This is a genomic window from Kitasatospora sp. NPDC056076, assembly GCF_042266305.1.
Lineage (GTDB): Bacteria > Actinomycetota > Actinomycetes > Streptomycetales > Streptomycetaceae > Kitasatospora.
In genome coordinates, this window is record NZ_JBHJWG010000043.1 from 1 (window position 1) to 56,466 (window position 56,466).

Annotated in this window: 51 protein-coding genes and 1 riboswitch (1 of these 52 only partly in view); of the genes, 16 read left to right on the forward strand and 35 right to left on the reverse strand. The window is 73.7% G+C overall.

Going from position 1 to position 56,466, the window contains the following annotated elements:
• Positions 1-212 precede the first annotated feature (212 nt).
• From ACFC1T_RS29120 to rsmH, 16 genes are all read right to left on the reverse strand, one after another.
• Positions 213-1,589 (reverse strand): DivIVA domain-containing protein, encoded by a 1,377-nt coding sequence (locus ACFC1T_RS29120; RefSeq protein WP_375893208.1) that lies wholly within the window; start codon positions 1,587-1,589, stop codon positions 213-215.
• Positions 1,590-1,648: 59 nt separating this feature from the next.
• Positions 1,649-1,930, reverse strand: a complete 282-nt coding sequence (locus ACFC1T_RS29125) for a YggT family protein (RefSeq protein ID WP_030282903.1) — start codon at positions 1,928-1,930, stop codon at positions 1,649-1,651.
• Between the two features lie 99 nt (positions 1,931-2,029).
• Positions 2,030-2,638 carry a cell division protein SepF gene (locus ACFC1T_RS29130; protein ID WP_030282899.1) on the reverse strand — a complete coding sequence of 203 codons (609 nt, stop codon included), beginning with the start codon at positions 2,636-2,638 and terminating at the stop codon, positions 2,030-2,032.
• 225 nt (positions 2,639-2,863) lie between these two features.
• The gene (locus ACFC1T_RS29135; protein ID WP_375893210.1) at positions 2,864-3,652 is read right to left on the reverse strand and encodes a YggS family pyridoxal phosphate-dependent enzyme; all 789 of its coding nucleotides are present in this window, start codon (positions 3,650-3,652) and stop codon (positions 2,864-2,866) included.
• Positions 3,652-4,383, reverse strand: a complete 732-nt coding sequence (gene pgeF, locus ACFC1T_RS29140; RefSeq protein WP_375893211.1) for a peptidoglycan editing factor PgeF — start codon at positions 4,381-4,383, stop codon at positions 3,652-3,654. Before pgeF ends, ACFC1T_RS29135 begins: the two co-directional genes overlap by 1 nt.
• Positions 4,380-5,612: a cell division protein FtsZ gene (gene ftsZ / locus ACFC1T_RS29145; protein WP_375893213.1), complete on the reverse strand. Its 1,233-nt coding sequence runs from the start codon at positions 5,610-5,612 to the stop codon at positions 4,380-4,382. Before ftsZ ends, pgeF begins: the two co-directional genes overlap by 4 nt.
• A gap of 364 nt (positions 5,613-5,976) precedes the next feature.
• Complete coding sequence (locus tag ACFC1T_RS29150; RefSeq protein WP_375893215.1) at positions 5,977-6,783, reverse strand: cell division protein FtsQ/DivIB; 807 nt, start codon at positions 6,781-6,783, stop codon at positions 5,977-5,979.
• The gene (murG, locus tag ACFC1T_RS29155; RefSeq protein ID WP_375893216.1) at positions 6,776-7,882 is read right to left on the reverse strand and encodes an undecaprenyldiphospho-muramoylpentapeptide beta-N-acetylglucosaminyltransferase; all 1,107 of its coding nucleotides are present in this window, start codon (positions 7,880-7,882) and stop codon (positions 6,776-6,778) included. The genes ACFC1T_RS29150 and murG overlap by 8 nt, the downstream gene beginning before the upstream one ends.
• Positions 7,883-7,888: 6 nt before the next feature.
• On the reverse strand, positions 7,889-9,259 hold the full coding sequence (ftsW, locus tag ACFC1T_RS29160) for a putative lipid II flippase FtsW (protein WP_375893217.1): 1,371 nt from the start codon (positions 9,257-9,259) through the stop codon (positions 7,889-7,891).
• A 100-nt stretch (positions 9,260-9,359) separates the two neighbouring features.
• On the reverse strand, positions 9,360-10,793 hold the full coding sequence (murD, locus tag ACFC1T_RS29165) for a UDP-N-acetylmuramoyl-L-alanine--D-glutamate ligase (protein ID WP_375893219.1): 1,434 nt from the start codon (positions 10,791-10,793) through the stop codon (positions 9,360-9,362).
• Positions 10,790-11,851: a phospho-N-acetylmuramoyl-pentapeptide-transferase gene (gene mraY / locus ACFC1T_RS29170; protein ID WP_350504707.1), complete on the reverse strand. Its 1,062-nt coding sequence runs from the start codon at positions 11,849-11,851 to the stop codon at positions 10,790-10,792. The genes murD and mraY overlap by 4 nt, the downstream gene beginning before the upstream one ends.
• Positions 11,851-13,254 (reverse strand): UDP-N-acetylmuramoyl-tripeptide--D-alanyl-D-alanine ligase, encoded by a 1,404-nt coding sequence (gene murF, locus ACFC1T_RS29175; RefSeq protein ID WP_375893221.1) that lies wholly within the window; start codon positions 13,252-13,254, stop codon positions 11,851-11,853. Before murF ends, mraY begins: the two co-directional genes overlap by 1 nt.
• Positions 13,251-14,816 (reverse strand): UDP-N-acetylmuramoyl-L-alanyl-D-glutamate--2,6-diaminopimelate ligase, encoded by a 1,566-nt coding sequence (locus ACFC1T_RS29180; RefSeq protein ID WP_375893222.1) that lies wholly within the window; start codon positions 14,814-14,816, stop codon positions 13,251-13,253. Before ACFC1T_RS29180 ends, murF begins: the two co-directional genes overlap by 4 nt.
• A 93-nt stretch (positions 14,817-14,909) precedes the next feature.
• On the reverse strand, positions 14,910-17,210 hold the full coding sequence (locus tag ACFC1T_RS29185; protein ID WP_375893223.1) for a penicillin-binding transpeptidase domain-containing protein: 2,301 nt from the start codon (positions 17,208-17,210) through the stop codon (positions 14,910-14,912).
• A complete protein-coding gene (locus ACFC1T_RS29190) occupies positions 17,207-17,746 on the reverse strand; it encodes a cell division protein FtsL (protein ID WP_375893225.1) in 540 nt (179 codons plus the stop codon). Before ACFC1T_RS29190 ends, ACFC1T_RS29185 begins: the two co-directional genes overlap by 4 nt.
• Positions 17,747-17,877: 131 nt before the next feature.
• Positions 17,878-18,852: a 16S rRNA (cytosine(1402)-N(4))-methyltransferase RsmH gene (rsmH, locus tag ACFC1T_RS29195; RefSeq protein WP_375893226.1), complete on the reverse strand. Its 975-nt coding sequence runs from the start codon at positions 18,850-18,852 to the stop codon at positions 17,878-17,880.
• A gap of 540 nt (positions 18,853-19,392) precedes the next feature.
• Between rsmH and ACFC1T_RS29200 the strand changes: the two genes are divergently transcribed.
• The 4 genes from ACFC1T_RS29200 (at position 19,393) to ACFC1T_RS29215 (ending at position 24,975) form a co-directional block, all read left to right on the forward strand.
• Positions 19,393-19,935 carry a beta-class carbonic anhydrase gene (locus ACFC1T_RS29200; protein WP_375893228.1) on the forward strand — a complete coding sequence of 181 codons (543 nt, stop codon included), beginning with the start codon at positions 19,393-19,395 and terminating at the stop codon, positions 19,933-19,935.
• 231 nt (positions 19,936-20,166) lie between these two features.
• Positions 20,167-21,213 (forward strand): AAA family ATPase, encoded by a 1,047-nt coding sequence (locus ACFC1T_RS29205; RefSeq protein WP_375893230.1) that lies wholly within the window; start codon positions 20,167-20,169, stop codon positions 21,211-21,213.
• Between the two features lies 1 nt (position 21,214).
• A complete protein-coding gene (locus tag ACFC1T_RS29210; protein WP_375893232.1) occupies positions 21,215-22,537 on the forward strand; it encodes a DUF58 domain-containing protein in 1,323 nt (440 codons plus the stop codon).
• Positions 22,534-24,975 carry a transglutaminaseTgpA domain-containing protein gene (locus ACFC1T_RS29215; protein ID WP_375893234.1) on the forward strand — a complete coding sequence of 814 codons (2,442 nt, stop codon included), beginning with the start codon at positions 22,534-22,536 and terminating at the stop codon, positions 24,973-24,975. Before ACFC1T_RS29210 ends, ACFC1T_RS29215 begins: the two co-directional genes overlap by 4 nt.
• A gap of 124 nt (positions 24,976-25,099) precedes the next feature.
• Here ACFC1T_RS29215 and ACFC1T_RS29220 read toward each other — a convergent pair whose 3' ends face one another.
• The 3 genes from ACFC1T_RS29220 to ACFC1T_RS29230 form a co-directional block, all read right to left on the reverse strand.
• Positions 25,100-25,489, reverse strand: a complete 390-nt coding sequence (locus ACFC1T_RS29220; protein WP_350515624.1) for a DUF3040 domain-containing protein — start codon at positions 25,487-25,489, stop codon at positions 25,100-25,102.
• A 429-nt stretch (positions 25,490-25,918) separates the two neighbouring features.
• The gene (locus ACFC1T_RS29225; RefSeq protein ID WP_375893236.1) at positions 25,919-26,671 is read right to left on the reverse strand and encodes a methyltransferase domain-containing protein; all 753 of its coding nucleotides are present in this window, start codon (positions 26,669-26,671) and stop codon (positions 25,919-25,921) included.
• A 45-nt stretch (positions 26,672-26,716) separates the two neighbouring features.
• Complete coding sequence (locus ACFC1T_RS29230; protein ID WP_375893238.1) at positions 26,717-27,301, reverse strand: SAV_6107 family HEPN domain-containing protein; 585 nt, start codon at positions 27,299-27,301, stop codon at positions 26,717-26,719.
• Positions 27,302-27,889: 588 nt separating this feature from the next.
• On the opposite strand from ACFC1T_RS29230, the gene ACFC1T_RS29235 reads away from it, so the two are divergent.
• Positions 27,890-28,504: a DUF4126 domain-containing protein gene (locus ACFC1T_RS29235; RefSeq protein WP_375893239.1), complete on the forward strand. Its 615-nt coding sequence runs from the start codon at positions 27,890-27,892 to the stop codon at positions 28,502-28,504.
• A 9-nt stretch (positions 28,505-28,513) separates the two neighbouring features.
• Complete coding sequence (locus ACFC1T_RS29240; protein ID WP_375893241.1) at positions 28,514-30,007, forward strand: phytoene desaturase family protein; 1,494 nt, start codon at positions 28,514-28,516, stop codon at positions 30,005-30,007.
• A gap of 16 nt (positions 30,008-30,023) precedes the next feature.
• On the opposite strand, the gene ACFC1T_RS29245 is transcribed toward ACFC1T_RS29240, so the two are convergent.
• On the reverse strand, positions 30,024-30,923 hold the full coding sequence (locus tag ACFC1T_RS29245) for a hypothetical protein (protein WP_375893243.1): 900 nt from the start codon (positions 30,921-30,923) through the stop codon (positions 30,024-30,026).
• Positions 30,924-31,088: 165 nt separating this feature from the next.
• A complete protein-coding gene (gene metF / locus ACFC1T_RS29250) occupies positions 31,089-32,003 on the reverse strand; it encodes a methylenetetrahydrofolate reductase [NAD(P)H] (protein ID WP_375893245.1) in 915 nt (304 codons plus the stop codon).
• Between the two features lie 184 nt (positions 32,004-32,187).
• On the opposite strand from metF, the gene ACFC1T_RS29255 reads away from it, so the two are divergent.
• Positions 32,188-33,294, forward strand: a complete 1,107-nt coding sequence (locus tag ACFC1T_RS29255; RefSeq protein WP_375893246.1) for a polyprenyl synthetase family protein — start codon at positions 32,188-32,190, stop codon at positions 33,292-33,294.
• Positions 33,295-33,494: 200 nt separating this feature from the next.
• On the opposite strand, the gene thiE is transcribed toward ACFC1T_RS29255, so the two are convergent.
• From thiE to ACFC1T_RS29270, 3 genes are read right to left on the reverse strand one after another with little or no spacing between them, the layout of a single operon-like run.
• A complete protein-coding gene (gene thiE / locus ACFC1T_RS29260; protein ID WP_375893248.1) occupies positions 33,495-34,145 on the reverse strand; it encodes a thiamine phosphate synthase in 651 nt (216 codons plus the stop codon).
• Positions 34,145-34,510, reverse strand: a complete 366-nt coding sequence (locus ACFC1T_RS29265) for an Rv2175c family DNA-binding protein (RefSeq protein WP_375893249.1) — start codon at positions 34,508-34,510, stop codon at positions 34,145-34,147. The genes thiE and ACFC1T_RS29265 overlap by 1 nt, the downstream gene beginning before the upstream one ends.
• A 42-nt stretch (positions 34,511-34,552) precedes the next feature.
• Entirely contained in the window at positions 34,553-35,752 is a 1,200-nt protein-coding gene (locus ACFC1T_RS29270) for an NAD(P)/FAD-dependent oxidoreductase (protein WP_375893251.1), read from the reverse strand.
• 123 nt (positions 35,753-35,875) lie between these two features.
• A riboswitch (TPP riboswitch) is annotated at positions 35,876-35,988 on the forward strand.
• Positions 35,989-35,991: 3 nt separating this feature from the next.
• Here ACFC1T_RS29270 and thiO point away from each other — a divergent pair.
• From thiO to pknB, 4 genes are all read left to right on the forward strand, one after another.
• Positions 35,992-37,167, forward strand: a complete 1,176-nt coding sequence (gene thiO / locus ACFC1T_RS29275; protein ID WP_375893253.1) for a glycine oxidase ThiO — start codon at positions 35,992-35,994, stop codon at positions 37,165-37,167.
• On the forward strand, positions 37,164-37,403 hold the full coding sequence (thiS, locus tag ACFC1T_RS29280) for a sulfur carrier protein ThiS (RefSeq protein WP_375893254.1): 240 nt from the start codon (positions 37,164-37,166) through the stop codon (positions 37,401-37,403). The genes thiO and thiS overlap by 4 nt, the downstream gene beginning before the upstream one ends.
• A gap of 3 nt (positions 37,404-37,406) precedes the next feature.
• Positions 37,407-38,204 (forward strand): thiazole synthase, encoded by a 798-nt coding sequence (locus ACFC1T_RS29285; protein WP_375893256.1) that lies wholly within the window; start codon positions 37,407-37,409, stop codon positions 38,202-38,204.
• Positions 38,205-38,292: 88 nt separating this feature from the next.
• Complete coding sequence (gene pknB, locus ACFC1T_RS29290) at positions 38,293-40,071, forward strand: Stk1 family PASTA domain-containing Ser/Thr kinase (RefSeq protein ID WP_375893321.1); 1,779 nt, start codon at positions 38,293-38,295, stop codon at positions 40,069-40,071.
• Positions 40,072-40,084: 13 nt separating this feature from the next.
• Here the strand turns inward: pknB and ACFC1T_RS29295 are convergent, their stop codons facing one another.
• Positions 40,085-40,714, reverse strand: coding sequence for a molybdopterin-dependent oxidoreductase (locus ACFC1T_RS29295; RefSeq protein ID WP_375893258.1), 630 nt, complete (start codon positions 40,712-40,714; stop codon positions 40,085-40,087).
• Positions 40,715-40,944: 230 nt separating this feature from the next.
• Between ACFC1T_RS29295 and bfr the strand changes: the two genes are divergently transcribed.
• The gene (bfr, locus tag ACFC1T_RS29300; RefSeq protein WP_375893260.1) at positions 40,945-41,424 is read left to right on the forward strand and encodes a bacterioferritin; all 480 of its coding nucleotides are present in this window, start codon (positions 40,945-40,947) and stop codon (positions 41,422-41,424) included.
• A gap of 31 nt (positions 41,425-41,455) precedes the next feature.
• On the opposite strand, the gene ACFC1T_RS29305 is transcribed toward bfr, so the two are convergent.
• Positions 41,456-41,764 carry a bacterioferritin-associated ferredoxin gene (locus tag ACFC1T_RS29305; RefSeq protein WP_375893262.1) on the reverse strand — a complete coding sequence of 103 codons (309 nt, stop codon included), beginning with the start codon at positions 41,762-41,764 and terminating at the stop codon, positions 41,456-41,458.
• Positions 41,765-41,948: 184 nt separating this feature from the next.
• Positions 41,949-43,298, reverse strand: coding sequence for a class II 3-deoxy-7-phosphoheptulonate synthase (locus ACFC1T_RS29310; protein ID WP_375893264.1), 1,350 nt, complete (start codon positions 43,296-43,298; stop codon positions 41,949-41,951).
• A 303-nt stretch (positions 43,299-43,601) separates the two neighbouring features.
• Between ACFC1T_RS29310 and ACFC1T_RS29315 the strand changes: the two genes are divergently transcribed.
• Complete coding sequence (locus tag ACFC1T_RS29315) at positions 43,602-45,536, forward strand: chorismate-binding protein (protein ID WP_375893266.1); 1,935 nt, start codon at positions 43,602-43,604, stop codon at positions 45,534-45,536.
• A 58-nt stretch (positions 45,537-45,594) separates the two neighbouring features.
• On the opposite strand, the gene ACFC1T_RS29320 is transcribed toward ACFC1T_RS29315, so the two are convergent.
• Genes ACFC1T_RS29320 through ACFC1T_RS29330 form a run of 3 tightly spaced genes read right to left on the reverse strand, consistent with a single transcriptional unit; the run spans position 45,595 to position 48,402 of the window.
• Complete coding sequence (locus tag ACFC1T_RS29320) at positions 45,595-46,305, reverse strand: response regulator (protein WP_375893267.1); 711 nt, start codon at positions 46,303-46,305, stop codon at positions 45,595-45,597.
• Positions 46,302-47,543 (reverse strand): MacS family sensor histidine kinase, encoded by a 1,242-nt coding sequence (gene macS, locus ACFC1T_RS29325; protein WP_375893269.1) that lies wholly within the window; start codon positions 47,541-47,543, stop codon positions 46,302-46,304. Before macS ends, ACFC1T_RS29320 begins: the two co-directional genes overlap by 4 nt.
• A 34-nt stretch (positions 47,544-47,577) precedes the next feature.
• Complete coding sequence (locus ACFC1T_RS29330) at positions 47,578-48,402, reverse strand: lysophospholipid acyltransferase family protein (protein WP_375893270.1); 825 nt, start codon at positions 48,400-48,402, stop codon at positions 47,578-47,580.
• A gap of 176 nt (positions 48,403-48,578) precedes the next feature.
• Between ACFC1T_RS29330 and ACFC1T_RS29335 the strand changes: the two genes are divergently transcribed.
• Both ACFC1T_RS29335 and ACFC1T_RS29340 read left to right on the forward strand, forming a co-directional pair.
• On the forward strand, positions 48,579-49,373 hold the full coding sequence (locus tag ACFC1T_RS29335) for an alpha/beta hydrolase (RefSeq protein WP_375893271.1): 795 nt from the start codon (positions 48,579-48,581) through the stop codon (positions 49,371-49,373).
• Complete coding sequence (locus tag ACFC1T_RS29340; RefSeq protein WP_375893272.1) at positions 49,366-50,199, forward strand: hypothetical protein; 834 nt, start codon at positions 49,366-49,368, stop codon at positions 50,197-50,199. Before ACFC1T_RS29335 ends, ACFC1T_RS29340 begins: the two co-directional genes overlap by 8 nt.
• 102 nt (positions 50,200-50,301) lie before the next feature.
• On the opposite strand, the gene ACFC1T_RS29345 is transcribed toward ACFC1T_RS29340, so the two are convergent.
• The 5 genes from ACFC1T_RS29345 to ACFC1T_RS29365 all read right to left on the reverse strand — a co-directional run bounded on the left by ACFC1T_RS29345 (position 50,302) and on the right by ACFC1T_RS29365 (position 54,444).
• Positions 50,302-51,048: an endonuclease/exonuclease/phosphatase family protein gene (locus ACFC1T_RS29345; protein WP_375893274.1), complete on the reverse strand. Its 747-nt coding sequence runs from the start codon at positions 51,046-51,048 to the stop codon at positions 50,302-50,304.
• Positions 51,049-51,168: 120 nt separating this feature from the next.
• Positions 51,169-52,110, reverse strand: a complete 942-nt coding sequence (locus tag ACFC1T_RS29350; protein WP_375893276.1) for an ROK family glucokinase — start codon at positions 52,108-52,110, stop codon at positions 51,169-51,171.
• A 192-nt stretch (positions 52,111-52,302) separates the two neighbouring features.
• Complete coding sequence (locus ACFC1T_RS29355) at positions 52,303-52,707, reverse strand: DUF5304 family protein (RefSeq protein ID WP_375893278.1); 405 nt, start codon at positions 52,705-52,707, stop codon at positions 52,303-52,305.
• Between the two features lie 95 nt (positions 52,708-52,802).
• Positions 52,803-53,975: an ArsA family ATPase gene (locus ACFC1T_RS29360; protein WP_375893280.1), complete on the reverse strand. Its 1,173-nt coding sequence runs from the start codon at positions 53,973-53,975 to the stop codon at positions 52,803-52,805.
• 34 nt (positions 53,976-54,009) lie between these two features.
• Positions 54,010-54,444, reverse strand: coding sequence for an SRPBCC family protein (locus tag ACFC1T_RS29365; protein ID WP_375893282.1), 435 nt, complete (start codon positions 54,442-54,444; stop codon positions 54,010-54,012).
• Between the two features lie 383 nt (positions 54,445-54,827).
• Here ACFC1T_RS29365 and ACFC1T_RS29370 point away from each other — a divergent pair, with 383 nt between their 5' ends.
• A protein-coding gene (locus ACFC1T_RS29370) for an AMP-dependent synthetase/ligase (protein WP_375893284.1) crosses the window boundary here: on the forward strand, positions 54,828-56,466 show its 5' portion. 155 nt of this gene lie beyond the right edge of the window; 1,639 of the gene's 1,794 nt are visible here — the first part of the coding sequence; its start codon is at positions 54,828-54,830; its stop codon lies beyond the right edge, outside the window.

Here is a 56,466-nt window from a genome sequence, read left to right on the forward strand (position 1 = left end):
CCCAGTTTGTGGTTGGGGGTTCGGAAATAAACCATGCCGCCGGAGCACCCACCCCCGGAACCGCCCCCGGACCCACCCACCCTCCCGAAAGCCCACCCCCGAACCAAAGCCCCGCGCAGCGGCCCCCACCCCCCCCCCACACACAAAGAGGGCGCCCCCTCCCCGACCCGAAGGTCGAAAAGGGGACGCCCTCAAAGAGCCCGGCTACAACCTCAGTTGTCGCCGTCCTCGTCGATCAGGAAGCCCCGCATCGGCGCCGGAGCCTGCTGCATCGGCTGCGGCGGCTGCGGCCGCACGGCCGCCATCGGCTGGGTCATCCCGGCCGGCTGCATCTGCGGCGCACCGGTGTTCCCACCCTGCTGCCCGCCGAAGCTCGGCGCCGGCGGGTTCCCACCGAAGGAGCTCTGCCCCCCGAACGACGGCGAGTTGCCACCGAACGACGGCTGGTTCCCACCGAACGACGGCGCGGAGCCCATCGACCCGGCACCGGCCGGAGCCATCGACGACGCCGCCGGCGGCAGCGACGCGGTGGCGGGGATCCGCGGCGGGGCGAGCGAGTCGTCGGCCTGCGACTCCAGCTGGCGCAGCTGGGTCTCCAGGTACGACTTCAGTCGCGTGCGGTACTCGCGCTCGAACGCCCGCAGGTCCTCGACCTTGCGCTCCAGCGTGGCCCGCGCGGACTCCAGCGACCCCATCGCGACGCGGTGCTTCTCCTGCGCGTCCCGCTCCAGGGCGTCGGCCTTGGCCCGGGCGTCGCGCTCCAGACCCTCGGCCCGGCTGCGCGCCTCGCCGACGATCTTGTTGGCCTCGGAGCGGGCCTCGGAGATCGCCTGGTCGGCGGTCTGCTGGGCGAGCGCCAGCACACGGGCGGCGCTGTCACCGCCCGGGCCCTGCTGCTGCTGCTGCATCGGGCCGCCGAGCGGGCCGCCCATCGGCTGCATCTGCTGCTGCTGGCCCATGCCCTGGCCCATCGGCTGCATCTGCTGCTGCTGGCCCATGCCCTGGCCCATCGGGTTGCCCATCTGCTGCGGGCCACCGGGACCGCCCATGGGCTGGAGCATCTGACCGCCCATCGGCTGGACCAGCTGCTGCTGGCCGCCCATGGTCTGGCCCATCTGCTGGGGACCGCCGGGGCCCATCCCGCCGCCCGGGCCGGCCGGGAGCTGCGGCGCACCGGACGGCAGGCCGAGGGGCTGGTTGCCCATCTGCTGCTGCTGCTGCGGACCACCCGGGCCCATCTGCTGCGGACCGCCCGGACCCATCTGCTGCGGGCCGCCGGGGCCCATCTGCTGCGGGCCGCCCGGACCCTGCTGGCCGGGGACCGGCGGGCCGGATATGGCGGCCGGGACGGGAGCGGCCGGACGCTGGGCGTCCTGCGGCGGCTCCTTCCGCATGTTGGCCTGGTTCTGCGCGGCGGCACGAGTCGCGGCGGCCAGCTTGGCCCGCAGGTCCTCGTTCTCCCGGAGGAGGCGGGTCAGCTCCGCCTCGACCTCGTCGAGGAAGGCATCGACCTCGTCCTCGTCATAGCCTTCACGCAGGCGGACGGTCGTGAACTGCTTGTTCCGAACGTCCTCGGGGGTCAATGGCATCTCTTCACCTCAACGTGATCGTCGGCACACCGGCATCCTGTCGCATCGCTCACCTACGACTAGGGGTGCACAAGCGAGATCAGGACATACACAATGATCATCAGTACGAAGAAGGACAGGTCGAGCGCCACGCCCCCGAAACGCAACGGCGGAATGAACCGCCGAAGAAGCTTGAGCGGCGGATCCGTGACAGTGTACGTGGCCTCCAGGACCAGGACCATGGCCTTGCCCGGCCGCCACGAACGCGCGAACTGGAAGACCCAGTCCATGACCAGTCGCACGAGCAGGAACACCAGGAAGACGGTCAGGGCGTAGTAGAGCACCGCCCACACGATGTCCATCGCGTTTTCCCTCTCCCCGGTTCCGGGCCCTGGGGCCCACCGCTCGTCACCTGTCGCCAACCACTGTTGATCAGATCCACACGTAAAGTCGTGGCCGGGTCAGCTCTGGTTGAAGAACCCACCCTCGGCGATCCGAGCCTTGTCCTCCGCCGTGACATCGACGTTAGCAGGCGACAGCAGGAACACCTTCTGTGTCACGCGCTCGATACTGCCGTGCAGACCGAAGACGAGTCCAGCGGCGAAGTCTACGAGCCGCTTGGCATCCGTGTCGTCCATCTCGGTCAGATTCATGATCACGGGGGTCCCGCCGCGGAACTGTTCCCCGATGGTACGGGCCTCGTTGTAGGTCCGGGGGTGCAGCGTGGTGATGCGGTAGGGCTCTCGTTCGTTCACGACCTTGGGCATGATCACCGGGGCGCTCTTCTCCAGGTTGTGGCGGCGTTCGGGTGTGATGGACGACACGGGGGCCATCCTCGGGGTCTCCTGCCGGATCGGCACCGCGGCCGGGACCGGCTGCGGGGTGATCGAGGAGACCGGGGCGGGCGCGGGGGCGGCTGCCGGCCGGGGGATGTCCTCGGTCCGCTGCCCCGTGCGGATCGGCTCGGGGTCCGCGTCGTAGTCGTCGTCGGGGTCGTACCCCTGGCCGTCGTACGTCTCGTCCTCCACGAGGCCGAGGTAGACCGCCATCTTGCGCATTGCGCCGGCCATGCTCCTGTCTCCTCCGCTTGTGGTGGACCGTCCCCGGTGGCCGGGCCACAGAGGGCCCCGCCCGCGGATTTCCGCGATCCCCCACGACGGCGCGTCAGGTCGACAACCTGTCAGAGTACGTGGAGTGGGGGCCGCGGAGCTGCGATCCACGGTTGGCTAGCACTTCGGAAAGCTGCTAGCTTCTGTCCTATTTTGTCCTGCAGTCTGATCTACTACCCGGTGACGTTACCCGAGGGGTGACCTCACTCCGAGTACCGCCGTTCCGACGCGTACATGTGTCGCTCCGGCGGCAATCGCCTGCTCAAGGTCGCCGCTCATGCCTGCGGAGACCATGGTGGCAGCCGGATGGGCCGCCCGTACGGCGGTTGCGATTTCCGCCAGCCGCTCGAAGGCCCGGACCGGGTCGCCGGCCAGCGGACCGGCCAGCGGAGCGACCGTCATCACACCGTCCAGGCGCAGCCCGGGCGTGTCGGCGATCGCGTCGGTGAGTTCGGCGACGTCCTCGGGGGCGACCCCGGCCCGGTGCGCGCCCTCCCCGTGCTCCTTGTCCAGTGCCACCTGCACCAGGCAGCCCAGTTCCGGGCGTTCGGACTTGAGCACGGCCGCCGAGAGCGACTCGACGAGCCGCAGCCGGTCCACCGAGTGCACGTGGTTCGCGTAGCGGACCACGGAGCGGACCTTGTTGGTCTGGAGCTGGCCGACGAAGTGCCAGCTGAGAGGAAGGTTTCTGCACTGCTCCGCCTTGGGAGCGGCGTCCTGGTCGCGGTTCTCCGCGACGTCCGTCACACCCAGTCCGGCCAGCAGCGCGCTGTCCTCGGCCGGGTAGGTCTTGGTGACGACGATCAGACTGACGTCCTCGCGCGGGCGTCCGGCGGCCGCACAGGCGTCCGCGATCCGGCGCTCGACCACGTCGAGGTTGGCCCCGAGCTGCTCGTACCGGGCCCGCTGGCCCTCCGTCAGGGCCTCCGCGAACTGCCCGCTGCCCGGGAACGGTCCGTAGATGTCGTTCGTCATCAGTGATCAGAGTCCAACCAGACGTAGCTCGCGAGCCGACCCGTGCGCTGCTCGCGGCGATAGGAGAAGTGATCGGCGGATTCGAGGGTGCAGACCGGTGAGCGCACCAGTTCGGTGACCCCGGCCGCGGCCAGTTGGGCCGCGACCCCCTCCGGCACGTCCAGCGCCGGGGTTCCCCACGAAGTCTCGGCGAAGGCCGCCGGGACGACCTCGGCGACCTCGGCGCGCAGCCCGGGCGGCACCTCGTAGCAGCGGCCGCAGACCGCGGGGCCGGTGGCGGCGGTGATCCGCGCCGGTTCGGCCCCCAGTTCGACCATCGCCCGCACGACCGCGGGCACCACTCCGGCCGCCAGCCCGGGCCGGCCCGCGTGGGCCGCGCCCACCACGCCCGCCACCGGGTCGGCCAGCAGCACCGGGGTGCAGTCCGCGGTCAGCACCGCGAGCACGAGCGGGCGGTCGGTGACCACCGCGTCCACCGTCGGGGCCTGCCCGAGCGGCTGGCGCTGCGTCACCACGGCGACCTCGGCGCCGTGCACCTGGTTCATCCAGACCACGTCGGCCGGGTCGAGCCCCAGCTCCCGGGCCGCGACGGCCCGGTTCTCCCGGACCGCCTCCGGGTCGTCGCCCACCGCGCCGCCGAGGTTCAGCTCCCCGTACGGCGAAGTGCTCACCCCGCCCCACCGATCGGTGAAGGCGAAGTGAGCACCAGCGCGAACCGCGTGATCGATCACTTAAGGAAGTCCGGCACGTCGAGTTCCTCGGCCGGGCTCTCCACGAAGGGCTGGCGGGCGGGCTGCACCTGCGGCGGCACCGGGGCGGCGGCGGTCGTGGTGGCCGAGGTCTCGGCCGAACGCGACGGGGCGGCCGCGGCCTCCCCCTCCGAACGGGACGTCACCGAGCCGATGGTCCCGTAGGACGGACGGCCGACCGGGCGCTCCGGAGCGGCCGGCGGGGTCGCCGGAGCGGCGGGGGTGGTGGACTTCACCACCGGGTCGCGGACGATCGCCGGCGGCTGGCCGCCGTCGAAGCCGGCCGCGATGACGGTGACCCGCACCTCGTCGCCGAGCGCGTCGTCGATGACCGCACCGAAGATGATGTTGGCCTCGGGGTGGGCGGCCTCGCTGACCAGCTGGGCCGACTCGTTGATCTCGAACAGGCCGAGGTCGGAGCCGCCCGAGATGGACAGCAGCACGCCGCGGGCGCCGTCGATCGAGGCCTCCAGCAGCGGCGAGGAGATCGCCATCACGGCGGCGGCCTTGGCGCGGTCCTCACCACGGGCCGAACCGATGCCCATGAGCGCCGAACCGGCCTCCGACATGACGGACTTGACGTCGGCGAAGTCGAGGTTGATCAGGCCCGGGGTGGTGATCAGGTCGGTGATGCCCTGGACACCGGAGAGCAGGACCTGGTCGGCCGAGCGGAACGCGTCGAGCACGCTGACCTGGCGGTCCGAGATGGACAGCAGCCGGTCGTTGGGGATCACGATGAGGGTGTCGACCTCTTCGCGCAGGGAGGCGATGCCGTCCTCGGCCTGGTTGGCCCGGCGGCGGCCCTCGAAGGTGAACGGACGGGTGACCACGCCGATGGTCAGGGCGCCCAGCGAGCGGGCGATGTTGGCGACGACGGGCGCGCCGCCCGTGCCCGTGCCACCGCCCTCGCCGGCGGTGACGAAGACCATGTCGGCCCCCTTGAGGACCTCCTCGATCTCCTCGCGGTGGTCCTCGGCGGCCTTGCGGCCGACCTCGGGGTTGGCGCCGGCGCCGAGGCCCCGGGTGAGTTCACGGCCCACATCGAGCTTGACGTCGGCGTCGCTCATGAGGAGGGCCTGCGCATCGGTGTTGATCGCGATGAACTCGACGCCCTTGAGACCGACCTCGATCATCCGGTTGATGGCGTTGACACCACCGCCGCCGATTCCGACGACCTTGATGACTGCGAGGTAGTTCTGCGGTGCTGCCACGTCGAAGGCCTCTCGCCTCGAATTTCCGGGTCGACCCGCCCCGACGGGGGGCCGTGTCGACGGATGTCGATGGGTAGGGAGCCTGGTTTCTGACTGAATGTCCGAAATGCCGACCGCCGACCCCAACCCTAAACTTGACCTTTAGGGTTAGTTCTGTGCCCCCGTCACATCACCAATGGACACAGTCTGGTGACACAGGACACTAGGTGGCTCCGGGCACGCGTTTCAACGAACACGCCGAGCTTCCCTTTTTCTTTTGAGCCTATGTGATCATCGGCCGGCAATGGAAACCGGGGGTGACCACCAAGGGTCGGGCCGACACTCCGCAGCGTCAACCCCTCCCTCCGGCACAGAATCTAGCGGATCAGCCGGACACCGCCGGCGCCTCCGGCGCCGTCACGTCGAAGTTGGTGCCCTTCTGCTTCATCAGTGCGAGCAGCACCCGGGCCTTCCGGTCGGTCTGCTCCGGGCTCCCCCAGCGCACCGTCGCACCCCCGCTGAGCTGCAGTTCGATGTCGTCGTAGGAGTGCACCAGGACCGATCCGGCCCGCTTGGCGATCTCCGGCGGGAGTCCGGCGGCCACCGCCACCGCACCCTGCACCAACTGTCCCCGGGAGATCACCCCGTCCACGTCCTTCGCAGGCTGACTGAGCCGCAGTTCCACCACCGGCACGCCCGCCGGCGGGGCCGCCTCGGTGGCGAAGCTCACGCCTGCGGCGTCCACCTGGGTGAACTGACCGTCATCCCCCTTGACGGCGGCGGCCGCCGTCCGCTGCACCACCTTGACCTGCAGGGTGTGCGGCCAGCCCCGCCAGACCTCGGCCTTCGCCACCCGGGGGAGCGCCTCCACCCGCCGGCGGACGCCGTCCAGGTCGACCCGGGCCAGCGGGCCGTCGGCGACCCCGCCGACGGCCGCGCGGACCTGGTCCGGCGTCAGCTTCTCGTCCGCGGCACCCTGGACGGCGACGTCGCGCACGTCCAGCAGCGAGGAGAAGAACACCACCCAGGCCAGCGCGCCCAGCACCGCGGCGCCGAGCGCGCTCAGCACCACGACGCCCCGCCGGGAGAGCCGGAGGCGGGGAGCGGACTCCTCGTCCCCGAACTCGTCCTCCTCGTGGGAGCGCCCCCGGCCGGCGGCCGGGGGCGAGCCGGCGGGCCGGCCGTCAACCACGACGGCGACCGCCCCGGTGGGCCTGGATCGCCTCGTACACCATGCCGACCAGCAGGTCGTCCGCGTCCCGGCGGCCGAACTCGGCGGCGGCCCGGCTCATGTCCCACAGCCGCTGCGGGTCGGTGAGCACCGGCAGCACGTTCTGCAGCACCCAGTCCGAGGTCAGCTCGGCGTCGTCCACCAGCAGACCGCCGCCGGCCTTGACCATCGGCTGGGCGTTCAGCCGCTGCTCGCCGTTGCCGATCGGCAGCGGCACGAAGGCGGCGGGCAGGCCGACCGCGGCCAGCTCGGCGACGGTCATCGCGCCGGCCCGGCAGAGCATCAGGTCGGCGGCCGCGTAGGCGAGGTCCATCCGGTCGATGTACGGCACCGGGCGGTACGGCGGCATCCCGGGGACGTCGGCGACCTGCGGCAGCTCGTTCTTCGGGCCGACCGCGTGCAGGATCTGCACGCCGTACTGCTGCAGCCGCGGGGCGATCGCGGTGATCGTCTCGTTGAGCCGGCGCGCGCCCTGGGAGCCGCCGGAGACCAGCAGGGTGGGCAGCCGCTGGTCGAGGCCGAAGTACTGGCGGGCCTCCGGCCGGGTGGCGTTGCGGTCCAGGGTGGCGATGGTCCGGCGCAGCGGGATGCCGATGTACCGGGAGTCGCGCAGCTTGCTGTCCGGGGTGGAGACCGCGACGAAGTCGGTGTAGCGGGCGCCGATCTTGTTGGCCAGGCCGGGGCGGGCGTTGGCCTCGTGCACCACGATCGGCACGCCGGCCCGCTTGGCGGCCAGGTAGGCGGGCATCGCGACGTAGCCGCCGAAGCCGACCACGGCGTCCGCGTTGACCCGCTCGATGATCTCCTGGGCGGCCCGCACGGTGCCGCGCAGCCGGCCGGGGACGGTGATCAGCTCGGGGGTGGGCTTGCGGGGCAGCGGCACGGCCGGGATGAGCTCCAGCTGGTAGCCGCGCTCGGGTACCAGTCGGGTCTCCAGCCCCTTCTCGGTGCCCAGGGCGGTGATCCCGATGGACGGGTCGTGCCTGCGGAGTGCGTCCGCGAGGGCCAGGGCCGGCTCGATGTGACCGGCGGTCCCCCCGCCGGCGAGTACGACATGCACCGAAATTCACCGCTCCCTGCGTGCCGGTCCGGGGACCGGGCGCGCTGTGGTTCGTCGTCGTGGCAGCACCCGGGCCAGTCGCTTCCTGATCCGGGAGTTCTTGTTCCGGGCGGCCAGGGCCGCCTTCGCACCCGAGGAGCTGCGTGCCAGGCACAGCAGCACCCCGATCGCGGACATGGCCGACAGCATGGCGGAACCGCCGTAGGAGAACAGCGGGAGCGGGACGCCCGCGATGGGCAGCAGTCCCAGCGCCGACCCCAGGTTGATCATGGCCTGCGCCATGATCCAGGTGGTGGCGGCTCCCGCGGCGTACCTGACGAAGGGGTCCTTCGTACCGATGGCCACACGGATACCCGCGTAGCCTAGTGCCGCGAAGAGGCCGATCACCGACAGCGTCCCCACCAGACCGAGTTCCTCGCCGGTCGCGGCGAAGATGAAGTCGGTGTGCGCCTCCGGCAGCTGGCCCCACTTCTCCACGCCGGCGCCGAGGCCGGTGCCGAAGCCGCCGCCGAGCGCGAACGAGTAGACGCCGTGCAGCGCCTGGAAGCAGGCGCCGTCCGGATCCAGCTTGGTGACGCCGATGCAGCCCAGGCGCTCGGCCCGGTGCGGCACGGTGATCACCAGGGCGGTGCAGACCACGACCGCCACCCCGAGGGTGGCCACGAACAGCCGCAGCGGTGCGCCGACCATCCAGAGCAGCGCGAACACCATGGCCACCAGGATCATCGAGGTGCCCATGTCACCGCCGATCATGATCAGCGCGAGCAGCAGCAGGGCGCCGGGCACCAGCGGGACCAGCAGGTGCTTCCAGGTGGTGAGGGTGCCGGCCTTCTGCTTGCGGGCGAGCAGGTCGGCGCCCCAGAGGACCAGCGCGAGCTTGGCGAACTCGGAAGGCTGGAACTGGAAGAACCCGAAGTCCAGCCAGTTCTGGTTGCCGTTGATCCGCACGCCGATGCCGGGCACCGCGACCAGCGCGAGGGCGCCGATCACCCCGAACATCACCGGGTAGACGATCACCCGCAGCACCGCCACCGGGACGGAGGCGAAGCCGGCCAGCAGAACCAGCCCGAGGATGGCCGCGATCAGCTGCTTGAGGAAGTAGTACTGCGCGGTGTGGTGCTGGTTCAGCGCCAGGATCTGCGAGGCCGAGAAGACCATCATCAGGCCGAGCACGACCAGCAGCAGGGTCGTGCCGACGATCAGCAGGTACGGCGTGAGCGGCCGGTCCAGCCAGTAGCGGACGCGGGCCCGGAAGGCCTGCAACCGCCCCAGCGGACCGGCCGACTTGTACTTGGTCGTGGTGGCGGAGATCACTCGCCACGGCTCGGCGGTGTCCTGCTTCGTGCCGCCGGAATCCGCCCTGCCCTGCCCCGCCACTGCCCGCTCCCACTCTCTGGGGCCCGTTCGCCTCCGGGCCGCCCCGACCCGGCGCCGACGGTCGTCGGCGCGGCCCTTCGGCCCGGTCTCCGGGGCCCGACTACGCGCCCGCCAGCTCCCGGACGGCCGCCGCGAACAGGTCGCCGCGCTCGCCGTAGTTGGTGAACATGTCCATCGAGGCGCAGGCCGGGGCCAGCAGCACCGTGTCACCCGATCGGGCGAGCGTCGCGGCCGTTCGAACGGCCTCGGTCATCGCCACCGCGCCAGTCTGGCCCTCGGCCGCCTCGATCACCGGCACATCCGGAGCGTGTCGCTCCAGCGCCGCGCGGATCAGCGCCCGGTCCTGCCCGATCAGCACGACCGCGCGCAGCCGCTCGGCCGCGCCCTGGACCAGGTCGTCGAAGGTCGCGCCCTTGGCCAGTCCCCCGGCGATCCAGACGATCGGCCGGTAGGCGGCCAGCGAGGCCGCCGCGGCGTGGGTGTTGGTGGCCTTGGAGTCGTCGATGTACGTGACCTCGCGGACCGTACCGACCTCGGCGATCCGGTGGGCGTCCGGGCGGAAGGCCCGCAGGCCCTCCCGGACGGCCTTCGGGTCGACCCCGTACGACCGGGCCAGCGCCGCCGCGGCGAGCGCGTTGGCGATGTTGTGCGGGGCCGGCGGGTTGACGTCCTCGACGGCGCCCAGCTCGGCCGCGTTCTTGGCCCGGTCCTCGACGAAGGCGCGGTCCACCAGCAGGCCGTCCACCACGCCGAAGTTCGACGGGCTCGGCGCGCCGAGGCCGAAGCCGATCGCCCGGCAGCCCTCCTCGACGTCGGCCTCCATGACCAGCGCCTCGGTGGCCGGGTCGGCCAGGTTGTACACGCAGGCCACCACGTTGCCCTCGTAGATCCGGCCCTTGTCGGCGGCGTACGCCTCCATCGAGCCGTGCCAGTCGAGGTGGTCCGGGGCCAGGTTGAGCACGGCCGCCGAGTACGGGCGCAGCGAGGGCGCCCAGTGCAGCTGGTAGCTGGAGAGCTCGACGGCGAGCACGTCGTACGGCTCCTCGGCGAGCACCGCGTCCAGCACCGAGACCCCGACGTTGCCGACGGCGGCGGTGCGCTTGCCGGCCGCGGTGAGGATCGAGGCGAGCATCTGGACGGTGGTGGTCTTGCCGTTGGTGCCGGTCACGGCCAGCCAGGGGGCGGGCTCGCCGGTGCCCGGCAGCGGCTTGCGCAGCCGCCAGGCCAGCTCGACGTCGCCCCAGACCGGCACGCCGGCCGCCGCGGCGGCGGCGAACAGCGGGCTGTCGGGGGCCCAGCCGGGCGAGGTGACGATCAGTGCGGTGCCCTCGGGCAGGCTCGCGCCGTCGCCCAGGCGCACCGCGACGCCCACCGCCTCCAGCTCGGCAGCGCGGGCCCGCAGGCCCTCGCCGCTGCCGCCGTCGACCACGGTGACGCTCGCGCCGAGCCCCTTCAGGACGCGCGCGGCGCTGATGCCCGAGACGCCGAGGCCGGCGACCACCACGGGCAGGTTCACAAAGTCAGGATTCGTCATCCGGTCCGGTATCCCGCGTAGAAGAGGCCGAGGCCGACGGCCACGCACAGGCCCTGGATGATCCAGAAGCGGACCACGACCAGGACTTCGCTCCAGCCCTTGAGTTCGAAGTGGTGCTGCAGTGGTGCCATCTTGAAGACGCGCTTGCCGGTCATCCGGAAGGAGCCGACCTGGATGATCACCGACAGCGTGATGATCATGAAGAGGCCGCCGAGCAGGATCAGCAGCAGCTCGGTGCGCGAGCAGATCGCCAGACCGGCCAGGGCGCCGCCGAGGGCGAGCGAGCCGGTGTCACCCATGAAGATCTTGGCGGGCGAGGTGTTCCACCAGAGGAAGCCGAAGCAGGAGCCCATCAGGGCGGAGGCCACCACCGCGAGGTCCAATGGGTCCCGGACGTCGTAGCAGGCGCCGGTGGCGGAGATGAAGTAGGCGCAGCTCTGGGTGTACTCCCAGACGCCGATGAAGGTGTAGGCGCCGAAGGCCATCACCGAGGCGCCGGTGGCCAGACCGTCCAGACCGTCCGTCAGGTTCACGCCGTTGGAGGTCGCCGCGATCATGAAGTACGCGAAGATGACGAACAGCACCGGGCCGATCGACCACTTGAAGTCGCGCACGAAGGACAGCGACTGGGAGGCCGGGCTGAGTCCGCGGTCGTCGTGGAACTGCAGCGCCAGGACGGCGAACACCAGACCGACGATGGACTGGCCGGCCAGCTTCGCCTTCGCCCGCAGGCCGAGCGAACGGCGCTTGACGACCTTGATGTAGTCGTCCAGGAAGCCGACCAGGCCCAGGCCCGCGGTCAGGAAGAGCACCAGCAGCCCGGAGGCGGTCGGGCTGTCGCCCGTTATCGCCTTCGTGGCGAAGTACGCGATCAGGGTCGCCAGGATGAAGGCGATGCCGCCCATGGTGGGCGTGCCCTTCTTGCTGTGGTGCGCCTTGGGGCCGTCGTCACGGATGTACTGGCCGTAGCCGCCCCGTGCGAGCAGCTTGATCAGGGCGGGCGTGCCGACCAGCGAGAGGATCAGGCCGATCATCCCGGAGAAGAGGATCTGCTTCATCATCGGGCAGCACCGTCCGCCAGGAGGGCCTCGGCCACCTTCTCCAGCCCCACCGAACGGGACGCCTTCACCAGGACCACATCCCCCGGCCGAAGCTGACTGCGCAGCAGTTCGACCGCCGCGTCCGCGTCGGACACCAGCACCGACTCCTCACCCCACGAACCTTCGTTCCTCGCACCGAGTTCCATGCAGGCCGCCTCGCGTCCACCCACCGCCACCAGCTTGGTGACGTCGAGTCGGACGGCGAGCCGCCCGATGGCGTCGTGCTCGGCCAGGCTCTCCTCGCCGAGCTCCCGCATCTCGCCGAGCACCGCCCAGGTACGGCGGCGCTCCGGACCGCGGCCGCCGATCGAGACCAGCGCCCGCAGCGCGGCCCGCATCGAGTCGGGATTCGCGTTGTAGGCGTCGTTGACGACGGTGACACCATCGGCCCGGTCGACGACCTCCATGCGCCAGCGGGACAGCGCACCCGCCTCGCCCAGGGCTGCCGCGGTGTCGTCGACGGTCATCCCGAGCTCCGTCGCCACCGCGGCGGCGGCGAGGGCGTTCGAGACGTGGTGCTCACCGTACAGGCGCAGTTGTACGGGTGCGGAACCGGCCGGGGTGGTGAGCGTGAACGATGGCCGCCCGGTGGCGTCCAGGCGAACGTCGGTCGCCCGGACGTGGGCGTCCGGGGACTCCCCGAACAGGACCACCTTCGCCCTGGTGCGCGACGCCATGGCGCGCACCAGCCGGTCGTCCGCGTTCAGGATCGCGGCGCCGTCGGCGGGCAGCGCCTCGACCAGCTCGCCCTTGGCCTCGGCGATCGCCTCCTGGGAGCCGAACTCGCCGACGTGGGCGGTGCCGACGTTGAGCACCAGGCCGATCCGCGGCGGGGTGATCGAGGTGAGGTACTCGATGTCGCCCTTGTGCCGGGCGCCCATCTCCATGACCAGGTGCCGGGTGCCCTCCTCGACCCGCAGCGCGGTCATCGGGTGGCCGATCTCGTTGTTCAGCGAGCCGGGCGGGAAGACCGTCTCGCCGTGGCGCTGGAGCAGCTGGGCGATCAGGTCCTTGGTGCTGGTCTTGCCGGCCGAGCCGGTCAGCGCGACCACCGTGGTGCCCTCGGCACGGGCGACCACGGTGCGGGCCAGCCTGCCGAGGGCCTCCACCACACTGTCGACCAGGACGGCGGGCACGCCGACCGGGCGGGAGGCCAGCACCGCGACGGCGCCGGCCTCGACCGCGGTGGCGGCGTAGTCGTGGCCGTCCACGTGCTCGCCGACGAAGGCCGCGAACAGGCCGCCGGGGCTCACCTTCCGCGAGTCGACCTCGACCGGGCCGGTGACCAGGGTGTCCGGGGCGGCGCCGTCCAGGGTGCCGCCGACGGCGGCGGCCACCTCGGCGAGGGTCAGTGCGATCACTGCTGCTCTACTCCTCGGTCGCCCCGGTCGGCCGTGGTCCGCGCGATCGATTCGCGCAGCACCTCCCGGTCGTCGAAGGGGCGGATCTCGTCTCGAACGTACTGGCCGAGCTCGTGGCCCTTGCCGGCCACCAGCACGGTGTCCCCGGCCCGGGCGCGGGTGACCGCGAGCCGGATCGCCTCCGCCCGGTCGGGGACGACCAGGACGTCCCCGCGCTCGGCCTCGGGCACCGCGGCGGCGCCGGTCAGCATGCTGGCGAGGATCGCCAGCGGGTCCTCGCTGCGCGGGTTGTCACTGGTCAGCAGGGCGGTGTCGGCGAGCCGGGCGGCGATCGCGCCCATCGGACCGCGCTTGTGCGGGTCGCGGTCGCCGCCGCAGCCGACCACGACGTGCAGCCGGCCCTTGGTGACCTCGCGCAGCGAGGCCAGGACGGCCTGGAGGGCGTCCGGCTTGTGGGCGTAGTCCACCACGGCGACGAACGGCTGCCCGCCGTCCACCCGCTCCAGCCGGCCCGGCACGCCGGGGACGGCGGCGATCCCGGCCACCGCCCGCTCCAGCGGCAGCCCGGCGGCGACCAGCACGGTGATCGCGGCCAGCGCGTTGGCGACGTTGAACGGGCCGGGCAGCGGGACGGAGGCGTCCGCCCCGGCACCGTCCGGACCGACCACCCGGAAGGTGGAGCCGATCGGGCCGAGCTGGACGTCCACGGCCCGCCAGTGGGCCCCGGCGTCGCCGGTCGCGGAGAAGGTGGTCACCGGGATCTTGGCCTCGGCGGCGAGCCGGCGACCGTACTCGTCGTCCAGGTTGACCACGCCCTGGCGGGACTTGCCGGGCTGGAAGAGCCGGGCCTTCGCCTGGAAGTAGTCCTCCATGTCCGGGTGGAAGTCGAGGTGCTCGGGGGTGAGGTTGTTGAACAGCGCGACGTCGTACGCCACCCCGTCGGTGCGGCCGAAGACCAGGGCGTGGCTGGAGACCTCCATGGTCACCGCGTCCGCGCCGCGCTCGGCCATCACGCCGAGGATCGCGTGCAGGTCGGTGGCCTCGGGGGTGGTCCGCTCGCTCTTGATCCGCTCCTCGCCGACCCGCATCTCGACGGTGCCGATCACGCCCGGGAGCCGCCCGGCGCCGCGCAGACCGCCCTCGACCAGGTACGAGGTGGTGGTCTTGCCGTTGGTGCCGGTCAGCCCGATCATCAGCAGCCGCTCGGACGGGTGGCCGTAGACGATCGCGGCCAGCTCGCCCATCCGGGCCCGCGGCCGGTCGACGACCAGCAGCGGCAGGCCCGAGGGCGCGGCCAGCTCGGCGCCGGCCGGGTCGGTCAGCACGGCCACCGCGCCGGCCGCCGCGGCCTGGCCTGCGAAGGCCGCGCCGTGGTGGTTGGCGCCCGGGAAGGCCACGTACACGTCGCCCGGGCGCACCGCGCGGGAGTCGTGGGTGACACCGGTGACGGCGGCGCCCTCGACGGGCGGCAGGCCCAGCCGGGAGGCCAGCTCGGCGAGCGGCAGGGCGGCGGTCCCGGTCGGGCGGGGCGGACTCACGGTGGTTTGATCGGGTTTCGGCACGGCGCGAAGGCTATCCGCCGAAGGGTGCCCAGGGCCAAACCGGCCCTTCGCCGCGCCGTCGTCCGCACCGGCCCGCTGGTTGCTCATCCTCGTTCACGGCTTCCACTCGACGGCCAGGTTCGGCGCCTGGCTCCCGCTCGGCGGGACCTGCATGGTTTTCAGGGTGAACTCCATCACCTGCTTGAACACCGGGCCGCACAGCTGGCCGCCGAAGTGCCCGTTGACCGGGCCCTGGAGGGTGCAGGAGACGGTGTAGCGGGGGGCGTCGGCGGGCGCGAAGCCGATGAAGGAGGCGGTGTAGCCGTCGTAGCCCTTGCCGTCGGCGGCCCCCCGGTTGGCGGTACCGGTCTTCCCGGCGACCCGGTAGCCGGGGATCGCGGCCTTGCCGCCGGTCCCCTGCTCGTCGTCGACGACCGACTCCAGCATCGAGGTGAGGGTCTTGGCGGTCTGCTCGCTGACCACCCGGGTCTGCTCGCCCGCCGGGGTCGGGGCGTACTTGCCGTCCGGCCCGGTGATCCCCTGGACGATGCTGGGCGCGACCCGCACCCCGCCGTTGGCGATGGTCGAGTACACCGAGGTGGCCTGGAGCGCGTTCATCTGCAACGGGCCCTGGCCGAAGGCGATGTTGTACTTCTCCGAGGCGACCAGGTCCTCCGGCTTCTTGAGCTTGCCCGCGGTCTCCCCCGGGAAGTTCACACCGGTCGGCTGGGCCACCCCGAACTTGCGCATGTAGCCGTCCAGGATCTGGTTGGCCTTCAGCTGGTCGCCGTCGCCGAGCGTCTCGATCGCTTCGATGGTCCCGATGTTGGAGGACTTGGCGAGCACCCCGGCCAGGGTCAGGTACCAGGTGCCGTGCACGACGTCGTCCCTGAACTCCTGCCCGGCCCGGATCAGCGGGTAGGGCACCGTCACCTTGGTGTCCCAGTTCGCCTTGCCGGTGTCCAGCACGGCGGCCAGGCTCATCAGCTTGGCGGTGCTGCCCGGCTCGTACGCGTCCACCAGGGCCGGGTTGCCCATCTGGGACTGCTTGGCGAGGCTCAGGTCGTTGGGGTTGAAGCCGGGCGCGGAGGCCATCGCGATGACCTGGCCGGTCTTCACGTCCTGGACCACCACGTAGCCCTTCTCCGCGCCGGAGTTGGCCACCTGGTCGGTGATCGCCCGCTGGGCGGCCCACTGGATGTCCCGGTTGACGGTCAGCTTGATGTCGCTGCCGGACACCGCCGGGTCCATCGAGCCCCCGGCGGTGGGCACCAGCCGCCCGCCCGCCTGGGCGTAGCTGCTGTGGCCGTCCTTGCCGGCCAGCTGCTTCTGGTACTGCAGCTCCAGCCCGCCCGCGCCCTCGCCCTCGCCGTTGACGAAGCCGACCAGGTTGGCGGCCAGCCCCTCGGCCGGGTAGATCCGCTTCTGGGTCTCCCGGTTGAACACCCCGGCCAGCGGGTTGGCGCACTCGTTGTCCACCCGGGTGCGCCCGCCCTGGTCGGCCGGCTTGCCGATCAGCTTCTTCTGGGCCTGGCAGGCACGCGTGCCCGCCTTCTTCTCCAGGCCCGTCTTGAGGTCGCTGATCTGGGTCTTGGCGGCCGGGGTCTGCTGCGCGGCGAGCCGCTTGTAGCGGGTCTTCGGGGTGTGCAGGTCGGCGGCGATCTTCTCCTTGGCCACGCCGAGGATCGGCGACAGCAGCGCGGCCGCCTGCTCGGGCGCGTCCGGGATGCCGGTCGCCTCGGGGGTGAACATCGCCGGGTCGGCGGTGATGTCGTACGCGTCCACGGTCGCCGCGAGGGCGACGCCGTCGGAGGACGTTATCGAGCCGCGCTCGGCGGTGATCGGGATGTTCTGGTAGCGGTTGGTGTTCGCGTCGGCGGCCAGCGCGTCGGCGTCGACCAGCTGGAGCTGCACCAGGCGCCCGGCGAAGACCGAGAACACCAGCGACAGCACCACGGTGATCACCCGCAGCCGGCGTTTCGGCTCGGCCAGCCGCAGCGCCTTGGGGCGGTGCGGCGGCCTGGACTTCGGGCGCGGCCGCACGGCCGCCTGGCTGCGGGCCGGCGGACGGCCCTCCGGGCGGCGCTGCTGCGGCGCCCGCGGGGTGCGGCCGACGGAGGCGGACCGGGCGGGCTGCGCCTTGGCCGACTGGCCACGCGCGGGCTGGCCCTTGGCGGGCTGGGCCTTCGGGCTCTGCGCCTTCGGCGACTGGGCCTTCGCGGGCTGGACCTTCGCGGGCTGGACCTTGCCGGACTGGCCGCGGACGGCCTGCCCCTTGGCCGGCTGCCCCTTCGCGGGCTGGCCGCGCCCGGCCACCGGCCTGGCCGTACCGCTGCGCGGCGGCTGGCGGCGGGCGGAGCCGGACCCCGAGCCGGAGCCCGACCCCGAGCCGGAGGGCTGGCGAGGTGTCGTCATCGGGTACCACCCCCGTGCTGGGCCGGCGCGCTCGTCACCGGGTTGAGCTGGATCACCGAGTCGCCGGCCGAGGCCGCCGGGGTCGGCGGCGCCGAGGGGCTCGGCTGGGCCGGGGGCTGGGCGCTCGGCGAGCCGGACGGCTGTCCGGAGGGCTGCGCCGGGGCCGCGCTCTGCGCGCCCGGCGCGGGCTTGGTCGGCCACGGGTCGACCGTCGACTTCTTCACCGGCGGGCTGTCCTGCGCCGGGCCGGGCGTGCCGACCACCTTGCCGCCGTTCGGCACGTCCAGGAAGGCCATCCCGCCGGCCGGGACCATGCCCAGCTCGCCAGCCCGCTTGGCCAGCGCGTCCGGGGCCGAGCTCTGGTCGATCTCGTGCTGGAGGCTCTGCTGCTCGTCGGTCGCCTTGGTGGTCTGCTTCTGCAGCCGGGACAGTTCGAAGGAGCCCTCGTTGAGCGCCGTGTTCAGCGCCAGCAGGCCGAGCAGCCCCGCCGCCAGCAGCACCACCACGAGCACCGCGAACGGCGTGCGCCCCCGCACGGGGCGCCGCCCCGGCCGGACCGTGATGCGTGCCCTGCCCTGTCCGGGGAGTCCTCCCCGCCCCGCCCGGACCTCACCGGCCACCGGCCCCACCGTTCTCCTCCGCCCTTCGGACCCCGCCGGAGCCTTCCTCAGCCCCGCTTGCTTCGGTCCCTGATCCTCTCCGCCACCCGCAGCCGCACGGGCGCGGCGCGCCGGTTCTCCTCGATCTCCTCCTCGGTGGCCTGCTCGGCACCGCGGGTGATCAGTTTGAGCCAGGGCTGGTGCTCCTCCGGGACGAAGGGGAGCCCCGGCGGGGCGGTGCTGGTCGCTCCGGCGGCGAAGTACTGCTTCACCAGCCGGTCCTCCAGCGACTGGTACGACATCACCGCGATCCGGCCGCCCAGCGCCAGGACGTCCAGCGCCCCCGGGATCGCCCGGTCCAGGACCTCCAGCTCACCGTTGACCTCGATCCGCAGCGCCTGGAACGTCCGCTTGGCCGGGTTCCCGCCGGTCCGGCGGGTCGCCGCCGGAATGGCGTTGCGCACCAGATCGACCAGACGCGCGCTGCTGGTGAACGGTTCCTTCTCCCGCTCCCGCAGGATGACCGAGGCGATCTTCCCGGCGAACCGCTCCTCCCCGTACACCTTGAGGATCCGGGCCAGGTCGCCGTGGCCGTAGGTGTTCAGCACCTCCGCCGCGCTGATCCCCCGGGTCTGGTCCATCCGCATGTCCAGCGGCGCGTCCTGGGCGTAGGCGAAACCGCGGTCGGCCTCGTCCAGCTGCATCGAGGAGACGCCGAGGTCGAACAGGACGCCGTCGATCCGGTCGATGTCCAGGCGCTCCAGCACCTCGGGGATCTCGTCGTACACCGCGTGCACCAGCGTGGCCCGGTCGCCGAAGGGGGCCAGCCGCTCGCCGGACAGCTTCAACGCCTGCGGGTCGCGGTCCACCGCGACCAGCCGGACCTCCGGGAACTGGGTCAGCAGCGCCTCGCTGTGGCCGCCGAGGCCCAGGGTCGCGTCGACCACCACGGCACCGGGGCGGGAGATCGCCGGCGCCAGCGCGTCCATGCACCGCTGCAGCATCACCGGAACGTGCTTGGGACCCGGTTCGTTGGTGGTCATGCGCGGCGGCGCCCTTCCTCGGTGCGGAGCAGCCCGACGATCCGGGAGCTCCGACCATTCTCGCCCACCACCCGCCGGCACGACGACGCGGCCCGTGGTCCCCGCCCGCTCGAGGGGAAGGTCGTGACCGCCCGGCGCCGGGGAAGGTGCGCCAGGTGGACACGGAGCGGGTGGAGGCCACGAGCCGCATCGGCCGGGCCGCACACCGTTCGGCACGGCCCGGTTGACGGGCTCCGAGGGGTGTGCTCCAACGCGCCGCAACTCTATCGCGGCGGCCCCGCCAGTCAATGGTCCGCTCCGGCGCACCACCCGGGCGGCGGTACGGATCACCGCAGGTCGCGGCCGTCGGAGCGGCCCGGTGGGGTCCCGGCCGACAGCCCCCGGCGACCGGCGCGCGCCCCGTCGAGCGACCGGGTACGAACCCGTCCCCGGACCGGCCCGGACGGACCCTCCGGTTGTCGCTATGCACTCGCTCACGGCGGTGCGTTCTGTAGCTCTCCGCCCCACCGCGCGGCCCCGGACGGCACTAACGTCGCCACCATGACCGTGACCCCCGACCGGCCGACGCCGAACGCCGCCGCCGACCCCGCCGGACCCACCATCATCGACCGCTTCGTGGCGGCCAACCGCGAGTACGCGGTGGACTTCCGCGACGGCGGCATGGACGCCCGTCCCGTCCAGCGGATCGCCGTGGTGGCCTGCATGGACGCCCGGCTCGACCTCTTCGCGGCGCTCGGCCTCGCCCTGGGCGACGCCCACGTCATCCGCAACGCCGGCGGCGTCGTCACCGACGACACCATCCGGTCCCTGACCATCAGCCAGCGCGCCCTGGGCACCCGCTCGATCGCGCTGATCCACCACACCGGCTGCGGACTGCTCGGCCTGACCGAGGACTTCCGCCGCGAGCTGGAGCTGGAGGTGGGGCAGCGCCCGCAGTGGGCGGTGGAGGCCTTCGTCGACCTGGACGGCGACGTCCGCCAGTCCATGCAGCGGGTGCGCACCTCCCCGTTCCTGCCGTACACCGACGACGTCCGCGGCTTCGTCTTCGACGTCCACACCGGGCTGCTGCGCGAGATCCGCTGACCGGAGCCCGCCCGCTCTCATTCGGCGAGGGCCGAATGGTGACTTCTGACCGCCGAACGGGGGAGAATGCGCCTGCCGGTCGGACCCCGAACCACCTGGGGCGGCCGGGCCGCAGGCCGCCCACCGGCGCCGGATCCTCGTTCGGAACCGCCCCCGGGACGGCCGCGTCAAGCATGGGGTGGGGTCCGGCCTCGGGTGAGGCGGGCACGGTGTGCCAGGGAGCGTAAACGGGTGACGAGCTACAACGATCAGGCCGGTCTCGGCAGTCCTGCGGGGGGCGAGCAGAGGGCGAACGGGTACCGTCCGGTCGGGCTCCCGGAGCTCGCGGCGGTCGTGGACCGGGTCCGCGCCAACATCGAGAGCGTGATCGAGGGGAAGCCCGAGGCCGTCCGGATCGCCCTGACCGTCCTGCTCGCCGAGGGCCACCTGCTGCTGGAGGACGTGCCCGGCGTCGGCAAGACCATGCTGGCCAAGGCGCTCGCCAAGTCCGTGGACTGCACCGTGCGCCGCATCCAGTTCACCCCCGACCTGCTGCCCTCGGACGTCACCGGCACCAACATCTACGACCAGCAGCAGCACGACTTCGAGTTCCGCCCGGGCGCGATCTTCGCCCAGATCGTGGTCGGCGACGAGATCAACCGCGCCTCGCCGAAGACCCAGTCCGCGCTGCTGGAGTCGATGGAGGAGCGCCAGGTCACCATCGACGGCACCAGCTACGAGCTGCCCTCGCCGTTCATGGTCGTGGCCACCCAGAACCCGGTCGAGATGGAGGGCACCTACCCCCTCCCGGAGGCCCAGCGGGACCGCTTCATGGCCCGGGTCTCGATCGGCTACCCCAGCCCCGAGGCCGAGTTCGCGATGCTCGACGTGCACGCCGGTGCCAACCCGCTGGCCGACCTCCAGCCGGTCGCGCACGCCGCCGACATCCTCAAGCTGGTCGAGCTGGTCCGCACCGTGCACATCGCCGACCCGGTCCGCCGCTACGCCGTCGACCTGGTCGGCGCCACCCGCACCAGCCCCGAACTGCGGCTGGGCGCCTCGCCGCGCGCCACCCTGCACCTGGTCCGGGCCGCCCGCGCCGCCGCCGCGCTGGACGGTCGCGACTACGTCACCCCGGACGACATCCAGCGGCTGGCCGTCCCGGTCCTGGCGCACCGCCTGATGCCGACCGCCGAGACCCAGCTCGGCCGCCGCACCGCCGAGCAGATCGTGACCGACCTGGTCGCCCGGCTGCCGCTGCCCCGGCCGCAGGGCGGCCCGGCCGTCCGGAGGGGCTGAGGTGGCCTCATCCGACGGAACGGGCGGGCTGCGGGCCGGACTGCACGGCCTCACCACCCGGGGCCGCTCCTTCCTCGCGGCCGGTCTGACCGCGGTGGTCTGCGCCTACCTGCTCGACCAGGACGCGCTGCTGCGGGTCGGCGTCCTGCTCACCGCCCTGCCGCTGGCCGCCGCCGCGGTGGTCGCCAACACCCGGTACCGGGTGGCCAGCGGACGCCGGCTCAGCCCGCACCGGGCGATCGCCGGCCAGGAGGCCCGGGTCCACCTGCGGGTGGACAACGTCTCCCGGGTGCCCACCGGGCTGCTGCTCCTGGAGGACAAGGTCCCGTACGTGCTCGGGCCGCGGCCGCGGTTCGTGCTCGACCGGGTCGAGCCGCGCGGCTTCCGCGAGGTCTCCTACCGGGTCCGCTCCGACCTGCGCGGCCGCTACCTGCTCGGGCCGCTGCACCTGCGGCTGTCCGACCCGTTCGGGATGTGCGAGGTCAACCGCGCCTTCGCCGCCTCCGACGTGCTCACCGTCGTCCCGCAGGTCCTGGCGCTGCCGCAGGTGCGGCTCCGCGGCGAGTGGATCGGCCAGGGCGAGAGCCACGCCCGCACCCTGGCGCTGGCCGGCGACGACGACGTGATCCTGCGCGAGTACCGGCCCGGCGACGACCTGCGCCGGGTGCACTGGCGCTCCACCGCCCGGTACGGCGAGCTGATGGTGCGCCGCGAGGAGCAGCCGCAGAAGGCCCGCGCCACCGTCCTGCTGGACACCCGCGAGGTGGCCCACCGGGGCAGCGGCCCCGCGTCCTCCTTCGAGTGGGCGGTCAGCTGCGCCGCCTCCGTCGCCGTGCACCTGCTGGAGCGCGGCTACCAGACCCAGCTGCTCACCGACACCGGGCACTGGGTGCCCGGGCCCGGCAGCGGCGGCCACAACGTCGCCGCCGACACCTCCGGGCTGATCCTGGACGCCCTCGCGGTCGCCGACCTGTCGGACGGCGCCGGGCTGTCCCGCGCCGAGGAGCCGCTGCGGGCCGCCGGCGAGGGTCTGCTGGTGGCCGTCCTCGGCGACCTGGATGCGGCGCAGGCCACCCGGCTGGCCCGGCTGCGCGGCCGCACCGGCGGGGCGATCGCCTTCCTGCTCGACACCGGCACCTGGGCCGGTGTGCGGATGCTCGCCCCCGACACCGGCGGCGACGAGTTCCGCGAGCGGGTCCGGGAGCTGCGCGCGGCCGGCTGGACGGTCCTGCCGGTCCGGGCGGGCGACTCCGTGCCGGACCTGTGGCGGTCCGCCGACGGCGCCAAGACCACCGCCCCCTACCGAGATGAGGCCGGCGCGTGACCACCCGGGCCAAACTGACCGTTTACTCGGCGCTGGCCACCGCCCTCGCCTCGCTGTGCCTGCTGCCGCTGCTGACCATCCGCAGCTGGCTCACCTACGCCTTCCTGGTGATCGCCGTGATCTCGGCGGTCGGCGCCGGCCTGCGCCGCTCCCCGCTGTACCGCTGGTCGGTCCCGGTGGCCCAGGTGCTGGTGCTGCTCCTGCTGATGCTGTTCGGCTTCGCCGGGTCCGGGCTGACCGGCGGGGTGCTGCCCGGGGCGCCCGCGATGCGGATGCTCAGCCAGGTCTTCTCCGCCGGTCTGGACGACATCAGCCAGTACGCCCTCCCGGCGCCGCCGACCGCGGGCCTGCGGCTGATCCTGGTCTCCTCGGTCGGCCTGATCGCCGTGCTGGTGGACACCATCGCGGTGACCTACCGGCGCTCGGCGCTGGCCGGGCTGCCGCTGCTGGCGCTGTACTCGATCGGCAACGGCGTCGCCGGGGACCACGGCAGCTGGGTCTGGTTCGGCTTCGCCTCGGCCGGCTACCTGCTGCTGCTGTTCGCCGAGGGCGAGGACCGGGTCTCCCGCTGGGGCCGGGTCTTCCGCGGCAGCGCGCGCGGCACGGTCACCTCCAGCCGGATCAGCCAGGGCGGCCAGCAGGTCGGCGTCCTGGCGCTGGCCCTGGCCCTGCTGCTGCCGGTCTTCCTGCCGCGCTGGGACCTCGGGCTGCTCGACTCGGGCTCGTCCGGCGGGTCGTCCGGGCACGGCGCCGCCGGGAGCGTGGCCACCAGCCTCGACCCGCTGGTCAGCCTGGAGGCGGCGATCAGCAAGCCGTCCGACAACGAGCTGCTCACCTACACCCTGGAGAGCGACCTCGCCGACCAGACCTACCTGCGCACCGGCTCGCTGGACCAGTTCGACGGCACCAACTGGAAGCTCGGCAGCACGGTGGTCAGCGACCTCCCGGCCACCCTGCCCACTCCCGAGGGCCTGCGGGTCACCAACGTCCCCCGGATCGAGGGCGACTTCCAGATCAGCAACGGCCTGCAGAACAGCTGGCTGCCGATGCCGTACCCGGCCGCCTCCGTCCAGGTCCCCAACCGCAACGAGTGGAAGCTCGACCCGATCACCCGCACCGTCCTGCCGACCAACGACAAGGCGATCAGCGGCCTGCGCTACCACGTCAGCACGCTGGACCTGCGGCCCACCGCGGACGAGCTGCGCACCGCGCCGCTCGCCCCGCAGGACATCCGGGACCGCTACACCGCCGTCCCGTCCGACCTGCCGGCCGTGGTCGCCGAGCAGGCCAGGGCGGTCACCGCCAACGCGCGCAGCGACTACGACCGGGCGACGGCGCTGGTGAACTTCTTCACCGGCCCGGGGTTCAAGTACGACACCTCGGTCGAGGGCGGCACCGGCAGCAACGCGATCGCGGTCTTCCTGCGCGACCGCCGCGGCTTCTGCGTGCACTTCGCCTCCACCATGGCGGCGATGGCCCGGGTGCTGAAGATCCCGGCCCGGGTCGCGGTCGGCTTCACCCCCGGCGACAACAAGGGCGACAACGTCTACTCGGTCAGCGGCCGGATGTACCACGCCTGGCCCGAGCTGTACTTCTCCGGCTACGGCTGGATGCGCTTCGAGCCGACCCCGAGCCGGGGCGTCCCGGCCCGCTACAGCGAGGCGTCCAGCGCCCCGACCACGGCGCCCTCCCAGGCGCCGACCGCCGCGGCGACCAGCTCGGCCGCCGTCCCGGCGCCGTCCCAGAGCTCCGACTGCACCGCCAAGCAGCGCCAGCTGGGCGACTGCGGGTCCAAGAGCAAGGCGGCCGGCCGGACCGCCGACGAGTCCTGGCTGCTGTCCGGCCAGGTGCTCGGCACCCTGGCCGTCGTGGTGGTGCTGATCGCGCTGCTGCTCGTACCGATGTTCTGGCGGACCGCCGTACGACGCCGCCGGCTCGGCGGCGGAGGGCGGCGCCGGCCCGGCGGGGACGGCCCGGGCGAGCTCACCGACGCCCAGGTGCTGGCCGCCTGGGACGAGCTGGTGGATTCCGCCTGGGACGTCGGAATTCCCCCGGACGAGTCACGCACCCCGCGCTCGGCCGCCCGGCGGATCACCGAGACGGCGGACCTGGACGCGGACGCGGCGGCCGCCGCCGGACGGCTGGCGCTGGCCACCGAGCGGGTGCTCTACGCCCCGGCCGGGCAGGTCACCACGGCCCCGCTGGCCGCCGACGTCCGCACCGCCCGGCGGGCCCTGTGGGCCGGGGCCGGCCGGGCCGGGCGGCTGCGGGCCCTGCTGCTGCCGCCGTCCTCGGCCCAGCTGTGGTGGCGGACCTCCGACACGGCGCGGGCGGCCCGGGCGGCCGTGGCCACCCGGGCGGGCCGGGCCGCCGAGGCGGTCGCCGGTCCGGTGCGGCGGCTGACCGGCCGGCGCAAGGGGTCCACCCCGGAGTCCTGAGGCAACGCGAGAGCCGGGGCGGGCAGTCGGTCGACTGCCCGCCCCGGCTCTCGTCGTCTGTCCTCGACGCCTCGTCCGTCCTCGACGTCCTCGACGTCCTCGACGTCCCGACCGGCCCTGCGGCTCAGAACCCGCCGGTCTGCTCGTCCCGGCGGCGCTGCCAGCGCTGCTCCACCCGGTCCATCATCCCGGCCTTGCGGCGCGGGGCCGCGGCCTGCCGGGGGCCGGAGCCCTGGCCCGCGGGCGCCCGGCGCCAGCCGGTCACCGCGAACACCGCGCACCCGAGCATCACCAGGAAACCGACGACGCTGACCCAGATCTGGTCCGGAACGACCATGCCGCCCATCAGCAGACCGATCCCCACCACGAAGCCGGCGACGGCCAGGTAGACCCGCCGACGGGTAAAGGTGCGCAGCCCGGTTCCCTCAAGCGCTGACGCGAATTTGGGATCTTCGGCATACAGCGCTCGCTCCATCTGGTCGAGCAGTCGCTGCTCGTGCTCCGAGAGCGGCACGGAGTCCTCCTACTCGTCGGTCGCGGGTGCGACCGGTCCGCCTCCCCGGTCGGAGAGGCCAGTCCAATCAGCCTTGGGCACACGGTCGGACGCCCGTGCGGGGGACCCGGCCCGTGTCGTCCATATGCCCCACGCATCCGGCTGTCATGCTTACCGGCTTTACCCAGATCATACGGTCCGGGGCCCCGTTACGGAGTGGTCTGCGCCGCGTGGGACGGGCCACTTCGACCGGGCGGGGCCGCACCCGGGTCAACGCCGGACGGATCGGACAAGTGCCCGACCCGATGGAATCGGCCCGGAGCCGGGGATGATCCGGCGCACAGCCGGGCGAGGGGCGGGTGTCCGGGGGTCGTCCGGTAAGCGAACCGCCGCCGGACGGTGCGCGGACCGGACGGCGGCGGACGGGTGCCGCGGGGGCTCCGGGCGGGGTCAGGCGAGGGTGGCCAGCAGGTGCAGCTGGGTGGCCACGGCGTGGAAGGCGGGCTGCGCGGCAGCGGCCTCCTCCAGCTTGAGCAGCGCCTCCATGGCGCCCGGCTCGGTGTCCACCAGGACCCCGGGCACCAGGTCGGCGAAGACCCGGACGCCGTGCACCGACTCCACCCGCAGGCCCGCGCCCTCGGCCAGTCGGCCCAGTTCCTCACCGGTGAAGCGGCGCGGCATCGGGTCCTGCTCGCCCCAGCGCCCGTCCTCGGCGGAGAGCACCGTACGGGCCTCGTTGAAGTGGCCGGCCAGCGCGCGGGCCAGCACGGCGCCGTTGCGGTTGGCGGCCAGCAGGCTGACCAGGCCGCCCTTGCGCAGGGTGGCGGCCAGGCTGCCGAGCGACTCGGCCGGGTCGTCCACGACCTCCAGCACGCCGTGGCAGAGCACCGCGTCCACGGTGCCGGGGGCGACCAGCTCGGGCAGCGTCTGGGTGTCGCCCTGGACGGCCCGGACCAGGTCCGTCACCCCGGCCTCGGCGGCCCGGCGCTCCAGCGCGAACAGCGCGTCCGGGCTCGGGTCGACCACGGTGACCCGGTGGCCGAGCTTGGCCACCGGCACGGCGAAGTTGCCGGTGCCGCCGCCGGTGTCGACCACGTCGAGCACCGGCTGGTCCAGCTCGGCCGCCCGCTTCTCCAGGGCTGCCCGTACCACCTCCCAGACCACGGCGGTACGCAGGGCACTGCGGGGACGCGTCGGGTACACGGTCGGGCTCCTTGGCACGTGCAGATCGATCAGGATGCCTCCACCTTAAGCCTGCCGCGCGGCCGCTCCGCCCGCGCCGGGCGGCTCGTCCCCGTCGAGCGGCAGCCGGGGTGCGGGCGGGGCCGGGCGCAGGCCGAGCAGCCGCTCGACCAGGCGCAGGAACAGCGCGGAGTTGCGGATCAGGTCGTCGGCGTCGCGGGCCGAGGCGGCGCCCCGGATGCCGGCCTCGGCGGCGGCCCGGCGGCGGGCGCCGGCGCCGTAGTAGAGCGCCCACTCGGCCAGTTCGGGGGCGACTTCGGGCAGCACCTCCCAGGCGCTGCGGATGGCCTTCCGCCGGCGCGGGTTCTTCTCCGGCCGACCGCGGACGGCCAGTACGGCAGCCACCGTGCGCAGCGCGGCCAGGTGCGCGGTGGCGTAGCGCTCCAGCGGATCCTCCAGCACGCGGGCGCGGGCGAGCGTGCGGTGGGCGTCGGCGAGCAGGTCGAGGGCGGCCGGTGGCGCGGCGGCCCGGCGCAGTACGGGGTGGACGTCCCGCCCGGCGGAGCCAGGGGTGGGCGGGATGGACGGGGTGGGTGGCAGGGCGGCGGAGTGGAGGCGGGCGGTGACGGGCTCAGGATGGCTGATGGTCATGGTCTCCCCCGTTCCGAGGCAGCGCCCGGACCGGGTGGTCCGTGCTCCTCCATCGTGACCGGCACCACTGACAACCGGCTCCGGGAAGGACGCAGCGGCAGCGGGCGCGGTCCCCCCGGTCCGCGCCCGCCGCCGTCTGCTGTCGCCCCGCCCGCCCCCACCGGGCGGCGGTGCGATCTCCCCCGTTCCCCCCGCTTCCCCCCGTTTCCCCCGTTCGGTCACCGGTCTCCCCCCGGCCCGCTCCGCCGCCCCGTGTCGGCGGTGCGGGGCCCGTGACCGGCGCCCGACGCGGACCCGGCACCACCCCCCGGGCCCTCCCGGCCAGGGGGACGGACGGATCCGCCGCCCGGGCGGCCGGCGCCCGACGCGCCGCCCTCCCGGGTGCCACCACTCTCCCGTCCCAGCAGGTCGGAGGCCATCCGCTGTCGTACTCAACCGCGGAACTGAGTACCCGTACTCAGTCGGCCGCGGCGCCCCGGAGCGGAACCGCGGCGGCGGCCCGGGGCGTCCCGGCTCCAGGTACGGTACGGCGGGGCCGGGCGGCCCGGACGGGGTCGCGAGGCCCGCGAGAACGAGGAGGGGGACGCGATGACGGTCCTGCCGCTGATCTTCACCAGCGGTCTGGCCAGCGGCATCAACGCGTACGCGGTGGTGCTGCTGCTCGGCCTGCTGGGCCGGTTCGCCGGCGCGGAGTCGGTGCCGCACGCGCTGGAGCGCACCGACGTGCTGGTCGCGGCGGCCGTGCTGTTCCTGCTGGAGGCGGTCGCCGACAAGATCCCGTACGTGGACACCGTCTGGGACGCCGTGCACACCGTGATCCGGCCGATCGCCGGTGCCGTCGTCGGCGTGCTGATCGCGAGCGCCGACCCGGGCTCGCTCAGCGAGGTCGCGGCCGGGGCGATGGGCGGCACCACCGCGCTGGTCACCCACCTGGTGAAGGCCTCGCTGCGGATGGCCGTCAACACCACGCCGGAGCCGTTCAGCAACATCGTGGTCAGCCTGACCGAGGACCTCTCGGTGGCCGGCCTGGTCACCCTGGCGATCTTCCACCCCTGGGCGGCCGCCTCGATCTCCGCCGTCCTGCTGCTGGCCGGTCTGCTGCTGGTCTGGCTGGCGGTCAGCAGGATCCGCGCCTTCCGGGCCCGCCGCCGCGAGCGCAAGGCCGCCAAGGCCGCGTCCGGAGCGTACGCGGGTCGCACCTAAAATCAGGCCATGGCACGGATCGTCATCATCGGCGCAGGTATGAGCGGGCTCGCGGCGGCCTCCAGGCTGGCGACCATCGGTCACCGGGTGACGGTCTGCGAGGCGGGCGGCAGTTACGGCGGCATGGTCGGCCGGTACGAGCGCGACGGCTTCGCCTTCGACACCGGTCCCGGTCTGCTGCCGCTGCCGGCCGTCTACCGCGACCTCGCGCTCAAGACCGGCAAGGAGCCGCTGGAGCAGCTGGTCGAGCTGGCGCCGGTGGAGCCGGAGAGCCGGCACGTGTTCCCCGACGGGACCGTCGTCACCCTGCCCAACGCCTCCCGCGGCGGCGTCGGCCAGGCCCTGGACACCGCCTTCGGCGCGGGCTCCGGTGCCCGCTGGAGCGCGGTGATGAACAACGGCCGGACGGTCTGGGAGGCGACCCGCCGCCCACTGCTGGAGGAGCCGCTCCCGGCCGACCACGCCTTCCTGGGCGCCGACCCGTACCCCGTCCCGCCGCCCACCGGCCTGGCCCGGCTGCGCCGCCCCCGGCCGTGGACCCTGCGGGACGTGGCCGCCCGCGAGCTCGGCGGCCACCCCGGGCTGACCGCGCTGCTCACCGAGGCCGCCGTCCGGTACGGCTTCGCCCCCGGCGACGCCCCGGCCGGGGCCACCGTACTGCCGTACATGGAGCAGTCCTTCGGCGTCTGGTACGTCCGGGGCGGCCTGCGGGCCCTGGCCGACGCCGTGTTCCGGCGCTGCGAGCTGCGCAAGGTCGACTTCCGCTTCGACACCCCGGTCACCCGGGTGCTCGTCGAGGGCGGCCGGGCCTGCGGGGTGGAGACGGCGGACGGGCGGATCGACGCCGAGCTGGTGGTCTCCGCGATGGACGCGGGCGCGCTGCACCACCACGGCCTCGCCGAGTGGCCCGGGCGGCCGGCCGAGCGGTGGGAGCCGCGCGGGGTGCCCGGCCGGTTCGGCGTGCTGCTGGCCCTGCGCGGGGCGCGCCCGGAGGGCACCGCGCACCGCACGGTGGTGCACGCGGCCGACCCGGCGGCGGAGGAGGCCGCGCTGACCGGCGCCGGCCCGCTGTGCGACCGCCCCACCGTGCAGGTGCTGCGCCCGGACGACCCGGCGCTGCGCCCCGACGACGCCCACGAGTCCGTGGTGCTGACCGCGACGGTCCCGGCCCTGGACGGGTTCGACTGGACCGCCCCCGGGGTCGCCGACCGCTACGCCGACCAGCTGCTCGCCCACGTCGACGCGGCCGGTCTGGGCCTGCGCGAGCGGGTCCTGTGGCGGGTGGTGCGCACGCCCGAGGACACCCGTCGGGAGACCGGCGCCCCCGCCGGCGCCGTCGCCCGGCCCGCCCTGGCCGGCGCCGCGGGCCGGTGGCTGCGCACCGCCAACGAGTCGCCCGTCCCCGGGCTGCTGCTGGTCGGTGGCAACGCCCACCCGGGCGGCGGCCTGTCCCGGGCCGGCATGTCGGCCTGCATCGCCGCCGGGCTGATCGGCCCGGCGTGACGCCGGGCCGGGCCGGTCAGCCCTGGTGCCAGGTGTTCTGCTGCTGGTAGCCGTAGTTCTGGTCGTAGCCCGGCTGCTGCGGGACGCCCTGAGCGTGCTGGCCGTGCTGGTCGAGCTGATCGGGCTGGGGCTGCCACTGCTGCTGCTCGTGCGGCTGGTGCTGCTGCTGGGCGTTCGGGTCCCAGGCCTGCTGGTGCTGCTGCTGGTAGCCCGCGTACGGGTCCTGGGCCTGCTGGTAGCCGCCGTACGGGTCCTGCTGCTGTTGCGGGTAGCCGCCGTAGGACTGCTGCTGGTCGTAGGCGTAGGCGGGCTGCTGCTGGGGCTGCTGCCACTGCTGCTGCTCGTAGCCGGGCTGGTAGGCCGGGGCGTACGAGTCCTGCGGCTGCTGCTGGGCCTGCGGCTGCTCGTAGTAGGAGGGGGCGTAGACGCCGTCCTGGGCCAGTTCCCGCATCTCGAAGGCGGCGGTCTGCTCGACCTCCGGGACGTCCTCGGCGACCGGGGCGGAGGCCGGGGCGGTGTCCGGGGCCGGGGTCTCCTCGACCGCGCTGACCTCGCCGACCCGCTTCTCCTCGGCCGCCGCGGCCGCGACCGCCGCGCCGCCGGTCAGGGCGCCCAGCAGGGGCACCTTGGCGAGCGGGCCGGGCAGGCTGCCGTCGGCGTTGCGCAGGGACCAGCCGGCCTGGTAGCCCTTCTTGACCGAGAGGGTGACGAAGGTCTGGCCGACCGCGAACAGGGCCGCTCCGGCACCGATCACCACGACCGAGTCGAGGCCCATCCCGACGGCCACCCCGAGGAAGCCGGCCAGGGCGAGGGCCCGCCAGTGCACCGGCGCCCGGTTCTGCAGCAGCACCTCGGCGACCAGCCAGAGCGCCACCACCGCCAACGCGACGTACAGCAGCAGGTATCCGATGCCCATCCGCGCGCTACCTCCAGTCGCGTGCCCGCGCCGGCCGCGCGTGTGCGGCGACTGTACCGGTTCAACGGCCGGGGTACCGCATCGCGTTCCCGCCGTCGGCGGCACCGGCCGCACACGACCGGGCCCGCCACCGGACGGCGGTGACGGGCCCGTGAACAGCGGTGATCAGCGCTGGTGCAGCCCCAGGTTCTGGTAGATCTCCAGCGTCGCCGTCGAGTGGTTGAGCGTGATGAAGTGCAGGCCGGGCGCGCCCTCCGCGAGCAGCCGCTCGGCCATCGTGGTGGCGTGCTCGATGCCGATCGCGCGCAGCGCCACCGGGTCGTCGATGACGGCCCGCAGCCGGGCCTCCAGCTCCGCCGGGAAGGCCGAGCCGCTGAGCTGCGGGAAGCGCTCCAGCTGCTTGGCGTTGGTCACCGGCATGATCTCCGGGATGATCGGGGTCGGGCAGCCCGCGGCGGCGACCCGGTCGCGGTAGCGCAGGTAGTCGTCGACCTCGAAGAACATCTGGGTGATCGCGTAGTCCGCGCCGGAGCGGACCTTGGCGACGAAGTGCCGGATGTCCTCGTCCCAGTCGGCCGAGCGCGGGTGCATGTTCGGCGAGGCCGCGACGCCGACGCAGAAGTCGCCGATGCCCTTGATCAGCTCCACCAGCTCGTAGGCGTAGGTGACGCCGTCCGGGTGACGGACCCACTCGCCCATCGGGTCGCCGGGCGGGTCGCCCCGGACCGCGAGGACGTTCCGCACTCCCTGGTCGGCGTACTGGCCGATGATGTTGCGCAGTTCGGCGACCGAGTGGTCCACCGCGGTCAGGTGGGCGACCGGGGTGAGCGTGGTCTCGGTGGCGATCCGGCCGACCATGTTGACGGTGCGCTCGCGCGAGGAGCCGCCGGCGCCGTACGTCATGCAGACGAAGTTGGGGTCCAGCGGTTCGAGTCGACGGATGGCGTCCCAGAGCTTCTGCTCGCCGACCTCCGTGCGCGGCGGCATGAACTCGAAGGAGAAGGAGCGCTTTCCGGCCGCCAGGAGTTCGCGGACCGTCTGTGCGCGGTCCGGTCTCGTGGAAGCGATGCCGAGTGCCATGCTGGCAGGTTATCCGTCCCCCGAAGGGGCCGGACAACTCGATCCCACGATTCGGGACAAGTAGTGGACAGGCCTCCGCTTCCGCACCGGCCGCCCCGCGCGCCGTCGGCGGCCCCGCTCGCACATCCGTTCCCGGCCGCCCCGCTACGCTTGCTGCACCCCAGCGAACCAGCGGAGCATCATCGTGACCTCGTCCAGCACCCGGCCGGCCAACCCCATGGACGTGGAGGACGTCCGCACCCGCGTCAACACGGCCCTCGCCGCGTTCATGGACGGCCAGTCGGCGCTGCTCGGCACGATCTCGCCGCAGCTGGTGCCCGCCGCCGACGCCCTGCGCGACTTCCTGCTGGACGGCGGCAAGCGGCTGCGCCCGGGCTTCTGCTACTGGGGCTGGCGCGCCGCCGGCGGCCCCGCCGACGGCGCGGGGATCGCCAACGCGGCCGCCGCCCTGGAGCTGCTCCAGGCCAGCGCCCTGGTGCACGACGACCTGATGGACCGCAGCGACACCCGCCGCGGCCTGCCCTCGGTGCACCGCCGCTTCGAGGCACTGCACCGGGACAGCGGCTGGCGCGGCGACCGCGAGCAGTACGGCGCCTCGGCCGCGGTGCTGCTCGGCGACCTGCTGCTGATCTGGTGCGACGAGCTGTTCCTGCGCTCCGGCCTGGACCCGGCCGCCGTGCTGGCCGCCAAGCCGCGGTTCGACCTGATGCGCACCGAGGTCATGCTCGGCCAGTACCTGGACGTGCTGGAGCCGGTGGCCGGCGACTCCGCCGACGAGGGCGCGCCGGAACGGGCGCGGACCGTACTGCACTACAAGTCGGCGAAGTACACCATCGAGCGGCCGCTGCAGGTCGGCGCCCTGCTGGCCGGGGCCGGGCCGGAGCTGGTCGAGGCGCTCGGCGCGTTCGGGCTGCCGCTGGGCGAGGCCTTCCAGCTGCGGGACGACCTGCTCGGCGTCTTCGGCGACCCGGCCGTCACCGGCAAGCCCGCCGGGGACGACCTGCGCGAGGGCAAGCGCACCCTGCTGGTCGCGCACGCGATGCGGGGCCTGCCGCAGGCCGACGCCCGGCACCTGGACGCCCGGCTCGGCGCACCGGACCTGGCCGCCGAGGAGGTCGCCGGGCTGCGCGAGCTGGTCGCCCGCAGCGGGGCGCCGGAGCTGGTGGAGGCCCGGATCGAGGAGCTGATGCGGGAGTCGCTGGCCGCGCTGGCGGCGGCGCCGCTCGCCGACGAGCGGGCCCGCACGGTGCTGCTGGCCCTGGCCGAGGCCGCCACCGTCCGCAAGTACTAGGGGCCCGTCTTCGAACTCCCGCCTGCGGGCCGACGCCGGGGCACGCACCTCGCCGCGTTGTCGTCGGTCGCCAATGCGCTGCATTGGGCTCCCTCCTCCGCCTTGCGATGCACGCACCCCAACGCCGCCCCGCCCGCCCTCCGGGCGAACGACGGGAGTTCGAAGACGGGCCCCAGCGACGGCGGCGGCCCCGGGTGGCATTACGCCGCGCGCACCCGGCGGGCGAGCTCGGCGGCGGCGGCCCGCGGGTCCTCGGCCGCCGTGACGGCCCGGACCACGACGATCCGGCGGGCGCCGGCGGCCAGCACCTCGTCCAGGTTGCCGAGGTCGATCCCGCCGATCGCGAACCACGGCCGGTCGGTGGCCTGCTTCGCCGCGTACGAGACCAGGCCGAGGCCCGGCGCGTGCCGGCCCGGCTTGGTCGGGGTCGGCCAGACCGGGCCGGTGCAGAAGTAGTCCACGCCGGGCTCGGCGACCGCCGCGTCCACCTCGGACTCGGCGTGGCAGGAGCGGCCGATCAGCACGTCCTCGCCGAGGATCGCCCGGGCGGCCGGTACCGGCAGGTCGTCCTGGCCGAGGTGCAGCACGTCCGGCCGGGCCGCGTGGGCGACGTCGGCGCGGTCGTTGACGGCCAGCAGCTTGCCGTGCCGGCGGCAGGCGTCGGCGAAGACCTCCAGCGCCGCCAGCTCCTGCTTGGCCTCCAGGCCCTTGTCGCGGAGCTGGACGATGTCCACCCCGCCGGCCAGCGCCGCGTCCAGGAACTCGGCCAGGTCGCCCTGCTCGCGCCGGGCGTCGGTGCACAGGTAGAGCCGGGCGTCGGCCAGGCGGGCCCGCAGCGTGTCCGCCGCCATCAGATCAGCATCGCCTGGGCGCGGCGCTTGACCTCGGTGCCGCGGTTCTCCCGGAGCGCCTGGATCGGGCTGCCGGGCAGCGACGGGTCCTCGGTGAAGAGCCACTCCAGGATCTCCACGTCGTTGTACCCGCAGTCCCGCAGGACGGTCAGGGTGCCGGACAGGTGCTTGACCAGCCCCTGGCCGTCGATGAACGCCGCCGGGACCTGCAGCGACTTGTTCGGCCCGCGCCGGACGGCGATCAGGCCACCGTTCTTGACCAGGTCACGCACTTCGGTGACCCGGACCCCCCACTGCTCCGAGATGTCGGGCAGGTACACCCACTCGGTGACCAGGGCTTCAATCTTGCTTTCGATCTCACTCACGCCACCAGACTGCCACCTCCGCGGCCCGCCGCGCACCAAGTGCTACCCGGCGACGGCTCCCTTGAGCGCCACCGAGGGGTCCGCGGCGAGCGCCCGGTCGAGCACCGCACCGCGTTCGATCAGCTTCCGGCCCTGGGTGAGGTCGCGCGGCCGGTCCACGGCCAGCAGCGCGCTCGGCACCCCGTCGCGCAGCCAGAGCACCGACCACGCGGACTCCTGCGGGCTGCCGCGCCACAGCAGTTCGTCGCCCTCGGCGTGCCGGCCGGCGTACTGGACCATCCGCCCGAACTGCTCCGACCAGAAGTACGGCACCGGGTCGTACGACGTGTCCGCCCCGAGCACGGCGGCGGCCGCGGCGGAGCCGGACTGCAGCGCGTGGTCCCAGTGCTGGACGGCCAGCCGGGCGCCGGAGCGGGCCGACGGGTAGCTGACGCAGTCCCCGGCCGCGAACACCCCGGGCAGGCCGGTGCGCAGCCGCCCGTCCACCACGACCGCGCCGGAGGCGTCCAGCTCGACGCCCGAGCCGGCCAGCCAGCCGGTCGCGGGCCGGGCGCCGATGCCGACCACCACCTCGTCGGCGGGCAGGTGGGAGCCGTCGGCCAGCAGTACCGCCCCCGGCTCGACGGCGGCCACCCCGACCCCGCAGCGCAGGTCGACCCCGGCCTCGGCGTACCAGGCGGCCATCGCCGAGCCGACCCCGGTCGGCAGCGCGCCCGGCACCGGCGCCGGACCGGCCTCGACCACGGTGACCTCGCAGCCGGCCTGCCGCGCGGCCGTGGACACCTCGGCGCCGATCCAGCCCGCGCCGACCAGCACCAGCCGCAGGCCGGGGCGCAGCAGCGCGCGCAGCGCCAGGGCGTCGTCCAGGGTGTGCAGCAGATGGGCGCGCTCGGCCCCGGGCAGGGCGCGCGGGGTGGCGCCGGTGGCGATCACCAGCGCGTCGTACGGGAGGTCCCCGCCGTCGGTGTGCAGCACGTCGGGGGCGAGCCCGGTGGCCCGGCGGCCGGTGAGCAGCTCGATGCCGAGCCGCCCGTAGTCGATGTCCAGGGTGGTGGCGTCGGCCTTGCCGAGCAGCACGTCCTTGGAGAGCGGCGGCCGGTCGTACGGCGCGTGCCGCTCCTCGCCGACCAGGACGATCCGCCCCCGCCAGCCGCCCTGCCGCAGCTGCAGGGCGCACTGCGCCCCGGCCAGCCCGGCCCCGACGACGACGACCACCCGATCCGTTCCGCTCAGCTCTGCCACGCCCGCCACTGTACCCAGCGCCGCTGAACCGGCTCTGAGCCGCTCATCCGCGGAGCCGGGCGGGCGGCCCCGTCTCACGCCTCGCACGGCCCTTCGGGCGGGCCGATCCCCGGAGTTAAGGTGGACGCACCACACGGGAGCCCGGCGGACCGGGCTGAGAGGCGGGCTGGCACGGCCTGCGACCGTCCGAACCTGATCCGGGTCATACCGGCGAAGGGAGAAGAGCAGCTTTGTCACGCATGCCATCGGGCAGCCGCGCCGACGTGCTGGTGATCGGCGGGGGCGTCATCGGCCTCGCGGTCGCCTGGCGCGCCGCGCAACGCGGGCTGCGGAACGTGATCGTGGTCGACCCCGGCCACGGCCGGGGGGCGGCCGGGGTCGCCGCCGGGATGCTCGCCCCGGTCACCGAGCTGCAGTACGGCGAGGAGCCGCTGCTGCACCTGGGGACGGCCTCCAACCGGCGGTACGAGTCCTTCGCCGCCGAGCTCACCGAGGCCAGCGGCGGCCTGGACACCGGCTACCGCCGGTGCGGCACCATCGCCGTCGCGCTGGACTCCGACGACCGCGCGGAACTGCGCGAACTGCACGCCTTCCACCTGCGGCTGGGCCTGGACTCCAGCTGGCTGACCGGCCGGGAGGCCCGCCGACTGGAGCCGATGCTCGCCCCCGGCGTGCGCGGCGGCCTGCACGTCGCGGACGACCACCAGGTGGATCCGCGCCGGCTGCTCACCGCCCTGGTCGCCGCCTGCGAGCGGGCCGGCGTCCGGCTGCACCGGGCCGAGGCCGTCGAGCTGCTGGTGGACGGCGGCCGCGCGGTCGGCGCCCGGCTGGACGACGGGGAGTCCCTGGCCGCCGAGCAGGTGGTCCTCGCCGCCGGCCCGCACAGCCACCGGCTGCCCGGCCTGCCCGAGGGCGTACTGCCCGCGGTGCGCCCGGTGAAGGGGCAGATCGTCCGGCTGCACGTCCCGGAGGCCTACCGGCCGTTCCTGTCCCGCAACGTCCGCGCGGTGGTGCGCGGGCAGCACCTGTACCTCGTCCCCCGGGAGAACGGCGAGCTGGTGATCGGCGCGACCACCGAGGAACAGGGCTACGACACCACCGTCACCGCCGGCGGGGTGTACGAACTCCTGCGCGACGCGCACGAGTTGGTACCGGGTATCACCGAACTCCCGCTGCGCGAGACCTCCGCCGGGCTGCGCCCCGGCTCGCCGGACAACGCCCCGCTGCTGGGCCCGACCGCACTGCCCGGACTGGTCGCCGCCACCGGCCACTACCGCAACGGCGTGCTGCTCACCCCGGTCACCGCCGACCTGCTCGCCGACTACCTGGCGACCGGCGAAGTCCCCGACCTGGCACGGCCGTTCACGCCGACCCGGTTCTCCCCCGAAACCCCCGTCGCGAAGGCCTGCGCATGACCGAGACCGCCCCGAACGAGACCGCCCCGAACGAGATCGCCCTGACCGTCAACGGCGAGCCCCGCCGGGTGCCCGCCGCCACCACCCTCGCCGCACTGGTGGCCACCGTCAGCGCCGCCAACACCGGCGTCGCCGCCGCGCTCAACGAGGCCGTGGTGCCGCGCGGTTCGTGGCCCGGGACGACGCTGGGCAGCGGCGACCGGATCGAGATCCTGACCGCCGTCCAGGGAGGCTGAACCATGGCCGACGACCTGCTGACCATCGCCGGGACGACCTTCTCCTCCCGGCTCATCATGGGCACCGGCGGCGCGCCGAGCCTGGAGGTCCTGGAGCGCGCCCTGCTCGTCTCCGGCACCGAACTGACCACCGTGGCTATGCGCCGGGTGAACGCGAGCACCCAGGGCTCCGTCCTGGACGTGCTGACCCGCAACGGCATCCGGGTGCTGCCCAACACGGCCGGCTGCTTCACCGCCGGCGAGGCGGTGCTGACCGCCCGGCTGGCCCGCGAGGCGCTCGGCACGGACTGGGTGAAGCTGGAGGTGATCGCCGACGAGCGGACCCTGCTGCCGGACCCGATCGAGACCCTGGAGGCCGCCGAGACGCTGGTCGACGACGGCTTCACGGTGCTCCCCTACACCAACGACGACCCGGTGCTGGCCCGCAAGTTGGAGGACGTCGGCTGTGCGGCGATCATGCCGCTGGGCTCGCCGATCGGCTCCGGGCTGGGCATCCGCAACCCGCACAACTTCCAGCTGATCGTGGAGAGTGCGGGCGTCCCGGTGATCCTGGACGCGGGCGCCGGCACCGCCTCCGACGTCGCGCTGGCGATGGAGCTGGGCTGCGCAGCGGTGATGCTCGCCTCCGCGGTGACCCGGGCCCAGGACCCGGTGCTGATGGCCGAGGCGATGCGGCACGCCGCCGAGGCGGGCCGGCTCGCCCACCGGGCCGGCCGCATCCCGCGCCGCTTCCACGCCGAGGCCTCCTCGGCGATGGCCGGCCGCGCCGACCTGGACACCCGCGAGCGGCCCGCGTTCTGAACCCGTCGCGGATGTCACAAGCCGGTCCCGGAGGCGGTGTCCGCCGGGACCGGCCCCCGCCCGCCGCACTAGACTCCCCCGAGTGGACATGGCACTGCACGACCCCCTGATCGGCACCGTGCTCGACAACCGGTACCGGGTCGAGCAGCGCATCGCGACCGGCGGGATGTCCACCGTGTACCGGGCCACCGACACCCGGCTGGACCGGGTGGTCGCCCTCAAGGTGATGCACCCCCAGCTCGCCGGGGACGAGGGCTTCACCGCCCGCTTCATCCGCGAGGCCAAGGCGGTCGCCAAGCTCACCCACCCCAACGTGGTCAACGTCTTCGACCAGGGCGCGGACGGCGGAAACGTTTTCCTCGCCATGGAGTACGTGCCCGGCCGCACCCTGCGCGACCTGCTGCGCGACCGCGGCGCGCTGTCCGTCCGGGCCGCGCTGGACGTCCTGGAGCCGGTGCTCGCCGCCCTCGGCGCCGCCCACCGGGCCGGGCTGGTCCACCGGGACGTCAAGCCGGAGAACGTGCTGATCACCGGGAGCGGCCTGGTCAAGGTCGCCGACTTCGGCCTGGTCCGGGTGCTCGGCAGCGCCGACGGCGCGCCCACCTCGACCAGCACCGCCACCGGCGGCACCGTCATGGGCACGGTCTCCTACCTGGCCCCCGAGCAGATCCTCCCGGACGCCCCCACCGACCAGCGGGTCGACGTCTACGCGGCCGGCATCCTGCTGTACGAGATGCTCACCGGCCGCCGCCCGCACACCGGCGACAACCCCGTCCAGGTCATGTACAAGCACCTGCACGAGGACGTCCCCGCCCCCTCGCTGACCGCCCCCGCCGTCGCCCCGGCGCTGGACGCCATAGTGGCCGGCGCCTGCGCCCGGGCCGCCGACGCCCGCCCGTACGACGCGGTGGAGCTGCTCGCCGCCCTCCAGCGGGTCCGCCGCACGCTCACCCCGGAGGAGCTGGACGCCGAGCCGCCGGCCTCCACCCACCCCAGCCCGCGCTACCCGACCAGCGAGCCGACCTCGGTGATCCAGCCGCTCCCCGGGCCCGCCGACGCCCCGCCGGCCGAGCGCACCAGCGTGCTGGAGGTGCCGGCCGAGCTGATGGACCAGCTGCTGGTCGAGCCCCGCCCGTACGACGAGCCGACCCCGGTCAGGACCCGGCGGCCCGGCCGACCGCGCCGGCTCCCGCGCAAGCCGCTGCTCTGGGCGGCCGCGCTGACCGCCCTGGTGCTGGCGGTCGGCGGGGTCACCTACGGGATCTCCGAGGGGCTGTACGGCTCGGTGCCGAGCGTGCTCGGCAAGGACCGCTCGCAGGCGCAGCGGGTCCTGGACGGCGAGGGCATGCACGGCCGCTTCGTCGAGGTGTTCAGCGAGTCCGTCCCGGCCGGGCAGGTGATCTCCACCGATCCCGGGGTGGGCGCGCGCACCCGCAAGAGCGACCCGGTGACGGTCACCCTCTCCAAGGGTCCCAAGCGGATCGCCGTGCCGGACGTCACCGGCAGGAGCGCGGACGACGCGGCCGCCGCGCTGGCCGGCGCCCAGCTGACCAGGGGCGGGGTGACCCAGACCTACAACGACACCGTGCCGGAGGGCTCGGTGATCAGCAGCACGCCGGCCGCCGGCCAGCAGCTGCCGGAGAACGCCGCGGTCTCGCTGGTGGTCAGCAAGGGCATGGTGCCGGTCCCGGACGTCACCGGGATGGGCCGGGACGACGCCCAGAGGGCGCTGCAGGCGGCGGGCTTCACCATGAAGGCCTCGACCGACTGGACGCTCGGCATGGGCAAGGTGGGCGGCCAGTCCCCGACGGCCGGGGAGCGGCGCCCGCAGAAGTCCGTGGTGACGGTCAACTTCTCGCTGTTCTAGCGGGGTTCACCGCTCAGCGGAGCGGTCCGTCACCCGGCTCCTCCTGGTAGGAGTAGCGCTGCTCGCGCCACGGGTCGGCCTGGTTGTGGTAGCCGCGCTCCTCCCAGAAGCCGCGCCGGTCGGCCCGCATGTACTCCACGGCGCGCACCCACTTGGGGCCCTTCCAGGCGTACAGCCGCGGCACCACCAGGCGCACCGGGAAGCCGTGTTCGGCGGTCAGCGCCTCGCCGTTGCGGTGGGTGGCGAGCAGGGTGTGCGGGTCGGCGAAGTCGGCCAGCCGCAGGTTGGCGCTGTAGCCGTACTCGGCCCAGACCATGACGTGGGTGACGCCGGGCGCGGGGGGCACCAGGTCGAGCAGGAGGGCCGCGGGCACGCCCGTCCACTCGTTGCCGAGCATCGAGAACTTGGTGACGCAGTGCAGGTCGGCGACCACGGTGGTGCGCGGCAGGGCGGCGAAGGCGGCGAAGTCCCAGCTGTGCTTCTCGGCCGAGGCGGTGGCCCCGAACACCTGGAGGTCCCAGGTCAGCGGCTTGAAGCGGGGCACCGGCCCGTAGTGCAGGGCGGGCCAGCCGCGCTGCGCGCGCTGTCCCGGGGGGAGGGTCGGGTCAGGCGGCGGAAGCGGTTCTCGTTCGGACTGACCCATGTCTCCATGGTGACAGACGGCGGACGAGCCCCGGCGCGCGCCCCTTGGCCCGGGTGCACGCCCCGCCCGTACGGGCCAATGGTCGATCGTGCGCCCTCCACTTATCACCCAAATCGGATATTCCGACACATGTCCTAGTGAGTGTGAACTTACTGGAAATTCCTCCCGATACGGTGCCAGGATGCGCAGCGCAGGACTCACCGCAGGACGTAGCGCAGGGAGGCAGCACCATGCAGGGCGACCCGGAGGTCATCGAGTTCCTCAATGAGCAACTCACGGCCGAGCTCACCGCGATCAACCAGTACTTCCTGCACGCCAAGATGCAGGAGAACTTCGGCTGGACGAAGCTCGCCAAGTACACCCGGCACGAGTCGTTCGACGAGATGAAGCACGCCGAGACGCTCACCGACCGGATCCTGTTCCTGGAGGGGCTGCCCAACTACCAGCGGCTGTTCCACGTCCGGATCGGCCAGACGGTCAAGGAGATGTTCGAGGCGGACCGCCAGGTCGAGGTCGAGGCGATCGACCGGCTCAAGCGCGGGATCGTCGTGATGCGGGCCAAGAACGACGTCACCTCGGCGAACATCTTCGAGTCCATCCTGGCCGACGAGGAGCACCACATCGACTACCTGGACACCCAGCTGGAGCTCCTGGAGAAGCTCGGCGAGGCGCTCTACCTCGCCCAGCTGATCGAGCAGCCGGAGTCCTGAGTCCGACGCCCCGGGCTCGGGCGCGGGCGGCTCAGGCGACCCGCAGCGGGAGCACCGGGGCGACCGGGGCCATCGGCGCGACCGGGGACGGCTTCGCGGCGGCCGGCGCGGGCACGTCCTGGACCTCGGGGTCGGCGAGGCCGAGCTTCGCGGCCAGCCGGGCGGTCGGGCAGGGCCGGGCGCCGTGCTCGCCGAGCAGGGCCTGGATCCGGCGCACGCAGGACCCGCAGTCCGTGCCCGCCTTGCAGCCCTTGGCTATCTGGCGCGGGGTGTTGGCACCGCCGTCGATCGCCTTCTTCACCTGGTCCTCGGTGACCGCATGGCACATGCACACGTACATCGCGGTCTCTCCCGGGGTGAAGCGCCGGCTGGGGCACGGAGTGGATCTTGACTAAGGCTTGCCTTAGTTCACTAAGCCTCACCTTACCCGGCGATCCGGGTACGAAAAAGCCCCTCCGGGCTCGGGAATCCCGAATCCGGAGGGGCCTTCGTCACATCCGCGGGCACATCGGCCCTGGTCAGACCTACTGGCCGCGGTACATCTCCGCCACCAGGAACGCCAGGTCCAGCGACTGGCTGCGGTTGAGCCGCGGGTCGCAGGCCGTCTCGTACCGCTGGTGCAGGTCGTCCACCAGCACCTCGTCGCCGCCGCCGACGCACTCGGTGACGTCGTCGCCGGTCAGCTCCACGTGGATGCCGCCCGGGTGGGTGCCCAGCGCGCGGTGCACCTCGAAGAAGCCCTTGACCTCGTCCAGGACGTCGTCGAAGCGGCGGGTCTTGTGGCCGCTGGAGGCCTCGAAGGTGTTGCCGTGCATCGGGTCGCAGATCCACACCGGCTTGGCGCCGGAGGCGGTGACCTTCTCCACCAGGGTGGGCAGGTGGTCGCGGACCTTGCCCGCACCCATCCGGGTGATGAAGGTCAGCCGGCCGGGCTCGCGCTCCGGGTCCAGCTTCTCGATCAGGGTGAGCGCCTCGTCCACCGAGGTGGTCGGGCCGAGCTTGACCCCGATCGGGTTGCGGATCTTGGAGGCGAACTCGATGTGCGCGTGGTCCAGCTGGCGGGTGCGCTCGCCGATCCACACCATGTGGCCGGAGACGTCGTACAGCTCACCGGTGCGCGAGTCCACGCGGGTCAGCGCGGTCTCGTAGTCGAGCACCAGCGCCTCGTGCGAGGAGAAGAACTCGACGGTCTTGAACTCCTCCGGGGCCACCCCGCAGGCGTTCATGAACGCCAGGGCGTTGTCGATCTCCCGGGCGAGCTGCTCGTAGCGCTGGCCGGCCGGCGAGTTGCGCACGAAGTCCTGGTTCCAGGCGTGCACCTGGCGCAGGTCGGCGTAACCACCGGTGGTGAAGGCGCGCACCAGGTTCAGCGTCGCGGCGGACGCGTTGTACATCCGCTTGAGCCGCTCCGGGTCCGGGATCCGGGACTCGGGGGTGAACTCGAAGCCGTTCACCGAGTCGCCGCGGTAGACCGGCAGGGTCACGCCGTCGCGGGTCTCGGTCGACTTCGAGCGCGGCTTGGAGTACTGGCCGGCGATCCGGCCGACCTTCACGACCGGCACCGAGGCCGCGTACGTCAGCACGGCGGCCATCTGGAGCAGCGTCTTCAGCTTGTTGCGGATGTGCTCCGCCGACACGCCGTCGAAGGCCTCGGCGCAGTCTCCGCCCTGGAGGAGGAAGGCCTCCCCGCGTGCCACGGCGCCGAGCCGGGCGCGCAGCTGGTCGCACTCGCCGGCGAAGACGAGCGGCGGATAGGAGGCGAGCTCAGCAAGGGTCTTGCGCAGAGCCTCTTGGTCCGGCCATTCAGGCTGCTGCGCCGCGGGCAGGGACTGCCAGGAGTGGCCAGTCCTCGTTGTCTCAGTCGTAGCGGTCACACGGCAAGGCTACGGGGTGCCGCGAGCGTTCCGTGACCATTGCCCGATGGGTGAGACACGTCCCGGACATCTCACGTGAGCGGACTCACCCGCACGGCCCCGTCCGCTACGCTCGACCCATGCACGCGCCCCGCAACCACTCCTGGCGGTGGGCCTCCCCCCTGGGTGGCCCTCCGATCGCGCGTTCCTAGACGAACACGACGGCCGCCCCTCGGGGCGGCCGTCGTGCTTTTCGAGCAGACGGCCCTCCGGGAGCGGAACCCGCACCGCCCTCGCCCTCCACCCCGGAAGGAAGCCGTACTCGTGACCACCCCCGCCGAGCTGCTCGCCCGCCTCACCGCCCCCGGTGCCCCCGCCTTCGCCCTGCTGCACCGCCGCACCCCCCGGCACGCCCCGGACACCGTCGAGGTGCTGCTGGGCACCGTCGACAGCTACCAGCGCCTGGCCGACCTGCCGGTCCGGACCGGCGTCCCCGCCGCCGGACCGGTCCACGACCTGCTCGCCCTGGTCCCGTACCGGCAGATCCGCGAGCGCGGCTTCGAGGCCCACGACGACGGCACCCCGCTGCGGGCCCTCGCGGTGACCGAGCAGTACGCCCTGCCGCTGGCCGCCTTCACCGCCGCCCTGCCGCAGGAGCCGGTCCGCCTGTCCGGCGGCGCCTTCGACGTGGACGACGAGGCGTACGCGGCGATCGTCCGCCGGGTGATCGACGACGAGATCGGCAACGGCGAGGGCGCCAACTTCGTGATCCGCCGCGACTTCCACGCCACCCTGGAAGACTTCGGGCCGGCCCTCGCCCTCGCGCTGTTCCGCCGGCTGCTGGAGCAGGAGCGCGGCGCGTACTGGACCTTCCTGGTGCACACCGGGGACCGGGTCCTGGTCGGCGCCTCCCCCGAGGTGCACGTCCGGCAGAGCGGCGGCACCGTCGTGATGAACCCGATCTCCGGCACCTACCGCTACCCGGCCGGCGGCTCCGACCCCGACTCGCTGCTGCGCTTCCTCCACGACCCCAAGGAGCTGGAGGAGCTCACCATGGTGGTCGACGAGGAGCTCAAGATGATGTGCACGGTCGGCGACCTCGGCGGCCAGGTGCTCGGCCCCCGGCTCAAGGAGATGTCCCACCTCGCCCACACCGAGTACGAGCTGCGCGGCCGCACCTCGATGGACGTCCGCGAGGTGCTGCGCGAGACGATGTTCGCCGCCACCGTCACCGGCAGCCCGGTGCAGAACGCCACCCGGGTGATCCGCCGCTACGAGCCCACCGGGCGCGGCTACTACTCCGGCGCGCTCGCCCTGATCGGGCGCTCCGCGAGCGGCGGGCAGCTGCTCGACTCGCCGATCTGCATCCGCACCGCCGACATCGACCCGGCCACCGGGCGGCTGGTCGTCCGGGTCGGCGCGACCCTGGTGCGCCACTCCGTCCCCGAGTCCGAGGTCGCCGAGACCCACGCCAAGGCCGCCGGGGTGCTCACCGCGATCGGCGCCCGGCCCGCCCCCGCCCGGCGGCCGCACCCCGGCGGGCCCCGGCTCGCCGACGACCACCGGGTGCAGGCCGCACTGGACTCCCGCCGGGCCGGCCTCGCCCCGTTCTGGCTGCGGATGCAGGCGCCGTCCCGGGTCACCGAGGCCCTGCCGACCCTCGTCGTGGACGGCGAGGACACCTTCACCTCGATGCTCTCCCACCTGCTGACCTCGCTCGGCCACCAGGTCACCGTGGTCCGCTTCGACCGGCCGGGCCTGCGCGAACTGGTCGCGGCGCACCGCGGCCCGCTGGTGCTCGGCCCCGGCCCGGGCGACCCGGCGCTCGTCGACGACCCCAAGATGGCGGTGCTGCGCCCGGTCGTCGCGGACGCCCTGGCCGCCGTCCGCTCCGGCGCCCGGACGGCCCCGCTGCTCGCGGTCTGCCTCAGCCACCAGCTGCTCGCCGCCGAACTCGGACTCGCCCTGGGCCGCAAGGCCGTCCCCTACCAGGGCGCCCAGGAGAGCATCGACCTGTTCGGCGACCAGCGGACGGTCGGCTTCTACAACACCTTCACGGCGCGCTGCTCGGAGGCCGACGCGGCCCGACTCGCCGCCGAGGGCGTCGAGGTGGCCCGGGACGCCGCCACCGGCGACGTCCACGCGCTGCGCGGCCCCGGCTTCGCGGGCCTCCAGTTCCACCCGGAGTCGGTGCTCACCCGGGACGGCGTGGGCATCGTCGCCGCCCTGCTGCGGGAGGCCGCGGCCGTCCAGGGCTGAGCGGCCCCGACCCGGTCCTCGAACTCCCCTCCGCGGGGCGGGAGTTCGAGGACCGGACCTACAGCTCCTCGTCCAGTCCCTGCTCGATCGCGTAGCGGACCAGCTCCACCCGGTTGTGCAACTGCAGCTTGCCCAGGGTGTTCTGCACGTGGTTCTGCACCGTCCGGTGCGACAGCACCAGCCGGTCGGCGATCTGCCGGTACGACAGGCCCTTGGCCACCAGCCGCAGCACCTCGGTCTCCCGGGCGGTCAGCTGCGGGACGGCCGGCGCCGAGGACGGGGCCGGTTCGGCGGCCAGCCGGCGGAACTCGCCGAGCACCAGCCCGGCCAGGCCCGGCGTGAACACCGCGTCGCCGACGGCCGTACGGCGCACCGCGTCCAGCAGCTCCTCCCGCCCGGCCGACTTCACCAGGTACCCGGTCGCCCCGGACTTCACCGCCTCCAGCACGTCCTGGTGCTCGCCGCTCGCCGACAGCACCAGCACCCGGACCGCCGGGTCGTGCCCGACCACCTGGCGGCACACCTCGGCGCCGGACAGGCCGGGCAGGTTGAGGTCCAGCACCACCACCTGCGGCGAGCAGGCCCGGGCGCGGCGCACCGCCTCCTCGCCGTCGCCCGCCGTGGCCACCACGTCCAGGCCGGACTCGGCCAGGTCGCGCGAGACGGCGTCCCGCCACATCGGGTGGTCGTCCACCACCATCACCCGGACCGGCCGGTCGGTGGACTGCGGCCCGGCGGCCGGCCGGTCGGTCATCGGTTGGTCGGTCATGGAGAGGCCTTCCTCGGAACGCGCAGTTCGACCTCGACGCCCTCCCCGGGCGCCGAGTACAGCTCGGCCGTGCCGCCGAGGTCCAGCACCCGGCCGCGGATGGACTGGGAGACGCCCAGCCGCCCGGCCCGCTCCGCCTCGCCGAGCCGGCCGGGGGCGTAGCCCGGGCCGTCGTCGCGGATGCTGACCGTGACGGCCTCCGGCTCGTCCTCCACCAGGATCCAGGCCCGGGCCGACTCCCCCGCGTGCTTGCGGACGTTGTCGACGGCCGCCCCGACCGCCGCGGCGAGCTCGCCCGCCGCCGGGCCGGGCAGCAGCACCGGGGTGCCGGGGGCGGAGAGGGTGATCCGCTCGTCGGCGTGGCCGCGCAGCAGTGCCGTCAGGTCGCGCGGCCCGGCCGGGTCGGCCGCTTCGGCCCGGTCCGCCTCCGGCAGCCGCTGGGCCGGCAGCGGGCCGCCGGTCATCAGGGCCCGCAGCGCGCGCTCCTGCTCACCGGCGAGGCGGCCCAGCTCGGCGAAGTCGGTGGTGCCGCCGCCGGTACCTCCGCCGCCGCTCCCGCCCAGCTCGGCGCCCCGGCGCTGGACCAGCGCGAGCACCTGGAGCACACCGTCGTGGATGTCCCGGGAGAGCCGCTCGCGCTCCCGGGTGGCCGCCTCGACCTGCAGCGCCCGGGTGAGGGTGGCCTCGCTGGCGCGGGCCAGTTCGATCACGTACCCGATGGCGCAGCCGGCCACCAGCAGCAGCACGATGTTGTGGACGTTGTCGCCGGTCGGGCCGCCGTGGCCGAGGATGTTGGCCACCCCGATCACCGCGCCGGACGCCGCCGCCGGACGCCAGCCGCCCTTGGCGGCGAAGCCGAGGACGGTGCCGGCCGCCCAGATGGTCGGCAGGGTGGGCGCGCCGTGGCTGATCCGGGCCGGGGCGTCGGTCATCCCGCTCATCACGATGCCGGTCACGGCCAGGGCGAGGTCGAAGCCGAGGACGTACCAGGTGCAGCGCTGCGGGTTGGCGAAGGCCCGGGTGCTGGCGAGCGTCCAGAGGATCAGCGCGCCGAAGTAGATCCAGCCCGCGACCGGGTGCAGGAAGTGCAGGTACGAGTTGAAGTAGCGGAGCAGGGCGTAGCAGAGGGCCAGCACCCGGAAGTACGAGATCGCCTTCCACAGCGGGAGCTCGACGGACATGCCGCCCGCCGCCACCGCGCCGCCCACCGCGGCACCCGTTCTCGCGCCGTCCGCCATCTCCCGGCCCCTCCCCTGGACCCGACCGGGTCGGTCAGGCCGACCCGGTGCCGTTCTGCTCCTGCTGATCCTGCTGCCCGGCCTCCGCCGCCTTCTCGGCCTCGGCGGCCTTCTCGGCCTCGGCCTTCTCCGCCTTGGCGGCGGCCCGGCGCTCGGCGTCGGCCTTCTTCTTCTCGTCGGCGATCTGCCGCTTGGCGGCGGTCGCGTAGATGTCCACGTACTCCTGGCCGGAGAGCCGCATGATCTCGTACATCACCTCGTCCGTCACCGAACGGAGGATGAAGCGGTCGTTCTCCATGCCGTGGTAGCGGGAGAAGTCCAGCGGGCGGCCGATCCGGATGCCCGGGCGGATGCCGAAGTTGGGCACCACCTGGCCGGGCGGCTGCACCTTCTCGGTGTCGATCATGGCGACCGGGATGACCGGGGCGCCGGTGGCCAGCGCGACCCGGGCCAGGCCGCCGACCTTGCCGCGGTACAGCTTCCCGTCGGGCGAGCGGGTGCCCTCGGGGTAGACGCCGAACAGCTCGCCGCGGTCCAGCACCGCGATGGCACTGCGGATCGCGGCCTCGCCGGCGCCGCGCACGCCCGAGCGGTCCACCGGCAGCTGTCCGACGCCCTTGAAGAAGGCGGCGGTCAACCGGCCCTTGAGGCCCGGGGTGTTGAAGTACTCGGCCTTCGCGATGAAGGTCACCCGGCGCTTGATCAGCGCGGGGAAGAAGAACGAGTCCGAGAAGGAAAGGTGGTTGCTCGCGATGATCGCCGCACCTTCGGTGGGGATGTTCTCCTCACCCTCGATCCACGGCCGGAAGAAGATCCGAAGCAGTGGCGCGACGATCATCTTCATCAGTCGGTAGAACAACCCGGGCCTCCTGTTATGCGGACCGGTCGATCCTAATGCCCCGCGGCCACCCGCCGTGCCCGGGCCCGCCGTAGGGGGTGTACGTCCCGGCGCGGGGCGTGGGACGATGCGGATTCCTGCAGCTCCCCTCCCAGCGTCCCCTCCCCCAGCGCCACCCGCCCGCGAAGGAGTCCGCCATGCCGCTGCTGCCCGGTGCCGAACCGTACCGCCACCGCGGCGGACCGGTCGGGGTGCTGCTGTGCCACGGGTTCACCGGGTCCCCCCAGTCGCTGCGGCCGTGGGCCGAGGAACTGGCGGCGGCCGGGTTCACCGTCTCGCTCCCGTTGCTGCCGGGGCACGGGACCCGTTGGCAGGACATGCAGGTCACCCGGTGGGAGGACTGGTACGCGACGGTCGAGCGCGAGCTGCTGACCCTCGCCGAGGAGTGCGAGCAGGTGTTCGTCTGCGCGCTGTCGATGGGCGGCGCGCTGGCGCTGCGGCTGGCCGCGCTGCACGGCACGACGGTGTCCGGGCTGGTGCTGGTCAACCCGTCGGTGCGCTCGGACAACCCCGCCGGGGTACTGCTGCCGGTGCTGCGCCACCTCGTCCCGAGCGTCCCGGGGATCGCCAACGACATCCACAAGCCCGGCGCCCGGGAGCTCGGCTACGACCGGACGCCGCTGCACGCCGCCTGGTCGCTGAGCCGGCTGTGGCAGGAGGTCCAGCGGCGGCTGCCCGAGGTGACCCAGCCGGTGCTGCTCTTCCACAGCCCGCAGGACCACGTGGTCTCGCCGGCCAACTCGGAGCTGGTGCTGGCCCGGATATCCTCGACGGACGTGACGGAACGGCTGTGCCAGCGCAGTTTCCACGTCGCGACGCTGGACCACGACGCGGCGGAAATATTCGGGGCGAGCCTGGACTTCATCCGACGGCTGGCTCCCGCGCACGCGGCGGGCGCCGACAGGGCCGAATCCGACGATCACCATGGCTGAAGGGCCGGAAGTGCACGAGAGCAGCACGGCGGGCGGCGGGGACGACAAGCCCCGCGAGGACGGCGCGCGGACGGACGGAGCGCGCACCGACGGTGCGCCGAAGGACGCCACCGCCCAGGGGGACGCCGCTGGCGGGGGGAACGCCACCGTCCACGGGGACGGCACGGTCCAGGGCGGCGGCGTCGCCGCGGGCGGCACGGAGGCCGACGGCACCGCGCCGGGGCCCGCCGGGGAGGACAGCACGGCAGCGGCGGAGTCCCGCCCGCGCCGCAGCGCCCCCGAACGCAGCCAGGCCGAGCAGGACGCGATCTTCGCGGCCCTGGTCGCCCAGTTCGACGACCCGGTGGACCTCACCAACCCCAACTGGCCCGAGGTCGAGAACCTCCGGGCGCAGAACGAGCTCAAGGGCGGCTACAAGGACGGCCACAAGGACGGCGCCGGCCCCAAGGCCGGCCAGGGCGACCCGGACGAGCTCTCGGACCTCGCCCCGCAGCCGCGCCCCCGCTCCGGCCGCCCCGTCCTCCCGGCCTCGACCTCGGGCCCGCGGGACTTCGAGCTGGCCGAGGACGCCGACGAGGGCCACTTCGTCCCGCCGGAGCCCCCGCCGCTGCCGGCCGCCGACGCCACCGCCAAGTTCGCCTGGCTGGCCGTGCTCGGCGGCCCGGCGCTGCTGCTGATCGACGCGGTGGTGTGGCGGGAGATCTCCGGCTGGCCCGCCTGGGTCGGGGTCACCGCCTTCCTCGGCGGCTTCGTCACCCTGGTCGCCCGGATGAAGGACCGCGACGAGGACGAGCCGGAGGACCCGGACCACGGCGCCGTCGTCTAGCCCTGGCCCGGTCCGGCCGTCCGGGCCTGACCCGGTCGTCCGGGCCCGGTCCGTTCGTCCGGGCCCGGTCCGTTCGTCCGGGCCCGGTCCACGGGACGCGCCTCAGGGCGCCGGGAACTCCAGCACGGCCAGCACCGGCAGGTGGTCGGTCGCGGCCCGCAGGTCGGCCCCGGTGACCCCGGGCAGCCCGTGCGGCACCCCGCAGCCGAGGACGGTGATCCCGGGCGTGGCGAAGACGGCGTCGATCCGCTGGTAGGGGTTCTCCGGGACGGACGTGAACTCGCCGCCCCAGGGCGCGGTCGGGTACCCGTCCCACATCCGGGAGGCCAGCAGCTGCCAGCCCGGCCCGTCCGGGTGCTCGTTGAAGTCCCCTGCCACGACGCCGTGTTCGGTGATCGCCAGCTGGTCGAGCAGCAGCTCGAACTGCCCGTACCGCTCCTGCGGGTCCAGGCTGAGGTGGCAGCTGGTGACGGTGAAGGGCGCGCTGCCGGGCAGCCGCACCAGTGCGGTGGCGAAGCCGCGCGCGTGCAGGCCGCGGGTCTTGGGCAGCAGCCGGTCGTGCACGCCCAGCACCTCGACGGCGCCGGGCCGGCCGAGCAGCAGCGGTCCGGCGGCGGTGCGGCCGCCCCCGGCCAGGACGACCGTCCCGGTGTCCCGGGCCAGCCGGGCGGCCTGGCCCTCCGGGCGCCAGTAGCGCGGTGACTCCTGGACGCAGACCAGGTCGGGCGCGCAGGCCCGAATCACCCGCGCCAGCGCCCGCCGGTCGTCGCGCAGCGAACGGATGTTGTAGCTGAGCAGGCGCAGTCGGCGCGGGCCGCCCGGCGGCGGCTCGACGGGTGCGGCGGTCATGGTCCTCCCCTGGTGCGGTGTCCTGGGAAGGACGGTAGTGCGACGGCGGCGGCGCGTCCGGGATTGGTCGGGGCCCGGTCGCACCGCCGCCGGCGGGTCACGACGACTGCTGGGGAACGGTCAGGTGCGGGCGAGGTCCGCCGCGCCGACGATGCCGGCCGCGGAGCCCATGGAGGCCAGCACGACCTCGGCGCGGGGGCGGTGCACCCCGCCGGTCAGGTAGTGCTCGAAGGCCTTGGCGACCGGGTCGAGCAGCAGCCGGCCGGAGTCGGAGACACCGCCGCCGAGGACGAACACGCCCGGGTCGAACAGCGCGGCGAGGTCGGCCATGCCGCGGCCCAGCCAGTCGGCCAGCTCGGCGTAGCACTCCAGGGCGAGCGGGTCGCCCTCCTCGGCCGCCTCGGTGATGTGGATGCCGCGGATGGTCTCGGCGACGCCGTCGTTGAGGTCCAGCATCCGCTGGCCGCGCACCGGGTCGGCCGCGGCCTTCTCCCGGCCGTAGCGGCGCAGCGCGCGCCCGGAGCCGTACTGCTCCCAGCAGCCCTTGCCGCCGCAGCCGCACTGGAGGCCGTCCGGGACCATGTTGAGGTGGCCGATCTCGCCGGCCACGCCGAAGCGGCCGCGGTGCAGCCGCCCGTCGAGCACGATGCCGCCGCCGATGCCGGTGCCGACGGTGATCAGCACCATGTCCTGGTGCTCGGCGGCCGCGCCGAAGCGGAACTCGGCCCAGGCGGCGCAGTTGGCGTCGTTCTCGACCACCGCGGACAGGCCGGTGAGTTCCTCGATCCGGCCGCGCAGCGGCTCGTTCTCCCAGTCGATGTTGGGCGCGAAGATCACCGTGGAGCGGTTGCTGTCGACGAAGCCGGGGGCTCCGACGCCGACGGCGGTGACACCGGGGTGCTGCTCCTTGAGCTCGCGCACGGCCTGCGCGATGGCGTCGACGGCCCACTGGGGGTCGGCCGGGGTGGGCACCCGGGTCCGCGCCAGGATCGCACCCGCCTCGTCGACCACGCCTGCCGCGATCTTGGTCCCGCCGACATCGACGCCGATGGTCAGAGCCATGTGTCCCTCAGCTATTCACTCGTTCCCGCTGGACGGAACGGTACCGCCCAACCCTGCCCCCGTACACAGCCTCGCATACATTATCCGAAGACAATTCTGGGACAGCCCGGCCGCGATGCTTCAAAAGTCGTATCGATTTTCCTTCTTCGTGACGTACGAGAGCAGCCTGGTCACGCTGCGGAATTCACGGATTCACTGCTTGGCGGACGGCCCGTCAGCCCCGTCGGCGCCCTCGGCCCGGCCGGGTGCGTCGAGGTCGATCTTCTCCACCGGCGCCCCCTCCCCGGCCGTCCAGCGCTGCTCGTGCCCGGCCACCGCGGCGCGGTAGGCGGCCAGCAGCTCGGCGCCGGCGGCGGCCAGCCCGGAGCCGGCCGCGGCGAGGTGGGAGTAGACCTCCGGCTGCTGGGTGCGCAGGCGGTCGGCCAGACCGGAGAGGGTGATCAGGGTGGTGGCACTCGTCTCCTGCGCCTTCTCGCCGACGGCGGTGGCGAACCGGCGCACCTCGTCCACCAGCGGGCCCAGCTCCGGTCCGAACGGGTGGGACGGCCCGCTCCCCTGCTCCGTGCCGGGCTCGGTACGGTCGTCGGTGCTGGTCATCGCGGGCGCCTCCTCAGCCGTGGCCGCACCCCGCGGCCCCGTTCGGGCCGACGCTACCCGACCGGCCGGGCCGCGAGGAAAGGCCGGAAGGCCCGTCAGCCCTGCGGCCAGAGCGACGGGTCGGGTGCGAACCGCACCGACAGCACGCCCTCGTGCAGCCCCGCCCCGGCGACCGTGCAGCGGCGCAGCGCGGCGGGCAGCGGGAGCACCCGGCGGTGGGCGCCGAGGCCGACCACCAGGTCGTCGCCCCGGCGGACCAGGTCCAGCCCGGAGCGGTCGGCGCCGGGCAGGTCGAGGTGCCAGACCAGCAGGCCGTCCTCGGCGAGCCGGTCCTCGACCGGCCAGGGCTGCGGTTCGAGCCGCTCGGGGCCGGGGCCGTCCCCGTACAGCCGGTCGGCGACGGCCTCCAGGGTGCCCTCGGCCAGGCCGGTGACCAGCACCGGGGCGTCGGTCTCGGCGGCGAGCCGGTCCAGCTCCTCCTGGCGGCGGCGGGCCAGCTCGGCCAGCCAGGGGTCGGGCGAGGCGAGGGCGGCGGGCGGCAGCGCGCCGTGCACCACGACGGCGTCCGGCCGGTGGCCGTACAGCGCGAGCCCGGCCCGGACCCGGCCCAGCTGCTCGTACGGGTGGCCGTCGGCGGAGACGACCAGGCGCACGCTGGTGCCCGGGTCGCTGATCGCGGCGCGGGACTCGGCGAGCACCGCGGCGGCCTTGGTGCGCCCCTCGTACAGCCACTCGGCGGGCATCGGGACGCCGGCCAGCCCGGCCAGCAGCGGGCGCAGCGCGCGGGCGGCCTGCCGCTGCTCGGGGACCAGCCGCTCCAGGTAGCGGGTGAGCTGCTCGGGCAGGGCAAGGGTGGCGATCAGCTCGGCGGGTGCCGGGGCGAGCACCACCAGGACGTCCTGGTCGGCGGCGGGCAGCGCGCGCAGCAGGGCGAGCCGGGCGATGCCGGGGAGGGCGGTCAGCTCCTCGGGGTCGAGCTGTTCGGCGCCGAGCAGGTCGAGGGCGGGCTTGAGCCGGCCGGTGAGCTCGCCGACGGCGTAGCGGAAGGCGGCCTGCTCGTCGATCCGGGAGACCGTCAGCCCCGGCGCGTAGCGGAGCGGTTCCGGCTCCAGCCGGGTGCCGAGCGCGGAGTCCAGGGCGCGGTGCGGGTCGTCGGCGGCCAGCAGCCAGGTGCGGTGGCCGCGCCGGGCGGCGTGCAGGGCGGTGGCGGCGGCCACCGCGGGCGCGCCCGCGTCGCCGCTGACCAGGATGGTGCGTGTCGCCGTCATGCCGTCAGCCCCCGTTCCGCCGTGCCCGGGCCCGTCAGCCCTCGACGCGCTTCTTCAGGCCGGCCAGGGCGCGGTCGATGATGACCTTCTCGGCCTTGCGCTTGATCATGCCGAGCATCGGGATCTTGACGTCCACGGCGAGCTGGTAGGTGGCCTCGGTGCGGCCGCCGGACAGCGGGGCGAGGGTGTACGAGCCGTCCAGCGAGCGGAGCATCTGGCTGCGGACGAGGGTCCAGCCGACCTCGCGGTCGCCGTCCCAGGTGTAGGCGAGGGTGTGCTCGTCGCGGATGGCGCCGGCGTCGAGCAGCAGCCGGACCTGCGCGGCGCGGCCGTCCTCGCCGCTCTCCAGGACCTCGATCTCCTTGACCTCTCCGGTCCAGGCCGGGTAGGCGGCGAAGTCCGCGATCACGGCCATGACCGCGGCTGGGGTCGCGTCGATGATGATGCTCGACCTGGTGTGCTCCGCCATGGAAAGGCCCTCCGCCTCGTCCTTCTGCCTGCCCGGTCCGGTCGGGGCACGCTCGGCCCGATCCGCCCGGAGCAGGCTATCGCGACCGGCGATCTCCTCGGCGGCACGGGCACCGGCGGCGGCGGGCGGGGCGTCGGCGGCGGCCGGGGCGGGCCCGTCGGCGGGACGGCCACCGGGGACGGCCACCGGGACGGCCGGCAGGGCATGCTACCGGCCGGTCACCTGTGGGCTGTCGTAGGGTGCCAGTCGAACGACCCGGTCACGGCCTGGTCCGACCCGGCCGGGTGTGACACTTCGAACACCGGGGCCGACCCCCCTGGTCGAAGCTGCCTACCGGGCAGTAACGTCCTGCCGTCCCGCAGCGTCGCGAACGAGGAGCAGTCTTGCTCGACTTCAGCCTTCCGGCCCTCTACCAGGTACCGAGCGGCGGTAACCTCGCCGACCCTGTGCACCGGAACGCCGAGGAGCACCCGGACGTCGCGGTGCTCAGCCGGAAGGTGGACGGCCGCTGGCAGGATTTGACCTCGGTCCAGTTCCTCGCCGAGGTGCACGCCGCCGCGAAGGGCCTGATCGCCACGGGCATCGAGCCCGGCGACCGGGTGGGCGTCATGTCCCGCACCCGGTACGAGTGGACGCTGCTGGACTTCGCGATCTGGACGGCCGGCGCGATCACCGTGCCGGTCTACGAGACCTCCTCGGCCGAGCAGGTCGAGTGGATCCTCGGCGACTCCGGCGCCGTCGCCCTCGTCACCGAGACCGACCAGCACGTCAAGGTGGTCGCCGAGGTCCGCGACCGGCTGCCGGAGTTGAAGCACACCTGGCAGATCGAGGGCGGCGCGCTCGCCGCGCTGGCCGAGGCCGGCCGGGGCGTCCCGGACGCGACCGTCCAGGAGCGCCGGGCGATCGCCGGCCCCGACGACATCGCCACCATCGTCTACACCTCGGGCACCACCGGCCGTCCGAAGGGCTGCCAGCTGACCCACGGCAACTTCCTCGCCGAGTGCGGCAACGTGGTCGAGCGCCTGGCCCCGCTGTTCCGCACCGGCGAGAGCTCCGTGCTGCTCTTCCTGCCGCTGGCCCACGTGCTCGCCCGGATCGCCGAGATCGCCCCGGTGATGGCCCCGATCAAGCTGGGCCACGTCTCGGACATCAGGGACGTCACCGCCGAGCTGGCGTCGTTCCGGCCGACCCTGATCCTGGGCGTGCCCAGGGTGTTCGAGAAGGTCTACAACACCGCCCGCGCCAAGGCCCAGGCCGACGGCAAGGGCAAGATCTTCGACAAGGCCGCGGAGACCGCGATCGCCTACAGCCGGGCGCTGGACGCCGGCGGCGCCGGCCTGGTGCTGCGGCTCAAGCACGCCGTCTTCGACAAGCTGGTCTACAGCAAGCTGCGGGCCGCCCTCGGCGGCCGGGCCACCCACGCGATCTCCGGCGGCGCCCCGCTCGGCGAGCGGCTCGGCCACTTCTACCGGGGCATCGGCTTCACCGTCCTGGAGGGCTACGGCCTGACCGAGACCTGCGCGGCCACCGCCTTCAACCCGTGGGACAAGCCGAAGATCGGTACGGTCGGCCAGCCCGTCCCCGGCGCCTCGGTCCGGATCGCCGAGGACGGCGAGGTCTACTTCAAGGGCCCGCACGTCTTCACCGGCTACTGGAACAACCCCCAGGCCACCGCCGACACCCTCAAGGACGGCTGGATCGCCACCGGCGACCTCGGCGCGCTGGACTCCGAGGGCTACCTGACCATCACCGGCCGCAAGAAGGAGATCATCGTCACCGCGGGCGGCAAGAACGTCGCCCCGGCCGTGATCGAGGACCGCATCCGGGCCCACGCCCTGGTCGGCGAGGTCATGGTGGTCGGCGACCGCAAGCCCTTCATCGCCTGCCTGGTCACCGTCGACCCGGACTTCTTCCCGAAGTGGAAGGAGCTCAACGGCAAGCCCGCCACCGCCACGGTCGCCGAGCTCGCCGAGGACCCGGACCTGCTGGCCGCCCTGCAGTCCGCCGTGGACGACGGCAACG

Coding starts and splice junctions, on each gene's coding strand:
- ACFC1T_RS29120 (WP_375893208.1), bottom strand. CDS start 1,589: ATGCCATTGACCCCCGAGGACGTTCGGAACAAGCAGTTCACGACCGTC.
- ACFC1T_RS29125 (WP_030282903.1), bottom strand. CDS start 1,930: ATGGACATCGTGTGGGCGGTGCTCTACTACGCCCTGACCGTCTTCCTG.
- ACFC1T_RS29130 (WP_030282899.1), bottom strand. CDS start 2,638: ATGGCCGGCGCAATGCGCAAGATGGCGGTCTACCTCGGCCTCGTGGAG.
- ACFC1T_RS29135 (WP_375893210.1), bottom strand. CDS start 3,652: ATGACGAACGACATCTACGGACCGTTCCCGGGCAGCGGGCAGTTCGCG.
- murD (WP_375893219.1), bottom strand. CDS start 10,793: ATGACGAATCCTGACTTTGTGAACCTGCCCGTGGTGGTCGCCGGCCTC.
- mraY (WP_350504707.1), bottom strand. CDS start 11,851: ATGAAGCAGATCCTCTTCTCCGGGATGATCGGCCTGATCCTCTCGCTG.
- ACFC1T_RS29185 (WP_375893223.1), bottom strand. CDS start 17,210: ATGACGACACCTCGCCAGCCCTCCGGCTCGGGGTCGGGCTCCGGCTCG.
- rsmH (WP_375893226.1), bottom strand. CDS start 18,852: ATGACCACCAACGAACCGGGTCCCAAGCACGTTCCGGTGATGCTGCAG.
- ACFC1T_RS29200 (WP_375893228.1), top strand. CDS start 19,393: ATGACCGTGACCCCCGACCGGCCGACGCCGAACGCCGCCGCCGACCCC.
- ACFC1T_RS29230 (WP_375893238.1), bottom strand. CDS start 27,301: ATGACCATCAGCCATCCTGAGCCCGTCACCGCCCGCCTCCACTCCGCC.
- ACFC1T_RS29235 (WP_375893239.1), top strand. CDS start 27,890: ATGACGGTCCTGCCGCTGATCTTCACCAGCGGTCTGGCCAGCGGCATC.
- ACFC1T_RS29240 (WP_375893241.1), top strand. CDS start 28,514: ATGGCACGGATCGTCATCATCGGCGCAGGTATGAGCGGGCTCGCGGCG.
- ACFC1T_RS29245 (WP_375893243.1), bottom strand. CDS start 30,923: ATGGGCATCGGATACCTGCTGCTGTACGTCGCGTTGGCGGTGGTGGCG.
- metF (WP_375893245.1), bottom strand. CDS start 32,003: ATGGCACTCGGCATCGCTTCCACGAGACCGGACCGCGCACAGACGGTC.
- thiE (WP_375893248.1), bottom strand. CDS start 34,145: ATGGCGGCGGACACGCTGCGGGCCCGCCTGGCCGACGCCCGGCTCTAC.
- thiO (WP_375893253.1), top strand. CDS start 35,992: ATGCCATCGGGCAGCCGCGCCGACGTGCTGGTGATCGGCGGGGGCGTC.
- thiS (WP_375893254.1), top strand. CDS start 37,164: ATGACCGAGACCGCCCCGAACGAGACCGCCCCGAACGAGATCGCCCTG.
- ACFC1T_RS29285 (WP_375893256.1), top strand. CDS start 37,407: ATGGCCGACGACCTGCTGACCATCGCCGGGACGACCTTCTCCTCCCGG.
- pknB (WP_375893321.1), top strand. CDS start 38,293: ATGGCACTGCACGACCCCCTGATCGGCACCGTGCTCGACAACCGGTAC.
- ACFC1T_RS29295 (WP_375893258.1), bottom strand. CDS start 40,714: ATGGGTCAGTCCGAACGAGAACCGCTTCCGCCGCCTGACCCGACCCTC.
- bfr (WP_375893260.1), top strand. CDS start 40,945: ATGCAGGGCGACCCGGAGGTCATCGAGTTCCTCAATGAGCAACTCACG.
- ACFC1T_RS29305 (WP_375893262.1), bottom strand. CDS start 41,764: ATGTACGTGTGCATGTGCCATGCGGTCACCGAGGACCAGGTGAAGAAG.
- ACFC1T_RS29320 (WP_375893267.1), bottom strand. CDS start 46,305: ATGACCGACCAACCGATGACCGACCGGCCGGCCGCCGGGCCGCAGTCC.
- macS (WP_375893269.1), bottom strand. CDS start 47,543: ATGGCGGACGGCGCGAGAACGGGTGCCGCGGTGGGCGGCGCGGTGGCG.
- ACFC1T_RS29335 (WP_375893271.1), top strand. CDS start 48,579: ATGCCGCTGCTGCCCGGTGCCGAACCGTACCGCCACCGCGGCGGACCG.
- ACFC1T_RS29340 (WP_375893272.1), top strand. CDS start 49,366: ATGGCTGAAGGGCCGGAAGTGCACGAGAGCAGCACGGCGGGCGGCGGG.
- ACFC1T_RS29345 (WP_375893274.1), bottom strand. CDS start 51,048: ATGACCGCCGCACCCGTCGAGCCGCCGCCGGGCGGCCCGCGCCGACTG.
- ACFC1T_RS29350 (WP_375893276.1), bottom strand. CDS start 52,110: ATGGCTCTGACCATCGGCGTCGATGTCGGCGGGACCAAGATCGCGGCA.
- ACFC1T_RS29355 (WP_375893278.1), bottom strand. CDS start 52,707: ATGACCAGCACCGACGACCGTACCGAGCCCGGCACGGAGCAGGGGAGC.
- ACFC1T_RS29360 (WP_375893280.1), bottom strand. CDS start 53,975: ATGACGGCGACACGCACCATCCTGGTCAGCGGCGACGCGGGCGCGCCC.
- ACFC1T_RS29365 (WP_375893282.1), bottom strand. CDS start 54,444: ATGGCGGAGCACACCAGGTCGAGCATCATCATCGACGCGACCCCAGCC.